The sequence below is a fragment of the Endozoicomonas montiporae CL-33 genome (genome assembly GCF_001583435.1).
In the GTDB taxonomy this organism is placed as follows: domain Bacteria; phylum Pseudomonadota; class Gammaproteobacteria; order Pseudomonadales; family Endozoicomonadaceae; genus Endozoicomonas_A; species Endozoicomonas_A montiporae.
In genome coordinates, this window is sequence record NZ_CP013251.1 from 2,336,979 (window position 1) to 2,394,649 (window position 57,671).

The window sequence follows — 57,671 nt, forward strand, 5'->3', positions numbered from 1 at the left end:
GCCAAAAGCCAAAGAGTTGTTGGATGAAGCGCGTCAAGCTCTGAAGGTCAAGACTGAGCTGGCAAGACTGAACAACATGCCAGAACCTGATCGGCTCAGACTTTACGGGGAAGCAGAATACCAGGCCAAGAGCTGGAAAGGTCTCGATACCCGGATAATTTACAAGGCGGAGGTCAACCAAAAAGGCGACAACCCTCGTTTCATTGTGACGTCGATGAAGGAAGCTTCTCCAGAGGTAATTTATGAAGAGCTTTACTGTCCAAGAGGACAGGATGAGAACTTCATCAAACATCTGAAAAGTGATCTGTCCGGCGACAGATTGTCCGATCAGGGCTTTTTGGCTAACCATTTGAGAATGTTTTATGCCTGTGCCGCTTATGTTTTGCACTATGAGTTAAGAACCAAGACTTTGAAAGGTACGGAGCTGGAAAAAGCGCAGCCATCAACGGTGATCATGAAGCTCTGTAAAGTTGCAGTCAAAGTGGTTGAATGCGAAGCCTTGAATTCCCCGCAGCTTGCTGCGAACTACTCAAGAGCTAACTTGATACCCCGGAGCTTGCTCCGGGGTAGTTCATTATAAAGACCGAATTAAACTTCATCTGCCGCGTAGCTGCCCATTCAAGAGGCTTTTGCAGCATGTGACAGAAGTCTTTTACCAGATGCCGATACTTCGACCGGGGTAGCAACTTTCATAAGACTCAATCAAGGTACATAGCAACCAGATGAAAGAGCCTTGGGGCTTTCCGTTATCCTGAAATAGCAGGATTCGTTGATTAGCGTCTAATCTGTAAGCAAGTATGGGCTGCAATGTCTTTCACATGGTTAACAGAGCAACAGGCTTGCGGAAAAGTCCAAAATTAAGAGGATGGGATGGTAGTTGCTGCTTGTTTATGAAATATCCGGGTTAGAGAGTGCTGAGAATTTAAAAGTATCTTTAGATCGTTATTGGCCTGTGATAAATCCTGAAGATAATGGGATACAGGAAAGCAACCTGACAGTTCATCTGGCTCATGCCTCTATGCAATATGGCTTGCTCTGTTACCCAGAAGCATCTCATGGATACAATAAAAATGGGAACAAGCGCATAGACTTGCTCGTTAATGGTGACATTGAAGGCCAGGAAGTAACATTTCTGGTTGAGGCTAAAAAAATGTATTCATCGGAACAGGCCTCGAAAATGTTTTGTGATTTCCAAAAAATGAAAATATTTGCTCCAGTCAGTGATAGTATAAAAAAGCCTGAGTATGCTGTGTTACTTGCAGTGACTGTCAGCTCTAGCAATGCTGAGTGGTGGAGCAATCCCTACGAGTGTAGTAGCAATGGCTGGAATCAGCTGATGGGCGCGCTTAATCAATGCGAGGTCCATGGCACAATTATGCTTGATACACAGTACCGTCAGCATATTGTTTATGCGATTGCAAAACTGTAATAAGTTGCGATATATCAAAACAGAGACTATCTGTCTTGAAGTATAAATGAATAATGTCGTATATAGCGATATCATTCATTAAAATTGAATACGAAAAATCAGATGTCAAAGCGTTCCTCTGCCATGGATACCAGCCTGCTGATGCTGGAAATGTTAAAAAGAATCCCTAAAAACCGGTGGATTACTGCCAAGGAGCTGCAACAACAGCTGAGCGATGCCGGGTTTGAGCGTGATATTCGTACTATTCAACGGCATTTGAACAACTTGGCTGGCAGCAGTCAGTTCAACATTATCCTGAATGATCTCGGTCACCCTTATGGTTATCGCTGGGGTAAACATTCAGAAGGATTCACCACAAGCAGCCTGAGTACTCAGGAGTCATTAATTCTCAGGATGGCTGAAGAGTATTTAAAAAATCTGTTGCCCAGTAACCTGATGGCCTCTATGTCCGGATTTTTTGAAGAAGCCAACCGTAACATCAACCAGGCTCCGGATTTGCAAAAAGAATCAGAATGGTTGTCTAAGGTGATTGTGACGCCGGAAAGCCAGCCACTGCTGCCACCCCAATTGCAGGAAGGGGTTTTTGAGCAGGTAAGCCATGCGCTTTATAACAACTGCTGGCTTCAGATTTCTTATACAAATGCAGAGGGTATCAACAAGGGCGCTCAGGTAATGCCGCTGGGACTGGCTCAGCAGGGGCCACGGATGTATATGGTGTGTCGCTATCGGGGTTTTCAGGACGACCGGGCATTGGCACTGCACCGTATTGAACAGGCAAGGGCAATGACTTTGACCTTTGATCGTCCGGAAGACTTTGACCTGAAACAGTTTGATGCCGAGAGACGTTTTACCTACGGACGTGGAGAAAAGGTGAAGCTGTCGTTTTCCATACAGAAAGATGCTGGTCTGCATATTCTGGAAAGTCGCTTGTCTGAAGATCAGGAGCATATCGACAAGGGTGACTGGTATGATATCAGTGCTACGGTTGTTAAATCTGCTCAGCTTAAATGGTGGCTAAATACTTTTGATGACCGGATAAAGGACATCTGTTACGAGCCGGCTCAAGAAATGGACGATGCCCATCAGGAATTGGAAACCGGCCCTGAATCGATTCATGATTGAGTTCGAAGACCGGCTGAGAGACCATGTCTGAAATCAGGCGGAGACACAGTTAAATTTACAGTCTCTCAATACAGAAAAGGCCGGCAAAATGGGCGGTCTTTCATCGTTTGGTTTTGGTGTCGTCTTTAAATGAATTGCTTACTCAGAAGCCAGGCAGTCTCTTACCACCTGAGCAATTTCATCCAGTGTTTTGTAAATTGTACTCAGTAGCTTTTCATTACCAAACTCCGCCTTTGACAGAGTAGCGAATAGGCGGGTTCTGTCTTTCCAACGCTTTGTTGTCTTTATACCAAAGTGAGTAGCAAGATTGTCAGCCAGATGTTCGGACTTGAAGCCTTTTCGTACCAGTCCCAGAGTCAGATGGTAATGTTCAGTACAGGGGCTCTCATTCACTTCAAGATAAAGTGAGTGGCAGTCTGTAGTCTCGTTGGTGTAATCTTTCCAGTCCTTCAGAATGGCAGTTGCACTGCCCTTGTCAGTATGGCTCTCGATATTTTTATCTTTGTCCAGAGCAACTTCTATCCATTCAAACTTAGAATACTCGCTCAATGAGTACAGTAGTTCAGCGTTCTGCTTCAGGAATTTAACCAGTTGTTTGGTGGTGCGTTGCCGGGTGCCCTCCATTTTTGGTTGTTGTCTGAAAAAGGCGATATCGCCATCGTTTTTGAACGCAGGAAGCGCTGTTTCAGGAATGGGTGGTGAACGTTTAGTCTGAGGTGCTTCAATATCAGCAAAGTTCCCGAACTCGTACACTGACCAAAAAGAATATCAGTACTTTGTTTTTTTTCTCCAAAGTCAGGGCAGTTCAGGAACTATAAAACGGGATGAATGTATCAATTCAAGCTTGTGTCTAAATCTACGTCAGGAAGAATAGATTGTGGTTTAAAGTTAACCTTGTAGTGATAGGTACTCACATCCACTGACTCAAGCTGTTCTGCAAAGTAAGTAACATTATCCGACAGACCAAGAAAATGTTTCTTGAACGAATTCTCGCCAGTTTTGCAGGTGACATCAAGTTTCTTACCATCAGTATCTGCTTTGATTGAGCATCGTCCCTCAACGGTGAGCATATAAGTATCCGTAATTCCATTGTAGAAAACGATGCGCCGGTTCAGCTCAAACATATCGGCTTTTCTGGAAAGGTTACTCGATGCGATTTGTGCGTCACGGCTGCATCCGGATACCAGAACAGCTGCTATTGTAGAGATTGTGATGAATATCTTTTTCATTTTTTAGATCCATTTTTAACGAGGGACAGATAGAAAAAAGCTTTTTAGATGAATTGTTACAGGCTGCTGACCTCTTTAGGCGGAGGGCTAAAGTTAAGTCTTTTGTGAAAGCAGGTGGATTACTTATTGTTTCTAAAGTCAGGGCAGTTCCGGAACACAGCTAAAAACGACATCAAAAAGCAATTTAAGTCTTAATCCCTTCAAAGTCAGGGCAGTTCCGGAACAATGAGCTGAAGATGCTCGGCTCTAAACAAGTCTTAATCCCTTCAAAGTCAGGGCAGTTCCGGAACATCGCCTCCTGTCTTATTCAAAAAACAAAACTCGTCTTAATCCCTTCAAAGTCAGGGCAGTTCCGGAACTCAAGAGCGCATTGAAGCCGTCATAGCTGGAACGTCTTAATCCCTTCAAAGTCAGGGCAGTTCCGGAACGAAAGGTTACCAGAATGGCGGACTTATCATTGTCTTAATCCCTTCAAAGTCAGGGCAGTTCCGGAACAATGAGCTGAAGATGCTCGGCTCTAAACAAGTCTTAATCCCTTCAAAGTCAGGGCAGTTCCGGAACTAATGCCAACACCCTTGGAGAAGGTGGGCATAAGGTCTTAATCCCTTCAAGGTCAGGGCAGTTCCGGAACTCTGAAAGTTTGTCCAGTTATCTCAAGGCATACAGTCTTAATCCCTTCAAAGTCAGGGCAGTTCCGGAACGAAATGATGAACTGCATTCAGTTGAATAGTTAGTCTTAATCCCTTCAAAGTCAGGGCAGTTCCGGAACCCCAGAGCCCAAATAGTACTTTAGATTCATAGGCTTGCAAAGGGGGTTAGCAAACACTGTATAAATACATAGTGCCTGTCAGAAAACCTCAGAAAATTCGCAGCGAATTCTGGCTGTCATGCACCCATCGCAGCTGAATTCTACTGTTATGGCAAGTAGAGGCTATTTTTTGTACTCAGCAGCGTGAAGTAAAAGCAAAAATGCCACTTCTGAAGCGTGCAAAACCCTCATGCCAGGCATGATAAAACAAAAACTGACCGGTAGCTGGCTGAAAAGCTATTGACGATCTCTGGTCAGAAGAAGTTTGCCCAACCGTTTCAGATTGCCGGCAACAACAGCCAGTGCAACGTATCGCTTAAAGCCCTCAATGCCTTTATCCGGACACTTATCGAGGCCGTTGGATTCCAATGCATTTATATCCGACTCCACGGCTGAGTGTTTTCTTTTTGCCCGGATAAATTCCAGATGGGTTTCACGCTTTTTGTCACTGGCTGACAGTCTGCCTTTCTTGGGCAGAACCGGACGTTCAAGAAGAGCTTCCAACTTCTCAAGATTGTCCGGGCTCCAGAAACCCTTGTCGTAGCTCACCTGATTCAATGCTGGAAACCGCTTTTTAGCATCTTCTGCCATAGGTACAGTAACCTGGTCGTCTGTTTGCTTTTGCATGACCTGATGATGCAAAGTAAAACCAAATTGATCCTGTAGCACGCAAACTCGTAGCCCCAGTTCTACCGGTGTACCGGCCTTGCCTTTGCTGATCCACTCGGTGTGTGGTTCAAAAATCGAGAATATCTTCTCGCTATGGGGAATCTGTTCGTGCTCAATAACTCGCCGGTAAATCAGAGCTATCTGGTGCTTGCCGTGAGCAATGTGGTATTTGAGATTTTCCAGCCTTGGTTCATCGGGTTGTTTCTTCACCAACAAAGACAAGGTCACTTCCGCCTTGTGCAGAACGGCGCTGCTGTACTTGATGTACTCAACATGAGCCATCTCAATATCGTGCTGTCGCAGGCGCTTTTTCAGCTCACAGGAAGCGCCGGAGTGTTTCAGGTTCCGCGCTTTGTGGTAACGCTTACGGTGTTGATTCTTGAGATATTCACGCTGGCGCCACCCCGGAAGCTGGTATTGTTCAGCAAGGGTTGATGCAAACTCGATACTTTTACGGCAAGCATCGCTCAACAGGCTGATATCCGTAGGGAAGTGGACATCGGTTTTAACTACGAACGAATCGGCACGGCCATGTAACGGTTCGTCTTTTTTTTAACCAGCATATGGCCTGCTGCCACGACGACCTGATTGATCTGATCGAGAATTTCAGGGGTGAAGTGGCTGATATTATCCTGCAATGTCTGTATATGGTAAGAGCGCGAACAGTAAGGACCGTGGCCAAGCATTTGTCTAAGAGAACCATGTTCATTGGCAAGCTCTCTCAGACGGTCGTAGTCGCAGTTAGTAACCAAACGAAGTGTGCCAAGCACCAGTATTTTCCAGAACTCCATACCGGGACGACCATTGTTCTGGTCAGTGGTGGTCATGGTATCGAGTACCTGAAAAACCTGATTACGCAGTTCGATATTTGTCCATATGTGCTGTAAAGCCCGCAATAGCCGGGGAATATCGTCCCTCGATTTGGCGTCGAAGGTGATGGCAGAGATATCAATCTCTCCCAGCTGCATTTGTGGGTTGATGGTTTGGCACATAAATTGAGAAAAACAGCCTGTTTTGGGAAATCTTCATGAACTATATGGGGCTGCAGGCTTCTGTATTCAAGTGCTTGAGGGTTTCCGGACAGGCACTACATAGAGAAAAACAGCCTGTTTTCATGGTTTTTGGGTGTCTTCTTGTAAGTTATTGATTTTTTATTTTCCTGTTGTTTCAGGGCTTCACAAGCTTGCCAGATACCCTGTCGTTTAAATGATGCTCTACTCTTTGTCCGTCATACAACAGGGGCTTGCATCAACAATTCCTGCAAGACGTTGTGATTAAATAATACCGCACGAATGATTAGAGAGGGTAGGGGGCAGTTATGGACACTGTTATTTTCAGCGGCCTTCTGGCACTGATGGCATTTATTGCAGGTGCCGGGTTAGCCATGTCGAGAGCTAAAAATCAGCAGGGTGAACAGCAAGCTGAACTGAAACAATCACGACTGGAACGTGAGCGCCTTACGCAACAGTTAGATAATGCCGTAGAAGAGCAAAGGCAACAGGAGCAGGCATTACTGGACAGCCGAATTACCTGCGAACGCACGGAAACGGAAAAGCAGGCCTGCATTGATAATCTGGCTCGTGTCGAGCAGGCATTCACAGAACTCAGTACAAAAGCCGATGCTTTGCAGGTTTCGGAACAAACTGCAAAAGAGCTGTCGGCAACCGCAAAAGAATCCTCGGAGCAACTCGGTCAGAAGCTGGCTGATACCAGTGAGCGCCTGAAGGCGTTGCAGGAAAAATACGACGATGTTTTAAATCGAGAGCAGCAGGCGCGTGAAGCCGCCACTAAAGCGTCTGAAACCGTTGAACAAATGTTGATGCAAAAACAGGAGCAACAACAGGCCTATCAGGAACGTGTTGGTGACCTGAATGAGCGAGTCAGTGGGCTTCAGAAAGAGATTGGGGACAATGTAAATACTCACAATCTGCTGGGTCAGCAGCTTTCTGAAAGTCGGGAAGCGTTAAATAAGGCAGAAACCCGTCTGGAAGAACAGGTTGCAAGCCTGGAAAATCGTAAAGTATGGTTTGATGATGCGCTCCAGGAAAAAGAACAGAGAATTGCAACGTTGGAAACACAGATTAAAGATCAGGCCAGTGTACGCACCCATCTTGAGCAGCAGCTTTCTGAAAGCCGTCAGGTTGTAAAAAAGATTGAGGCCGAGCTTGATGCCCAGAATAAAAACGCCGGTCATTACAAAAGCTGGTGGGAGAAAAGCCAGCAGGATCTGGATGCGAAACATACCGAGTACAGCACGCTTTTGGAGCAGCACACCCGTCTGACGACCGAACTTGATCAACGGGAGCAGCATTTCAAAGAACAGTTTGATCAGTTGGAACTGAACCGGAAAACCCTGAAAAAAGAGTTTGAACACCTTGCCAACGAGGTGCTGGAAAAGAAAGGCCGTAACTTCAAAGAGCTGAATAAAGAAAGCTTGCAGAACCTGCTGAACCCGATTCAGGCAGAAATGAAAGGTTTTCGGGATAAGGTGGAAAAGATTCATGAAAGGGATTCCGAGCAGCGTATTCAGCTGAAAACGGAAATGGAAAGTTTGCAAAAACTGAATCAGGACATCACTGAAAAAGCGGACAAGCTGGCAACGGCACTGCAAGGACAGAAGAAAACCCAGGGTAACTGGGGCGAACTGATGCTGGAAAATGTGCTGGACAGTTCCGGTTTAAGACTGGGGGTGGATTACAAACGGGAAGTTAGTCTGAAGTCGGAAGACGGGCAACAGCAACGGCCTGATGCCATCGTATACCTGCCTCAGAATAAACATATGGTGATTGACGCCAAAACGTCGCTGGTGTCCTATACCGAATATGTTAATGCCGAGACTGACGTAGTCCGGCAGCAGGCACTGGCAGCCCATGCAAAGGCTGTGAGTGACCGGATTACCGAACTGGCCGACCGGAATTATTATAAATTGCCGGGGCTGAACTCACCCGAAATTGTCATTATGTTTGTGCCTATTGAGTCGGCTTACGTTGAAGCGTTGAAATACGATGATTCACTGTATCAGCGAGCGATTGAGCAGAATGTGCTGGTTGCGACACCAACCACTTTGCTGACCAGTCTGAATATTGTACGACAGCTGTGGCGTTTTGAAGAGCAGAATAAACACACGGCAGAGCTCGCCAGCAGGGCAGAGCGGTTTTACAACAAATTGAATGGTTTTTTAACCAGTATGCAGGCGGTTGGCAATCAACTGGATAAAGCCAAAGACAGTTATCTCAAGGCGTTTGGGCAGCTGTATACCGGTAAAGGGAATCTGATTAAGCAGGCTTCAGAATTCAGGGATTTAGGAGTATCGGTCAGAAAAGAGCTGCCGGACGAGCTGGTAGACCGCGCCCATTTGGAGTTGGAACACTTACCGGAGAAAGCAGCCGCAGAAAGCTGATTTTTAGACGTTGACCAGCAAGGCTGTTTTGCCAGATCCTTTGTTGTCTGATTGATCAAAGCAGGTTTCTCTGGAGAGGGGGAGCCTGCTTTTTTTGTTAGTCCCTTCAAAGTCAGGGCAGTTCCGGAACCATAACAAGAATGTTTATGAGTTAGCAAGAACGTCTTAATCCCTTCAAAGTCAGGGCAGTTCCGGAACTTATCTCAAAGCGCGAAAGCGAATTGAAAGAGTCTTAATCCCTTCAAAGTCAGGGCAGTTCCGGAACGTCATTACCTGATTGGTCAGGGCGTTGCTCCAGGTCTTAATCCCTTCAAAGTCAGGGCAGTTCCGGAACCCCAGAGCCCAAATAGTACTTTAGATTCATAGGCTTGCAAAGGGGGTTAGCAAACACTGTATAAATACATAGTGAAAAACAGCCTTTTTTCATGGTTTTTGGGTGTCTTCTGCTAAGGGGTCCTGTAAGTCATTGATATTTGTTTTGAGAGCTATTTCTATTATTTCACAAGCTTGTCTGAGTACAAAATGGGTTGCATTTCATTAGACTGTATCCGGTCAACACGGGAGTCATCGTCATGTCTGCCAAACCATGGATTGTTTGTTATGACATCAGTAATAACAAAAACAGAAACCGGGCACTCTATCGTTTGCGCAAATTATGCGACGGTCGTCAAAAATCGGTATTCGAATGCTGGTTCACAGAAGCTGAGCTGACTGAACTGTATGAACAATTGCTGCCGTTAATTGATGAAGGTGATTCCTTTTTTTGTTTGCCTGTCAGCCGTAGCCGTTCGGTTATTCGTCTGGGGCAGGCAGAATCTCTGCTGTTCAGTGATATGTTGCTGGTGGCCTGATATGACTCATCTGATTATTAATGATCGTGTTGCATCACTGGAGTGTCAGGCTCAGGCGTTACTGATTCGTATGCAGGATAAACCTCCTCTGGCTATTCCACTGAGAAGACTGGATACACTGGTATTGTTGCATTCAGTGGATATTCCTAGCCGTTTGATCAGCACCTTGCAGCAGTTGGGTATTTCTCTGGTGTATATCAATACCCACACCTTGTCTCGCAGTTTTACCATTGCACCTCCCGGTTCAACACTGGCTATTCGTAAACGCATGCAGTTGATGCTGCTTAATGACCGGCAACAGCAAGTTGATATGGTTCGCTTCTCGCTTGAGGTCAAATTTCAGCGCATGCTCAGTGTTATTGAAGAATGTTACAAGTCTCGTAAAGAGCAGCAGCGCCCCCTTTTTTCTGCAAAAACTCTGGTTCAGCAGTGTCGAACCGGCCTGTCAGAGGCTGCTTCGCTGAATGAACTCAGAGGGCTTGAAGGTAAAGCTCAGCAAGGGTGGTTCAGGGCTTATCAATACCTGTTGCCCGACAGCCTTGGTTTTATCCGGCGACAGCGAAGACCACCACGAGACCCGGTCAATGCACTGCTATCACTGACGTATATGCGAATTTATTTGTTGTCCTGGCAAGTGGCATTGAGCACAGGTCTGGAGCCTTCCATTGGTTTTTATCATGAATCGGCTCCGAACCGGCAATCACTGGCCTGTGATTTAATGGAACCTTTGCGGCCTCTTGCCGAGCTGTTTGTGATGCGTATATTTAACCGGCAAAGACTGAGGTCGAGAGATTTTTATTCGTGCCAGCAGGGGTGTTTCCTCAAGAAGGAAGCCTTAACTCAGTTTCAGTCAGACTTTGAAGATCAGTGTGTGGTATGGCAGCGGCTGTTATGGGTGTACGCCAGAAAAATTATTCAACTGACTGATGAGGCAGAACATCGATGACTAAAGCAAAAGACTGGCTAATTTGCTACGACATTTGTCAACCGGGAAGGCTGACGAAGGTTCAGAAGTTGTTACGACAGGAAGCGTTTTGTTTACAACGGTCTGTGTACTTTGCCCGGCTAACACAGCGGGATCTTGAAAATCTGATCGGTGAGCTTGAGCAGATAATAGACTCGCGTTGCGATGATCTTCGCTTATTTCCACAAAACGCTGATGCAGCGATCCGGTGGTGTGGAAAGCCTTTGTTTCCTGAGGGGATCTCCTTTAGTGCGGGGCCGAGGCTTGTTGCTATTTCGCCCTGACATCAGCACTGTGAGGCTTCTGACGGGTAGGAGGGCATCAATCTTTCATTATTACCTGTAATGATTTGCCTGCAATGGGAGGTGGGCAATGGAGACGCTTTATATCACCCGAAAAAATACAGCATTGAGCATCCGTCAGGGGCAGCTTGACGTGTTGACTGATGATAAACGCTTTTCAGTCAACATTGATCGTCTGCAACGGATGTTTATTCTTGCCGACATCTCGTTGAACACGTCGATCCTTCATAACCTCTCCACGCATGGTGTTTGTTTGTTTTTTGGCAATGAACGGGTTAACAGCCATCCAATCGCGATGGTGCCAGAACCGGTGCATTGCGTTTATCGACGACGAGGGCAGTATTTGCGTATAGCGCATGAACCAACCTGTCTGAGGCAGGCGAAAGGGTTAGTACATTACACTCGATGCTGCAGTTTTACCTAAACAAGTAACGTATTTATCTCGATTCTAAGCTGCATCTAAAAGTTTAAACTTCCGGGCGTGTGCTTTGAGTGAGTCAGTTGCCTTTTGTTCTCCCAGGTCTCTACCAGCCATATGCCTGCTCGACTCCCGCTTGGGCAAAGTATGCTCTAAGGCTAAGGCCAGAGCCTTAAGCTCGGTATCTGGATCTTCCGATTCAACCACTGATTTCACCGTAGCAAGCAAGGCTTCTGCATTGAGGCGTTCGATCAGACAGCCTGCGGGCATTCCGGCCTGTTTGTTTTTCAGTAGGACGAATTGCTCAGGGTGCAGTAACAGCATGTGTTCGCACAGCAGGCTCAGGATCACGCCGCGCTGCGATCCGTCAGCACCTTGCTGTTTGCTCAACCTGTTCCAGCCACAATGAGCTTTCCAGTCTTGAATGAAAACCTCGACCAACCACCTCAAGGTGTAAATCCTGGCTATGTCGGTATGCCGCCATGACATATCTGAAGCCACCAGATAGCGATAATCCTCTTCACCCTCATACTTCAGGGCAATAACAAAACGTCTTTTCCCATGAGCCTTAACATACAGCCGAGCAGCCAGCATCGTGACCTGCTCTTCTTTGCCACCGCGTATTATGAGTTGAGTTTCAGCGCCTTTCTGGCGCGAAAAGTAAGCTTTGAGAGTCGCTTCCGAGTGGTTTCGGTTGGATACTTTCTGATTCGAGCGCAGTTGGCTGACAACCTGGGCTCCGCCTGTTATTTCCGCAGCCTTATCCATAAAGTCTCCTGTGCCATACAGTGCATCAGCGAGAATTGCTTTGATCGTAATGTTGGGAAACGAATCAACAAATTCTTGCAGCATAACCAGCGTCAACGACTGCATGGTGGGGTAACGAACATGATCTGGCTCAGGACGGTTCGGTCGTTCTTTTTTCTGAATGCCTTGCTTCCTGAGCGCCTTGTCTTTCTTCCTCCATGCAGATAACTCAGGGTCAGGAATATAAAAGCGAAACCCTACTGGAAAGGTAGCTACTTCAGTAACGAGCACCATAAACACCAGTTCCTGCCCATTAAAATAACCACCTGTTGATTTGTCTTTTATCTTATGGGCACCGTCGATTTTTGAAGTCCTTTTAGTGCGCTTTTTTTCCTGTATCGTCGATAGCAAGGGTTCCACTTTGTATTCCATAGCGTAGAAGAATATTTCTGACGCTGGCCTGTAGCAGGCTTTGCCATGCAATTTCTGCTTGATAAAACATCCAGCACAGACGGGTCGCTTTGAATCTGCCTAAGCTTCTGCGCTCAAAAGCAGCCCAGTTAATAGTTTTAGTTACCACGATTCCCATGATAAAAACGCCCAGTGCCACTTTCTGGGATCTACTCAACTGCGCAGAGGAATTGATGGACTTGAGCGAATCATTCAAAGCATCCAGAAAGGCAGTGACAAACGGGTAATGGGCGAATTAGCAAGATACGACACTTGACGGTTATTAAGTTCCTATGAGATCTTACCTCCAACCTGCTGCTGTGGCTATGATGGAATCTCGCAAGGCTTGAATTCGGAGCTGCAGTAGTAGTCTGCTCTTATGCCACCCTGCCATTTCCTGCTCTCCCTCAAATATCAAAAACTGCAGCATCGAGTTACAAGTTGAGCCGTCAGTATCTCTGGTTGATTTCTATGGGGTGCCACTGTGAAGCTGTGAAAATGTCACAGATTCTGGACACAAGAAAGCGACAACGACCAAATAAGCAAACCCTCCTGGGTTTGGAGGGTTCCGGAGCCAGGTTAGTGTATCAGGCTATTCAGAAAATGCTGCCTGAGAGTTGGCATTTTCACGGTCGTAATCGCCGACCACCTGAAGACCCTGTTAATGCCTTGTTATCACTGGGGGCTACCTGTCTTTACCAACTGGCTATTGCAGCATTGAGTGGCAGAGGATTGGATTGTCACGCAGGGTTTTATCATGTTCCCTGTTCCGGACGAGCGTCACTGGCTTGTGATCTGGTGGAAGTTGTACGACCTGTTCTGGAAGCGTTTGTTGTCAAACAGATTATGACAGGTGTATTTGCTCCCCATGATTTTTCTTCTTCAGCAACAAAAGGGTGCAGGTTGACCAGAAAAGGGTAGTGGCACAGTTCTGTGATTCTAGCCCTGTCTGCTAAAATACGACATTCGGCAACTTTGAAAAATGCGGTTTAAAAATGTGCCTTACGCAAGTCCTCTGTACAACATGTGGCAGTAACCAAGTTCGGCCTTTCGGATACAGCACTCATGATGTTCCACGATACTATTGCTGTAATGACAAATGTGAAATCAAAACCTTCATGCTTGAATATCGCTACAAGGCCTGTGAGCCTGGCGTTAAAGAAAAAATCATCGATATGGCAATAAATGGCAGCGGAATCAGGGATACAAGTAAAGTACTCGGAATAAGCAAGACAACAGTAATAAAGACTCTTAAAAAAAAGAAAGCGGTCTGGTAAAGGTCAACCCAAATATTCAAACTATTGATCTCAAGTCAGATGCAATTATTCATGTAGGGCTTGTCTGCCAAGAGGCTGAGCTAGATGAGCAGTGGTCGTATGTTCATGATAAATCGAACCAACGCTGGCTTTGGTATGCTGTTGATCACGCTACAAATACCGTGCTTGCTTATGTTTTCGGAAAACGGAAAGATGAAGTTTTTAAAGAACTCAAAACACTTCTGAAGCCATTTGGTATTAATAAATTTTACACCGATGATTGGGGAGCCTATGAGCGACACCTTGATGAAAACATGCATATTATTGGTAAAGCAAACACTCAGAAGATAGAGCGTAAAAACCTTAATTTTCGGACTTGGATTAAACGGTTGGCCAGAAAGACAATTTGTTTTTCAAAGCTCGAAAAGATGCACGATATTGTTATTGGATTATTGATTAATAAAGTTGAGTTTGGGGTCAATATTCACGCGATATAACAGTTCTGGCCCACTACCCAGAAAAGGTCAGTCTGTCTGGTTTCCACTATGGAATGGGTTTGCCAGCCAAGCCCGTAAAAGGCTCGACTTTATGGCTTTGCGTTGGGCGCAGGCGGCTGAGAATAGTTTTTCTGATGGTGTTTTGTAAGGGGAGTTCCGGAACTCAGTGGCAAACATTAAAGCAACCTTTGAAAATGTCTTAATCCCTTCAAAGTCAGGGCAGTTCCGGAACAGACTACCGGCCTGTACCAGATTGACGTTAATGGTCTTAATCCCTTCAAAGTCAGGGCAGTTCCGGAACTCCAGAGCCTAAATAGTACTTTAGATTCATAAGCTTGCAAAGGGGGGGTTAGCAAACACTGTATAAATATATAGTGAAAAACAGCCTTTTTTCATGGTTTTTGGTTGTCTTCTGCTAAGGGGCTCTGTAAGTCATTGATATTTGTTTTGGTGGCCTTTTCACAGTTTCACAAGCTTGCCAACACTTGAACCCTGACAGTTCTGACTTATGATAACTCCATACAAAGTCAGTGTCGTTTATAAGTCTAATAAAAAAGGTACAAGTCATGAGTCAGTTATTCAAACACAACACATCCATTATCCGGTCTCTGGGAGACTGCGCCGATAATGCTGATCCGCAGCCTTCACTTACATTGTGGGAAAACCATGACAGGCAACTGTCCTGTTATTATGCCCCGTTTGAACATGTTAACACTCGCGCAAAAATTGTCCTGATCGGCATAACCCCCGGTCGTACGCAAATGAACCGGGCTTTGTCTGCGGCGAGCAGGGCGGTTAATAGTCAGGCGGATGTACAGCAGGCGATTGCCGAGGTGAAGCGCATTGGCAGCTTTAGTGGCAACATGCGTCCCAATCTGGTGAATACGCTGAACAAGCTGGGATACCAGAAGAAGCTGGGTATTACCTGTTGCAGTGAACTCTGGGCAGAGCGTAATGATTTGGTGGACTTCTGTTCGCTGTTGACGTATCCGGTGTTTGTTAAAGGTCGTGATTACAATGGCATGCCACATCCGATGAAGGTGCCTGAATTGAAAACCATGCTGGTGGACGAGTTCGCTAACCGGTTGCAGTCTATTCCTGCCGATGCGGAGTTGGTGCCTCTGGGCGAGTTGGTCGCCAATGTACTGTCGGAACTGGACGACATGGGGTTGGTGCCTCAGACGATTACCCGTATTAACAACAAGGTGGTGGCTCCGCCTCACCCCAGTGGTGCCAATGCGGAGTCTATTGCGTTGTTGCTGTCTGAGTCCTATCCGGAACGGGACGTGTATCTGGAAAAAATGTATCAGGAGTATCTGGGCAAGCGGGGCTGGGAAAAACGTGCAGGAGGAAAGCCCCAGTCGGAGGAGAAGTATAAAACGGCCAGAGCTTCAAGATGGGAAAGTATGTTGCAGGTTCGTAAGGCCTATGGGATCGGGTGACCGTTATTGTCAGGCATTCTCAACGCTTGAATGCCTGACTTTGTACCATCTTGACCACTGTTGTTAAGGAAAGACTATGACGATTCGCTGGAATGTCTATTTTCTCCATTTTGTCAGAACCCTTCGTAATCTGGATATTTATATGGGAACCCTTCTGGTGATGGGTACCATATTGGGGTGGTATGAATTCAATACCCGAAGTTTGGTGGTGACTGTCAGTCTTCTTTTATTGTCATATCTGTTTGCTGTCGGGTGTGTCAGTGACAATAGTGAAAAGGACTGCGTTCCTCCGTGGCGCTTGTTAGGTGTTTCATTCAGTTTGTAGCTGGGTGGTATTGGGTCGCTGGCATTATTGAGCTAATGAACTTATAAGGTGAGAGCCGCTCAAATGGCATTGTAAGCGCAAATTGCGCCAAGTGAATGGCACGAAAATGGCGCAATTAATAAAAATGCGCCATAATTATGCCAAAAGGATTCCTGATTGTGCCAGCCCTATGAACACTCTCGCTGACTTATACAAAACAATCATTCAGGCCGGTAAGCCAGTCTCTATTTCCGAGCTGCTGGCTGCACACCCTGATTTTTCCCGACGATCCACGCAGCGTTGGTTAAATAAGTTACTGGCCGACAATAAGATTTCGGCAATCGGTGAAGGGCGTGGCAGGCGTTATGAAGCACTAGATACAAGCCAGGCACAGCAGAATGAGGATCAGTCTGATGATTTTCCCGCGTTTATCCCATTATCAGCAGACAGTAAGGATGTTCTGGCTTACATAGAGCAACCGGTTGAATCGAGACATCCTGTCGGGTATCAGCGAGCATTTCTGGATGCTTATGAACCTAACAAGACCTATTATTTATCCGCACCGATCAGGCAGCAGCTCAGGCGCATGGGCGATACCCAACAAACCTCTCAACCAGCAGGCACCTATGGTCGGGCGATTTTAAACCGTTTTCTGATTGATTTGTCCTGGGCATCCAGCCATCTGGAAGGGAATACCTACAGTCGTCTTGATACGGTCAGGTTAATAGAAGAAGGCCGTGCTGCTGATGGTAAGGCTGCGGTTGAAACGCAGATGATTTTGAACCACAAATCGGCCATAGAGTTGCTGGTTGATAATGCTGAAAGTGCATCATACAACCGTTTTACCCTGCTAAACCTGCACAGTTTGCTATCCGAAAACCTGTTACCAAACCCGGCAGATGAAGGCCGGATTCGGCAGCATCAGGTGGAAATTGGTAAAAGTGTTTTCAGACCGCTGGCTGGCGAAGTGATTATTGGCGAGCTGCTTGATATTCTTTTGCAAAAAGCCAGCCAGATTAAAGATCCCTTCGAACAATCGTTTTTTATGATGGTTCACCTGCCTTATCTGCAGCCTTTCGCTGATGTAAACAAGCGTACATCAAGGCTTGCTGCTAATTTGCCATTAATTCGGGCTAACCTATGTCCTCTCACGTTTCTGGATGTTCCGGAGCAAGCTTACAGCCGTGCCACTCTGGGGGTTTATGAAATGACCCGGGTCGAGTTGTTACGTGATCTTTATCTGTGGGCTTATGAACGTTCTACTCAGGAATACCTTGCCATAAAGCAACAACTGGCAGAACCTGATCCTCTTCGCCTTCAATACCGTAACCTGATCAAAAAAATGGTTAATGACATTGTCCTAAGTCCGGACTCTGATCCCATTGATCTGATTGAAACACTGCTGCCGGATGATATCCAGGATGTTGCACGCTCCGATCTTTCATCGCTGATTATTGAGGAACTACGCCGACTACACGAGGGAGTATTGGCTCGTTATGGTCTAAGGCCGTCTCAGTTCAAAAATTGGCAGAATGCCCAAAAAGGAAGATGAAATAGCCTTGATGTAACTGTGGCGGAAGTGCATTTCTTTGTGTCAATTATGTACAAACGTTCCAAATTGCCTTCATTGAATCCAAAGTAACAGTGTAGGTTTTGGTATAGGTTATTAGGGTATATCACATAAAAAACCAATAAAAACAACACCAAAGTACCTATGCATCATCGGGGTGTGTTTCAATAACTGAACGTCAGTCTTATCTTCGGAATTTGCCATGTAATTCACTAATTCAGGGTGTAACGGGGAAATAAGTTTGTTGGAAGGTTGGACGAAATCTCAGCAAGTTCCAAGTTGAGACCAACCAGAATTAGGCGCTGGTTGTGCTGAAACGAAATAATACCAAAGCAATGAGTAAAGCTCTAATTGCCCGCGAGATCCAAATCGACACTCCAGTCGTATTGCATCATCAACTCAGCTTTCGCCATGAATCACTATAGGAAGCTGTCAATAACAACATCGATCTGGTATGACTCTTAGAGTTCGGGTAGTAACACGAACTTCACCGCCTAAACGTGACTAACCCTCTCAGGAGACAAGCGACAGTGCTTAATTTTGTAACTGCTGACATGAGTTCATCCGTTCGGATGCCACTCCTGAACACCGGCACGCCGGAAAGTAAACGACAGGAAATACTGAATTATTTTTCTCAGACCTTTGACCTTTACGACAGTCTTTTTGACGTTCTGGACACGGATGAGGCCTGGTATGAAAAAGCTATTTCACTGCGTCACCCCCTGATATTTTATTACGGGCATACAGCTACTTTCTTTGTCAACAAACTGATGGCTGCCCGCTTGATTGACAGCCGGATTGACCCGGACATTGAAGCCATGATGGCCATCGGGGTGGATGAAATGTCCTGGGATGATCTGGATGACAGTCACTATGACTGGCCTTCAGTGGATGCCCTGAAAGCTTACCGGCAAAAAGTTCGGTCCATGGTCAGTGAGTTTATCATGACGATGCCCCTGGAGATTCCGGTGCAGTGGGACAGTGCTGGCTGGTTGATCCTGATGGGGATCGAACATGAACGGATTCATCTGGAAACCTCATCGGTCCTTATCCGGCAATTGCCGCTTTCCTGGCTGAATAATAACGGTCGATGGCCGGTTTGCCCCGAAGTCGGGATTGCACCTGAAAATACTCTGGTCGCTTTGCCCGGAGGCAAACTGAAACTGGGTAAGCCCTATGATGATCCTTTATATGGCTGGGACAATGAATACGGGTTACAGGAGGCAGACGTTGCTCCATTCAAGGCCAGTGAATACCTTGTCAGCAATGATGAGTACCTGACCTTCCTGAACGCCGGGGGTTATGACACAGAACGCTGGTGGACCGATGAAGGCTGGGCGTGGGCTACCTTTGTCAAAGCCAGACATCCTGAATTCTGGGTGAGGAAAGAGGATCGCTGGTGCTATCGAACCCTGCTGGAAGAGATTGAGATGCCCTGGAGCTGGCCGGTGGATGTCAACTGTCACGAAGCTCAGGCCTTCTGTCGCTGGAAGTCGGAAGTCACTGCTAAAAGCATTCAGCTACCTTCCGAAGCGGAATGGTATTGTCTCAGGGAACAGTTAGACACTGATCTGCCCTACTGGGAGCAGGCACCCGGTAATATTAATCTGGAGTACTGGTCTTCAGCCTGTCCGGTTGACCGGTTTCGCACCGGTGATTTCTGCGACGTCATTGGTAACGTCTGGCAATGGACCAGTACGCCCATTGATGCTTATGAAGGGTTTCGTATACATCCTTATTACGACGATTTCTCGACTCCCACCTTTGACAGTAAACATAACCTGATTAAGGGCGGATGCTGGATTTCTACCGGTAATTACGGCATCAAGCAGTCGCGCTATGCATTTCGCCGACATTTTTTCCAGCACGCCGGTTTTCGGTATGTGGAGTCTACCGCTTCTGGTCGGGACACCATTAACCCTTACGAAACCGATGCCCTGGTGTCTCAGTATCTGGAGTTTCATTTTGGTCAGGAATACTTCGGAGTCAGCAATTATCCTGAAGCCTGTGCCGCGCTGTGCTCTGGCCTGATGGCAAACAGTCCCATGACCCGGGCCCTGGACCTGGGTTGTTCTGTCGGGCGCAGCAGTTTTGAACTGGCCCGCTGGTTTCAGCATGTGGATGGGATTGATTTCTCGGCACGGTTTATTTCCGCTGCGGTCGAGTTGCAGAAGAACGGTAAAATTCGCTATTTCACACCGACCGAGGGCGAACTCGGTGACTTTCAGGTGGCGAGTCTGAAAGCGACAGGGCTTGATGATATAGACGTTAACCGCATTCTGTTCACCCAGGGCGATGCCTGTAACCTCAAGCCAAAATATTGTGATTATGATCTTGTGTTTGCGGGTAATCTGATTGACCGGCTGGGCGACCCTTTGTTGTTTTTAGAAAGCATTCACGAACGTATCCGGCCCGGAGGACTGCTGGTGCTGACTTCTCCCTATACCTGGCTGGAAGAGTACACCGATAAAGCAAACTGGCTTGGTGGTATCCGTGAGAATGGTGAAGCCCTGGATACGTATTCGGCACTCAAACGGGTACTGAACCAGCATTTCGATGAAGTTCAGCCAGCAGTGGACATTCCGTTTGTTATCCGGGAAACCGCCCGAAAGTATCAGCATACAGTTGCACAGTGCACGGTCTGGCGTTGTCGGTAACGATCATGGTTTGGTTCCGCCTGGCTGGTGGAAAATCAGTGGGTTATGGATTCTCTCTGGAATATCCAGCGAGCTGGCCGATGCTCCTGATAGGATCTACCAGAGGGAAGACATTATGAGCAGGGAAGCGAACAAGGCCGTTCTCACAATGACTGAATCCACCCAGGGCGAGTATCTGATCCGGGTCACTCAGGGAGGGAGTGTGATATTTGGTGATGTTATTCTGCGTTTGCCAACCGGTCTGAGCACCAGTCTTCAGACGGAACTGGCTTCTTCACTGGCGAATACGGTTCTGCGCCACATCAGCAATGCCGACAAAACGGCCATGGAGGAAGTGCAGCAATTGTTTTATGACTGGGGCTGTTTTGATGTGATTGATGAAGACTGTTTGTAATATTCATTATGTCAGTGGCCAGAGGTCACTGACACTTACCCTTATCTTTCCATATCGTTTAAACTCTTACCGTCCTTACAGAACCAGAACCAGAACCAGAACAATAACACTCACTTCTTCCGGGTAGTCTCTCATGCGCCAATCTGACGATATTGTAATTGTTGCTTCTGCACGAACGCCTATGGGCAGTTTTCAGGGAACCCTGTCCGGCTTGTCTGCAACTCGGCTTGGGCTGGAAGCGGTACGCGCCTGTCTGGAGCGTAGCGGCGTTGATGGTCAGAATGTTTCAGAACTCATTATGGGTTGTGTGCTGCCTGCGGGTGTCGGACAGGCACCTGCCCGTCAGGTGTGCAGAGGCGCCGGTCTGCCAGACTCGGTGGGTACAACCACCATTAACAAAGTCTGTGGTTCCGGTATGAAGGCGGTCATGACGGGGTGTGCACAGTTGATGACTAATGAGTCGGATGTGGTTCTGGCGGGCGGTATGGAAAGTATGTCCAACGCCCCCTATCTGCTGAAAAAAGCCCGTCAGGGTTTGAGAATAGGGCACTCTGATCTTCAGGACTCTCTGTTTACCGACGGACTCGAAGACGCCTATGACAAACAGTTGATGGGCGTGTTTGCCGAGCAGACCGCGAACCGTTTTAAAGTCAGTCGTGAAGCCATGGATGAGTTTGCCATTGCCTCGTTGAAACGTGCTCAGCAGGCCATTGCCAATGGCTGGTTTGATAATGAAATTACTCCGGTGGATGCCGGTAAAGCGGGTCTGGTGAGTGTGGATGAACAGCCGGGTAAGGCAAAAATGGAGAAAATACGTCAGCTCCGCCCTGCCTTTGCCAGGGAGGGGGTAATAACGGCTGCCAATTCAAGCTCTATTTCCGATGGCGCAGCGGCTCTGTTGTTGATGCGAGAATCTGAAGCCCTGTCTCAGGGATTGCAACCCGTGGCAAGAATAAAAGGGTTTACCAGTCATGCCCGGGTGCCGGCTGAATTTACCATTGCGCCGGTGACAGCTATAGAGCAGTTGTTTGATAAGACAGGCTGGTCAGCAGACGACGTGGATCTGTTTGAAATCAATGAAGCATTTGCCGTGGTTACGCTGGTGGCCATGCAGGAGCTGGGTTTGTCCCATGATAAAGTCAATGTGTTCGGTGGCGCCTGTGCCCTGGGGCATCCGCTGGGTGCCAGTGGTGCACGTATTATTGTGACCCTGCTGAATGCATTGCAGCAGCGTGGTGGCAAACGAGGGGTCGCTTCCTTATGCATTGGTGGCGGGGAAGCAACGGCCATTGCACTGGAGTTGATTCATTCTGTGTAATCCGCATAATCGACGCCCTGTCCGAAATTGATATGAGAGGTGTCACCATGGCGGTCGCCAGTGCACGACACATCCTGGTTAAAACCAGGGAAGAAGCTGAAAAGCTAAAGAAGCAGCTGGAAAAAGGCGCGGACTTTGCCCAGCTGGCCAAAAAGCATTCCACCTGTCCATCCGGTAAACAGGGCGGTGATCTGGGCGAATTCCGACCAGGTCAAATGGTTAAGGCATTTGATGATGTTGTGTTTAAGAAGGAAGTTCTGAAAATTCATGGACCGGTGAAAACCAGCTTTGGTTTCCACCTGATCCAGACGATCTACAGAAACTGATTCTGAAGGCATCAGGAAGCTTCGGTCTGCTCCGGAGCCTCCTGCTCTGCTGGCTTACCCACCGAGACGAGTCGTAGCTCTCCTACATGAATGCGCTGATGTTTCTGGCGCTGCTGCTCCGAACGCATAAACAGTGTAATTTCAGCATTCACCGCCTCTTTCAGTTTTACCTTGCCTGCCGGTTTGCCGTTCAGGTCAACGCGGCTGCGTCCGGGCTTGATGGACATCAGGTAGCGTTCCTGGGAGGTAAACAGCTTCAATGCACTTTTAATGACCGGCAAGGGGAACTCGCCTGTCTGCTTCATCTCGTTGTGAATACCGACTTTCAGAGGTCTGGGTGAAGACACCCTGAACGCCTCTGGCCAGCGTTCGCGTACCATTCTCAGTGCTTCCGATTTCGACACTTCCATGGTCTTTTCAACGTCAGCGGACGTTTTCTTCTCTTCCATGTGGTCTTCTCTGCTGACAGGCTGATTCAGAGAATTTGTATCTGAATCAGACAGGGATTCATCCTGATACTCAGTTTTGCATTCGTACTGCATTGTCTATTTCTGTTTGACGTTAATATAACGCTTTTCGTACCGTTCCCACGTTTGACAGCGAGTGCCAGTGTGGGGCAGGTATTTAGTGTATATCGATTGCACAGGATTTCAGATCCTGCAGTGATGTTACTTCCAGAGCCTGCTCATGGGTCGATTTTAAATAGACCGGGGGTGCCAGCCCTGCATCAAATGCCTGTTTCCAGCGCATGGCACACAAACACCAGCGGTCTCCGTCCTGAAGTCCGGGGAAGTCGGCCTCCGGGTTGGGTGTGATCAGGTCATTGCCCTGCAACAGAGTATATTCCAGAAAGTCTTTGGTCATGCGTGCACAGACAACATGCAGCCCCGGGTCGTTGCTGTCAGCATGACAAAACCCGTCCCGAAAAATACCGGTGGCCGGGTCAAAGCAGCATGACTGCAAAGGTTCTCCGAAGACATTTTTCTGATGGCTGGCTTTTGAACTCATGACCGTATCCCCTTGGTAACGGCAACACTATAGCCTGCCAGCCAGAGAAACAGAATGTTTCAGGACAGTTTTCCGGGTGTTTTATGAGGTTTTTTCTGAATGACAGGGTCTGAAAATGGCTAACGCTATTGTGCGCAAACAATACAAGGCACTTATCTTCAACCGATGACAGTCAGGTTTCGGATTTAATTCCGGGCTGAATCATGGTTTGCCGACGAGCCTGACGGGTTGTCATTCTCAGGGCTTTTTTTCTTGGCAAAACCTTGTATATGCTGCGCAGATACTCGGACTTTATATTGCTTTTTCCAGTCCTGATACCAAGGTGTTTCAGGTAGGCCTCCATGTGACTGTCTGACGGAATATCCATAGTAGCGTCTTTTATTGTTATTGTTGGAGATCAGTCTTGAACGTAATGATATAAGCAGGGTCTGTGCCACTTTCTTATTTTCCCGACAGTATCGCTATCAATGGAATAACTGCTCCTTCAGGAAGACGCAATTGTGGGGATTGTTCCTTGCAGGCTGTCACCAAACGTGACTTGGGGTAACGCTGTAGTTCATTCAGCGATACCAGAGTTTTCTGCGTCTTGGTGCGATGACAGGAACATTTCCGGTGTCAGTACCTGTCCGGGCTTAATGGTTCTCAATGCAGGCAAGCCTTTCAGCGGTGCAATATCTCTAAAGTAGCCCTGCTTGAGATGACTTATATCAAGCGTCTGCCAGAGGCTGTTGTTTTCAGTGATGAGCGCACCTTTTTGAATCCTTTGACGACTGACGATAACCGGCACAAACAGGCTGATATAGGCATGTACCATCAGACTCTGGTTATTTTGCTCGTGGCAGATGACTCTAAGCGACTGCCTGCCGGGAGCCAGTCTGGTCAGCAGTTTTACCCGGGGTGCTGTCGGGCAGCGTGAGAGCTTAATACGCCCGGGTGGTGGTTCGACACTGACTTTGAAATGGGATGCTTCCAGACTTTCAGCAAGCTCATTGGCCCGCGGCTCCAGCCAGTGCGTTACTGCCTGAACAGCCTGACTCGAAAAATTGTCCGACCAACCATTTCCTGCCGGTAAGAGCAGTGTTAACAAAAGAAACAGACGCCGAGAGTAGCGGATAACGGATAGCATGATTCTGTCCGTTCAAAGACTGGTAGATCGTTCAAATAGTAGCAGATAATACGTTAATCAATGAGCGTGGGTTGAGTAGTCATTGAACGATTAATGACGTGTATCAGCGAGTTGATACAATTTGCGACAAATTGGCTAACTGTGGACAAGGTTGGATGCTACATTCCTGATTAAACGACCATTTTTAAGCTAAACACTCGGTTTCAGGAAGTATCCAGAATGTCAAAAAAACGGATTCTTGTCGTATGTATGGCAGCAGCCATTGGTGGGGGGTACGCATGGTTTTCCAATCAGAGTCAGGCGCCTGAGTGGGTTTTCCAGACGACTCAGGTGGATACCGGACGTATTGAGTCCGTTGTTGCTACTGCCGGTACTCTGGAAGCGGTCAGCACCGTCACGGTGGGGGCTGAAATTTCGGGGCGTATTGATCATATTCATGCTGACTACAATAGCGTTGTGTCCAGAGGCGACCTTCTGGCACAGATTGACGACCGTTCCATAGTTGCCAAACTGAGGCAGGCAGAAGCCGATCTGGCGTTGTCTGAAGCGGCTGTAGAAAAAAGCAAAGCCTCGCTGCTGGAGCAGGAAGCCAATTACACCTTTCGTATTCGGGAAACCCGACGCCTGAAAGAGCTGACTGAAAAAGGGCATACGACAGATAGCGAATATGAGCGAGCCCAGTCCGAGCAGTCCATGGCAGAAGCCCGGATCGCTCTGGCAAAGGCTGAAATCAGCCGTTCCGAAGCCGAACTGCAAAAGCGTCAGGCCGCACTGGATGAAGCTCAGCTTGACCTTGAACGAACCCGAATTTATTCGCCGGTGGATGGTGTAATTCTTGAACGTATTGTTGAAGAAGGGCAGACCGTCAACGCCAACCAGAGCACCCCGGAGCTGTTTATTATCGCTGAAGATATGCGACGCATGCAGATTGAAGCCGATGTGGATGAGGCGGATATCGGACAGGTGCAGGAAGGGCAATCAGTGCGTTTCACGGTTGACTCCTATCCGTCCCGAACCTATCAGGGAGAAGTGGAGCAGGTTCGGCTGGCAGCCACTGTTGCTTCATCGGTGGTGACCTATACCACCATTATCTCGGTGGACAACAGCGATTTAAGTCTTTATCCCGGCATGACCAGCAATGTCGATATCATTATCGGACAGCAGCCCAGTGCCCTCAGGGTGCCGAACAGTGCCTTACGTTTTTCGGCACCGAGAGAGTTGCAGAGTCAGCAACAGCGTCAGCCTGTTAATCTGCCTGAGGAACTGTTTGAGTCGGAAGAGCAGAAACAACAGGTACAGGCGATGTTTGCTTCTGCCCAGAAAGAAGCCATGTCGTTACGGCGGGAACAAAACCGTCAGTCTGGCCCTGCAGGTGGGGCTATGGGTGGTGCCGGTGCTTCAGACCAGCGCAGTCCACGTATTGATCGTTCTGAACTGGTGGCAGTTCTGGGAGAAGAAAGAACGGTTGAGGTCATGCGTTTTATGCGTGCCCGGCGAGGTGGCAGAGGGCGCAATGGCAGCGATATCTGGGTGCTTCGGAAAGGTGAACCCCGTCGTCTGAGAATCCAGACCGGGCTGAGCGATGAACGTTATACCGAGATTCTGTCGGATGCCCTTGAAAACGGCGAGGAAATCATTATCTCGGCGCGACAGGAGCAGAGCTGATGTCATTGATCACAGCTTCAGACTTGTGTCGTGTTTATGATGTAGGCAGCCAGAAACTGCAGGTTCTGAAAAAGGTTTCCCTGACCATTGATGAGGGAGAGTTCGTTGCCCTGATGGGACCTTCAGGCTCGGGCAAATCGACTCTGATGAATCAGCTGGGGTGTCTGGACCGGCCAACCAGCGGTGAAATTATCCTGAATGATCAGGCTCTGTCGCAATGTTCTGCGGATCAGCTGGCAGAAGTGCGCTGCAATTACATCGGGTTTGTGTTTCAGCAGTTCAATCTCTTGCCGCGCCTGACAGCGCTGGACAATGTTGCCCTGCCACTGATGTACGCGGGAAAGGATAGGAAGCAGGCAAGGGAGCGAGCTCTGGGTTGTCTCAGTCAGGTCGGGCTGGCTGAGCGGGCATCTCATCGTCCGGCAGAGCTTTCAGGCGGTCAGCAGCAACGGGTGGCGATTGCCAGAGCCATTGTCAATCAGCCACGGCTGATTCTGGCCGACGAACCAACTGGTGCGCTGGATACCCGAACCGGCCACGACATCATGCAGTTGTTTACGGAACTGAACCGTCAGGGCATCACTCTGGTGGTAGTGACCCATGAAGCGGATATTGCCGATTATGCCAAACGACAATTGTTGTTTCGTGACGGTGAACTGGTGTCGGATCGTCGTGCAACGGCTGCCGGGCAAAGACAGGGAGTGGCAGCATGAAGTTTATTGAAACCCTGCTGACGGCGCTGTCAGCTCTGGCGGCGCACAAGTTGCGAAGCTTTCTGACTATGCTGGGGATCATTATTGGTGTGTCCTCTGTGGTCGTCATGATGGGGCTGGGCGGTGGTGCCCAGAAGCAGGTTGAAGCACAGCTGGATTCCATGGGTACCAATATGTTGCTGGTGCGTGGTCCCAGTCGTCAGGATCGTGGTGTGAGCCAGGGTGCGGGTGGTGTTGCCACACTGCAGAAGGCAGACGCCCGTTTTATTGCTGAAGAGGTACAGGGTGTTCGTTATGCGGCTCCATGGATTTCCGGCAGTGTACAGGTGGTCAGTGGTAATTCTAACTGGTCAACCCGGGTTAACGGCATTACGGCAGACTATCTGAAAATCCATAACTGGCACCTGGCGTATGATCAGGACATTGATCTTTTGCAGTTCCGTGCCAACGGCAAGGATGTGGTAATCGGTTCAACGGTGGCAGAAGAACTGTTCGGTCAGGACAATCCGCTGGGGCAGCAGATAAGGATCAATAAAGTACCGTTTACGGTGCAGGGAGTGCTGGAAAGCAAGGGTGAAGATGCCCGGGGTTCTGATCAGGACGATATTATGATGATACCTATTCAGACGGCTCGCAAAAGCCTGTTCGGTGCCCGAAGAGGTTTGCCAACCGCTGTGGATGCAATCTGGGTACAGGTGACGGATCTGGATACTATGGACTGGGTCAGTGGCGAGGTTAACGCTCTGCTGGAACAGCGCTATCGGATCAAGCCAGGCTCCAATGCCAGTTTCCGTATTACCAATATGACAGAACGTTTGAAAATGCGTGCTGAAGCCGGACAGGTGTTCAACAGTCTTCTGGCCGGTGTCGCCTGTGTGTCGTTGCTGGTAGGCGGCATTGGCATTATGAATATCATGCTGGTGTCAGTGACCGAACGCACCCGTGAGATTGGTGTGCGACTGGCACTGGGTGCCAGACAGGCCGATGTTCTGGCGCAGTTTCTGATTGAAGCCATTGTTTTGTGTGGCATTGGTGGATTGCTGGGCATTGGCGTAGCAGTTATCGGGCTGTTTGGTGCCGAGTACCTGACGGGGCTGCCGGTTTATATCGAATGGTGGATATCCATTGTCAGCGTGCTGTTCTCGGCGTTGATTGGTCTGTTTTTCGGGTTTTATCCGGCGCGAAAAGCATCCAGACTGAATCCGGTGGATGCGCTTCGGTATGACTAGTCGTTAATGATCAGACAAACCGCGGTCAGAATTCTGACCGCGGTTTGTCTGCTTGATGGTTTTCAGTAAGGCTCTACCTTAATTGGCTACCGGTTTGATACCTGCCTGTTGGGTAAACGCTGTAAACTGCTCTTTCCAGTCGGTCAGCTGTCTTTTGTTGCTTTCCTCGGCTTCTTTTTCCAGAGCAGAGAGGCGACTGCTGAACTGTTCATTGGTAATTTCGATCTGCTTTTCGAGATCTTCAATCAAGGCTGCCTTTTGTTTTCTCCAGGTTTTTTTGCTGGTTGCTGCTGAGTCTTTTTCAAACGGTTGTGTTTTTGCAGTGTCCAGAGTTAATTTTAACTCTGCAACGGACTGCTTGTGTTCCTGTTTCTCGGCGGCTATCCGACTCTGGTCATCTTCTCCAATGTGAGATACTTGTTCAGCCAGTTGTTCAAACTGTTTCAGGTTTGCCTCGACAGAAGTTCCTTGTTGAATGGCCTTGAGTGTTGTCAGAACAAGAGGTAACAGTTCTCGCTGAACCGCTGCTTCCACAGGTACTTTACTGGCAGATAGTAAGCTACGTTCCATAAGTGTCAGTTTGTTTCGCTTGGGTGAAAGTCTCATATTGACTGGTACTATAATTCCAAGTCACCTTTCTGCATGGGGAATGGGATGACATTGTCCATACCCACTTCCGTGACCTTGGCGCAGTAGGTCACCGCCAGTAACTTCCAGCCATTGTCGAACATGCCACTCTGAATTAATGACCTTGCTGTCAAAATACCTTGGCCTCCGGGATGCCGCCACCTCATTCCAGAACACTTCATTCGCTGCGTTACCAAGGTTTTACAAGTAGCCTCAATAACCCCTGAGCCTATTGGCAAGTTGTGCGACAAGTGTTCAGCATAGTTCATGCGGGTTCGATTACTTCTGAAGTACTCCAGCTCTGTTTTCAACTTCGATCGACGAGGGTGTCGTTTATGCTGGTAAGCCAGAGCTTTGATGACTTTTTCAACACCTTCGGGCTCCTCTTTGAGGATGTGGCGATAGGTGATGAACTTTTCTCTGGATTTGTTGCTGTTTTCACCATAGGACAGGTCAAACGCTTTCTTCAGGTGCTCTGCGGCATGATAGAAGTCTACAACCTCGTGACCTTCAGGGAGTTCATTGGCAAGGTAGGTCCAGTTGTCTTTTGCCCCATCAGCGACTTTAACAAGCGTCAGATCTGGCCTCTGTCGAAGAGCTTCGCTCAGGAGTGCGGAGAGTGATTGTTTCAAAGTCACTTTCTTGCTTTCAGGCATTCGACTCATCCTGACCGTTGAGAGGCGTTCACCCTGTGCATCGTAAAACGACAATGTTCCACAACTGGCCTCCTGACAGCCAGCAGGGCCACGGGTTCGCTTGCCATCGACTCTATTCTGTTCCCGCTTTTCCTGACGTTTACCATCTTTCATCGGCAACATGACGCCATCAAGAGAAGCGGCCGCAGTCACAGCTTCTTCAGGAACCTTGACGCTTTCCCAGAGAAAGTCTTCAAAGGCTTCCCTATTGGGTTCCCACTGCGCATTGAACTTTTTGGGTAGTCTGGCCAGAGAGCTTTCCGAGGGCGTCATGTTCCCTATCAGATCAAGTAGGCTTTTAGCCTCTCCGGGAGGCATTTGCGCAACCATCCAGACAGCTTGTTTAGCTGCTTTTGGTGTCCAATACCCCTCTACAATACCTGCCTGTAGCTCCAAAGGGATGATAGAGTGATCCTTACCGTTACGATAGAGCGTACGCAAAACCCGGACAGGGCCGACAGCGGATTGATAAGTTTCTGAAGATCGCAACACCCGATGGTAACAGACACCGCTTACCTCAATCGCAGGAACGTCAATATCAAGCCCGGTCAGGTCTTCTGCCAGAACGCTTTGCTCTGCTTCGATAAAGAGTTTATGGATCTCACCTTCATAGTCTTCAAAGTGCTTGATTGGGCTGTGTTCCTGACGAAGAACGGCCAGTTTTTGCTCAAGCTGTTGGATAGCATGACAAGAAAAATTGGCGGCTTCAGCTAGTGGCTGACATACTTGCATCGGGGCGGCCTTTCACTGTTGCGGTATCTTTTACAGTAACCATCATAGCGGTGTTTGGCCGTTCCTATGTAAGTCCAGAGAAAATTTGTAGCTGCTGTATAAACCACGGACGGCAAGCCCAGAAAAAATGGTCAGTATGAGACTTTCACCCTTTCGCTTTTCATCATTAGCGTCTTCAATCATGGGAACTGACTGCAAGATTTCTTTTAGAATGTATAACATCTGTTCGCAGCATGACTGAGAAGCAAGCCCCTGCGCCTGGCATTTGCGGAAGCTCTTTGTCAACTTTCGTAAGCGCATCATTAGATTTTGTGATTCTTCGTCATCCTTGAACTTAGGGTCGTCCTTGGCAACATTGAGTATGTAGACAAGCAAATCTGCAATCTGATCAATGATCATACTGCTGGCCTGCAAAGTATCACCTGCTCCAAAATCAACGACCTGATCGCTTTGACTGATCTTGTCCAAAGCAGTGAAGCGGCCTGGCAAGCTTGAGGGGCTGACAAATACAGCCCTGATGTTGTTGGCGATTAATTCAAAATGACTTCTCGGATTGAAATCCAGAAATCCCCCACCGATATGTCGATGTTTAAAAGTGCCTTTCGCATATTGATTAAACATGCTGCCCATTTTTCCCATTAACATAACAATATTAAACCGCCTTAATTTGTCGGCTTGTTCCTGAGGCAGTACTTCCGATCCTGGCACAGGAGCTGACGCACACTTGTAAAGGGAAGTTACAGCCGGGTCCAGAATATTGGCAGCAAGCTGCCCTGGTGATTTTTCCTCAAAAGCCTGTTCGATATCCCCGGGATCTAAAGGGTTAGTATGACGTGTACTCGGTACTTTGAAGGAAGGTAATGGCATTTTGGATGACTGCTTAACCACGTGACCTGAAGATACCCGATCGGACTGAGAGCGTCTGATGCCTTTTGGTGTAAAACTTTTACGCAGTTGAGTACCACGCTTTAAGGGCTCATCGTCCTTGTCATTAATACCTTGATGGAAAGCTCTTAAATCTGGCCTCGTCAGTAAAATCTGTGGGTCATTTCTGGTTCAGGCAGCTTGCCAAGAGCATGATATAAAGCGATTTCTGCACATTTATAGGTTCTGAAGCCGTATGATTTTCTCGTAGTGAGTTTTATCTTGGTATTCAGACCTTCAACAATTCCGCTGGAATACGCTTTTTTTGCCCTGAACCAGTTCAAGATGAGTGGCTTGTGTCGTCGAACTGTTTTAGCGACTTTCTTCATCGGTTCTATCTTTGATCGCATCACTCTTGTGCACCAGCGATCCAGATATTTTTCTGCCCAATGTGGTGAAACGTACTCCCAGAATGCCTGAAACTCTTCTTTGAGCAGGTAGGCTCTGACACTTTTCAGGTTGTACTGAAGCACAGTGTTTAATTTGATCTCTTCTTTGGTAGTGGGCCAGAACTGTTATATCGCGTGAATATTGACCCCAAACTCAACTTTATTAATCAATAATCCAATAACAATATCGTGCATCTTTTCGAGCTTTGAAAAACAAATTGTCTTTCTGGCCAACCGTTTAATCCAAGTCCGAAAATTAAGGTTTTTACGCTCTATCTTCTGAGTGTTTGCTTTACCAATAATATGCATGTTTTCATCAAGGTGTCGCTCATAGGCTCCCCAATCATCGGTGTAAAATTTATTAATACCAAATGGCTTCAGAAGTGTTTTGAGTTCTTTAAAAACTTCATCTTTCCGTTTTCCGAAAACATAAGCAAGCACGGTATTTGTAGCGTGATCAACAGCATACCAAAGCCAGCGTTGGTTCGATTTATCATGAACATACGACCACTGCTCATCTAGCTCAGCCTCTTGGCAGACAAGCCCTACATGAATAATTGCATCTGACTTGAGATCAATAGTTTGAATATTTGGGTTGACCTTTACCAGACCGCTTTCTTTTTTTTTAGAGTCTTTATTACTGTTGTCTTGCTTATTCCGAGTACTTTACTTGTATCCCTGATTCCGCTGCCATTTATTGCCATATCGATGATTTTTTCTTTAACGCCAGGCTCACAGGCCTTGTAGCGATATTCAAGCATGAAGGTTTTGATTTCACATTTGTCATTACAGCAATAGTATCGTGGAACATCATGAGTGCTGTATCCGAAAGGCCGAACTTGGTTACTGCCACATGTTGTACAGAGGACTTGCGTAAGGCACATTTTTAAACCGCATTTTTCAAAGTTGCCGAATGTCGTATTTTAGCAGACAGGGCTAGAATCACAGAACTGTGCCACTACCTCTTCTTTCTCGGTCAGGTTTTCTTTCCGTTTGAGCAAGCACCAGCGAGTCTTTTTCAAAACAGGCTCATAACCATCGGCCTGTAACTGCTTGTGCTCAGATGCCCTGACTTCATCTATAGCCTTGTTCAGCATGGCTACAATGTGAAAGCGATCCAGAATATGCAGTGCCTGACTGGCATATTCCGCAATGGCGTTCACGTAAGGCCTCCACATGTCAGAGCAAACATATTCCAATTGCTGACTACGTTCCACACCAAAGAAGGTGAAGAAGCTTCGAATGGTAGCTTCTGTACGCTCTTGACCAACCCACAATAATCGTGTGCAGCCTCGATCAATCTGGTAGACGACGGTCAGATATTTATGGCCTATCTGGTAGGCAACCTCATCAACACCTATTGCCCGGACGTTACACAGTGAGCGGTGAGCTTTTCCCCATTCAACAACATACTCAACAGCATGAAAAACTTTCTCCCATGAAGTGCCGAAGCTACCGGCAACCTCTTTCCACGAAAGTTTTTTTGCCCAGTGAGCAAGGAACTGCATGTAAGCTTTGGTTAGCTCTCTCTTGCCGTCAGCCCATGGAACCTGTTCAACCTTCACTCCACAACGTTTACACTCTACCCGTCGCATTACGTAGAGAAGAAAAACTCTCATTCCCCAAAGAGGGATAAACTCAAAGCGACGCTCAGTAAGTTGGTCATAGCCTGGGGCTGGTTGCTGGCACCCTGAGCAGATAGCGTGGCCATTCTTTCGTGGAACAACAGTTACGTTAAAGACGTCAGAGCCTTGATAGGAACCAAGTTTCACATCCTGATAAACAAAGGACTTGAGTTTATAGACTTTATTGAGGATAGTTTTTATTAGCATCAGCGGTATTTTTATTGTTTTTTGCCTGATAACAAAAAGCTACCAGAAATCAGCCGCTGATGCTTCTATCCCCAAATCGACCCATTTTTACCCACAGATACCCCTGAAGAGCCTAAATCTGAAAATGAACTAGATAGCCGTTTGTTTGCTCGCAATTGACTGGTTGCTTTCAAGCCAGCGGTGGGCTGAACCGGTTTCTCGACAGAGATGCCAGTAGTTTGGTGATCATTTTTTGTGACAGGCTCCGGTGTGGGTGGCGTCACGGTTATAGTAATCGGTGGAAATTGGGTAGCATCCATGCCATGGTTCCTTTTGTTATTGATTCCCCTTTGACCATAAAAGTCTGCAAAAGACTGGACGTATCACTAACAAGTCGGTCAGTTGTACTAACACTTTTGATTCAGTCACTGTTTATGGCTACTTCCTGAGCTTTATCAAAATGAAATAGCGTCTTGAGGCTTCTTCCCGTATTTGTAATGATGAAGACAAAAGGTGCAACGGAAAGCCCTGACAATGTTTAAAAGAAACGACTGGTTGTTTATTGTATCCGTCGGCTTGCTATCAGCTTGTGGCAGTAGCCCGGATATTCAGAATCACAGCGGTTTTCTCAGTCAGTATGAGGATCTGGAACCTTTACCTGCAGATAAAAAAGAACAGTTCCTTGGTTTTAATGCCAGCGAATCGGTGCTGTCTGATTACGATCGCCTGATCGTCAATCCTGTAGCACTTCATATTCCGGATGAAACCTTGCAGGAATGGGATATCGAGCCGGAACGTTATAAAAAATTACAGAATTACTTTACTAACCAGCTGAATTACCGGATGGGTCAGCACTACGAGCTGACTGTAACACCCGGCGAGGGTATTTTACGACTGCGGGTTGCCATCACGGGTGAGGAAACGGATCTTAAACCAACAGAGTCCCATCAGGCATTGCCCCTTGGGTTGCTCGTTCATGATAAGGATCAGCTGACAACCGATCGCGACAAAATGCTGAATATATATCAGGAAGGCGAACTGGTAGACAGTGTGACCGGAGAGCAGATTGCTGTACTGGTAGGAGGCGTACAGTTACCCCCCATTGATATTGGACAATTACGCACCTTGTCTGCCGTCGAGATGAAGCCGTTGGTGGATAACTGGATCGATGCCTTCTGCCGCCATTTCCCAAACTGTCAGTAAAAACGACAGAAGGCTCTGATTGACAGAGGCTTTTGTCGCATTACAGCCAGTCGGTCAGCATAATGCCCACACTCAGTCGGTTGGAGCTGATGTTGTAATCGATCAGGCTTTCGCCATAACCATTAAAGTACTGCACATAACCCCGGAAGCGCTCTGTCAGTGGGAATGACCAGTCCAGCTGAACAGCGCCTTTGTTGTTGGAGCGCAGATTGTTGCGCATCATGGCGGTGATGTTATGACGGTCAAACTTGTAGCCAAAGTAAAGTTCACCGTAGCCCATGTATTGACTGATATCAGGGTTGTCATCGCCTTTTGAATTCGGGTTGTCGTCTTTTTTCTTGTCTTCAGGAATTCGGTACCAGGGCTTGAATCCAGCATAGAACTGTTCCTTCTCCAGCAGGAAACTCATATAAATCCGGTTCCAGCTTCTGGATAGGTAATTGCTGCGACCGTTAGACTGATGGCTGAAGCCAAACCCTACAGCTTTTAAATCCATTCCTAATAACGGGTATTCGGTCGGAAACATCATAAACAGTTCGGGCTCGTGGTTGGTTTCTCGGAACGGAGCAGACTCGGCACTGTTATAAGCCTGCCACCATGAGGTATTGGTGTAGGCAGCGTATAGCGTACCATTGCCGTTAAATACGCCTTCCCGGACCGGTGCTTTCAGGCTCAGCTGAAATTTCACCTCGGTGTTGTCAAGGTCGGGAACCCGGGCATTAAAGGGCTGGTAAGGCTGAGTATTGGTAGAGGACACATAGGACACTGGCAAAATGTAATTCGGCTTGTGCGGAGTGATGACAAACCGGTTGCCTGTGGCCGCTTTTTCACCGGTAATCCGCCTGTCCATTGGGCTGGACGGGTCAGCCCTCATGGTTTGATGGGTGATGACGACATCATTAGATTCGTTTTGACGTGATGAGCAGGCTGACCGGAGTTCTGACAATGTCATATCCGCATCGCCTTTAAGGGCAAACCTTAGCAGGCACTGTTCAGTCGTTTCGCTATTGGCAGTCGATACAGGCAAAGACAAGGGCGCGAGCAAACAGAATAAAAAACGACGTTTGTCTTTTCTTTTTTTCATTGTCCCAAACCTGTCACGTTCACTACTTATATTTATTATCGGTTCCGACTGTACAGGTTTTTGTCTCCCGCTTCTATATCGTACAGTCTCAATTTATATACAACAGTAATCGTCTGGCGTTAGGATAGAGGCTGCTAATAATAACAAACTCGGGCAACCCGAATGATCAGGCAAACACTACGCTCTCTCTCCCTGCTCTTTGTGGCAACAGGTCTGCTTATTGGCTGCGACCAGACTGTTTCAGAACCACAGGAAATTCTTCGCCCTGTACGTTCTATAACCGTGTCTTTGTCTGATACGGGGTTGCAAAAATCATTTCCCGGTGTGGTTGAAGCCAGTCAGCAAGCCAGCCTGAGTTTCAGAGTATCAGGGCGTCTTGCATCGCTGACTGTTAAAGATGGCAGCAAAGTGGTTGCAGGGCAGGTGGTCGCAGAACTGGATCCGGTGGATTTCGATATTCGCCTCAAGGATCGGCAGGCCAGTTTCGAGGCAGCAAAAGCGGACTATGAAAGAGCCGTTCAGTTGGTAGGCAAGGGAGCTATTGCCCGGGCGGATGTTGATAATCTGAAAGCCAAACTCAGTAATGCTACGGCACAGCTGGAAACTGCACGACAGGAAAAGTCTTATACCCGTATACGGGTGCCGTTCAGTGGTCAGGTTGCCAGAGTGTATGCAGATAATTATGAAGAAGTATCCGCTAAGCAGGACATTCTGATGCTTCATGACCTGTCGTCTTTATTGATTAAGGTCGATATGCCGGAAAGTGTGATTGCCAATGACAGGGAAGGGCGGCAGCCGTTACGTTACACCGCGCATTTTGATGGGATGGCAGACACAGTATTCCCTCTGGAATTATCAGCCTTTGCGGCACAGGCTGATGAGAGCAGTCAGACATATACGGTGACCTTTCTTCTGGCTGATCATGCGGGCAGCAGGATTCTTCCGGGAATGACGGCCAGTGTGACCATTCAGCAGGCGACCGTTGGCACAGACTGGCTGGTGATACCGGCTCATTCCGTTCAGGAGGACAGTGCGGGAAGGTTTGTTTATCTGGTGGAATCGGCAGAGCCCGGGGTGGGAGTGATTAAACGACGTCCGGTGCAAACGGGGCAGCTGCTGGCTTCGGGGATAGAAATTACAGACGGTCTTGCCATCGGTGAACAGCTGATTACTGCGGGTATGAGCCAACTGGTGGATGGCATGCGCGTTCAGTGGCGCGAGGGAGAGCAGTGATGTCCATAACCCGAACGGCCATTGTTAATAATCGTACGACACTGGTTTTACTGCTGGTGCTGGTGTTGTCGGGATTGCAGGCGTATCAGAATTTGCCCAGAGCTTATGACCCTGGCTTTGTCATTCGTGTTGCCAAGGTCATCACCCAGTTTCCCGGTGCCAGTCCGGAACGGGTAGAAACATTGATTACCGACCGGATTGAAAAAGCGGTTCGGGAAATACCTGAACTGGATTTTGTCAAAAGCGCCTCCCGAACAGGTACTTCCATTGTTACCGTTAATATTCAGGAACGTTATACCGACATGCGCCCGATATGGGACAGTCTGCGCCGCAAAATGGAAGATATTGCCAGCGAGATGCCGGACGGCGCAATTGGCCCGTTGGTGAATGATGAGTTTGGTGAAGTCTTCGGAGTGATGGTGACCCTGACCGGTGAAGACTTTTCCTATCGGGCGCTTAAAACCATTGCAGATGAAGTGCGTGATGAATTTTTGAACCTGCCTGAAGTCGCAAAGGTGGACATTTATGGTGCCCAGGAAGAGCGAATATTTATCCGTTACAACAATGACCGTCTTGGTCAGCTGGGGCTGTCGCCGGGTTGGCTGATGCAGCAGCTGGGCAGTCGCAATATCGTGGTTCCGGGTGGTGCCATTAATCTGCATCATGAACGCATTGAGCTGGAACCTACGGGTAACTTTGACAGTGTTCACGATATCCGTCAGACCGTTATTCCAATACCGGGCAGTGATCGGGTATTGCATTTGGAGGATGTGGCGACGGTTGAGCGTGGCTATGTTGATCCGGCCAGAAGTTTTGTCAAAGCATCGGGTGTTCCCGCTCTGGCTCTTGGTATTGCCATGGGGGAAGGGGGCAATAATATTGAGCTGGGGCGTCAGGTTGAAGCGACAATGCTGGCGTTGCAACAGACTTACCCTATAGGTATTAATTTTGAGCTGATGCACTTTTCCCCTAAAGAGGTCGAAGATAAGGTCAATGATTTTGTCTCCAACCTGATTCAGGCGATTCTGGTGGTTTCTGCGGTGATGCTGTTCAGCCTCGGCCCGCGAACCGGATTGATTGTCGCTACCCTGATTCCCACCAGTATGATTGCAGCGATGCTGGTGATGTCGCTGGTGGGAATTGGACTGGATCAGATTTCGCTGGCTGCTCTGATTATTGCCCTGGGAATGCTGGTGGATAACGGCATTGTGATGGCCGAGAATACTATGGTTCAGATGCAGTCAGGTAAGCCGCCCCTTGAAGCGGCTGTTGATTCTGCGGGTGAACTCAGGGTGCCGTTATTGACCTCATCACTCACCACGGCAGCAGCCTTCTTGCCCATCTATCTGGCAGAATCGGCCGTCGGCGAGTTTACGGCATCGCTGTTTCTGGTGGTGACCATTACGCTGCTGTGCTCCTGGGTGCTATCCCTGACCCTGATTCCCCTGTTATGTGTTTTGTTTCTGAAGGTTAAACAACAGCAGACGGATTATACACAAGGGCTTTATGCCGCTTACCGTCGTTTGTTAGAAGGGTTATTAGCCCACCGTCTGGCAACATTGGGTGTTGTGGCACTGTTGTTTACTTTAGTGATGAATGCGTTTCAGTATGTACCGAAGATTTTCTTTCCAGCGTCGGACCGGCTCTATTTTAAGACTGAATTGCAATTGCCTCCGGGAACCACCATCGGCCGGACACTGGCGGTGGTGAATCAACTGGATCGGTTTATTGCTGAGGAATTACAAGTCTCGGATCTGCGTCAGGAGGGCGTGACCCGCTGGGTCAGTCATATTGGTTCGGGAGGCGCTCGCTTTGTGTTGCAGCACAGTCCGGAACCTGCCCGTTCAAATTATGCCCTGATGGTGTTGAATACCAGTTCTGATCAGGTGATTGACGCACTGATTCAGAAGCTTGACCGCTATGGTTTTGAACAGTTTCCGGATTTACAGATCAACAGTCGTCGTATCGAAAGCGGTGTGTCCATTAAAAACCCGGTGGAAGTGCGGTTGTATGGACGCGAAACGGATCAGTTGTTCCGGCTGGTGCAGCAAGTTAAACAACAGATGTCTCAAATATCCGGTCTGAAGACTGTTCGTGATGACTGGGGACCACGCATCAAGAAGCTGCAGGTTGTGATTAACCAAAACCGTGCATTGAGGGCTGGTGTGACCAGTCAGGATATTGCCATGTCACTGCAGACGGGACTCAGTGGACTGGAACTGACCCAGTTTCGTGAAGGCAGCGATGTCGTTCCTGTGATTCTTCGAACCGCCGAGGGCGACCGGCAGGATATTGGTAAACTGGAATCCTTGTCGGTGTTTGTCCAGTCAACCGGACAGACTGTGCCGTTGAAACAGGTAGCGGATATTGAAATCGTTTGGCAGCCGGGGGAAATCCTGCGTCGTGATGGTTTAAAGGTGGTGTCTGTTGGCGCCCAGCTTGATGGCAGTATCACGGCGGCTGAGGCATTTGGCCAATTAACGCCGTGGCTACAGCAACAGGGCTGGCCTCCCGGTTATCGCTTTGAGCCGGGTGGTGAAGCCGAAAGCTCTGGTAAGGCAAATGCCGCCATCGGTGCCAAAATGCCTCTTGCTGCGTTTGTTATCCTGATTCTGCTGGTGGCGCAGTTTAACTCCATTCGCAAGCCGTTCATTATTTTGATGACCATTCCCCTGGGAATGATTGGCGTTATTATCGGGTTGTTGGTTGCACGGTCATTTTTCGGATTCATGACCCTGCTGGGAGTGGTTTCGCTGGCGGGTATCGTCATTAATAATGCCATTGTGCTGTTGGAAAGAATCCGGTTTGAGCAGGAACAGAATAGTCTGCCGATGAATGAAGCCATTGTGGTTGCAGCCCAACGTCGTTTACGTCCGATATTGCTGACCACGGCCACGACGGTATTGGGCATGATTCCGCTGTATCTGGGTGGGGGGCTGATGTGGGAGCCCATGGCGGTGGCAATTATTGCGGGTCTGCTGTTTTCAACTCTGCTGACTCTGGGTGTAGTGCCTGTACTGTATTCATTACTTTTCAGCTGGCCTCTGGAAAAATGGTTTCCCAAGGTTGCAGCTTCTAAACAGTAGCCTGAAATCAACAGCTGGAGTCAAAAGACTCCGGCTCTGATTTTTCACCGCTTACTCAGGCAGTCATCGACTATTATTGAGGTAGGATTCATTTCTGCGGACGTGTTCGATCATGACCGAAGTTCTGCTAGCAACGGTTACCGGCTTTATTGTAGGAGTCATTTTCAGCTTCCTTAAACTCCCCATTCCTGCACCACCGGTTTTACCCGGAGTGATGGGTATTGTGGGTGTTTATCTGGGGCATGAGGCTTTTCTGTTTTTGATCAAACACCTTAACTCCTGATCATACTCTACTGGTCTCTGGCAGTTTGCTCGTCAATCTTCGTTTTATCAAAGTACAATTTTTTTAGCGGTATGACTTTCCAGTCAGCACTGTCAGAATCATTACTGCACAATGTGTGAACTCTTCTTATGAACTCTTCCGTTCCGTAAGCTCTAAAACGATTGTTTAAAATGGTTCAGCCCTTTAAACTGCGCGTTTTGTTTTGAGCGTTGACAGAATGGTAGAGTCGAACCGGAAGCTCACAGCTTGGTTAATAATTCTGGCGGTACTGGCTGTGCATCTGGCACTGGCCTCTGGCGTGCCTCTGGGGGTTGATGAAGCCCATTATGCCCTGTATGCCCTGAATCCCGATCTGAGTTATTTTGATCATCCTCCTATGGTGGGCTGGTTACAGCTGTTGATTGCGCCTCTGGGCTATAACGAATTGACCGTTCGACTAATTCCTGCCTTGCTCTACGCCTTATCCAGCGTTCTTGTTCTCCGCCTTGGCAGAACCCTGTTTAATGACGAATCCGGCAGAACCGGATTGGTGGCGGTGTTCCTTCTGAATACGGCTCCGATTCTGCAGCTGATGGGCTGGGGGCTGGTGCCGGATCTGCCGCTGATGGTGGTGGCTCTGCTGGCGGTTGATGTGACCTGGCGAATTTACCAGCACAATCGACTGGTAGACTGGCTGTTACTGGGTGTCCTTTACGGTTTTGCGGGTCTTTCAAAGTACACCGCCCTGTTCATTCCTATTGGCCTGGTTGGCTTTCTGTTTCAGCATCAGGGCATGCGCTGGTTGCGTCAGCCCGGACCATGGCTGGCAGCCGTGATTGCGTTTGTTCTGATTTCACCGGTACTGATCTGGAACGTTCAGAACGACTGGGTTTCTTTTGCTTATCAGCTGGATCGGGGCATGGAAGTCAGTGTCTGGTCTCTGAAAGACGCTTTAGGCATGCAGGTCGGGCAGATGCTGCTGTACAGCCTGCTCGCTTATGTTGTGGGTATTGCCGTTTTGATCAGTGTGCTGCGTAATCGTTTTCCTCAGGAACACAAAGCAGCGGCCTGGCTGATTATCTGGACCACCTGGCCCGGTTTGCTGGTGGTGGCCTACTCTGCCGGTGGTGATGCTGTGCTGCCTAACTGGCCTGCCATGATGTGGTCGGTGCTCGCGCCGCTCAGTGCTTACTGGATCTGTCTGAACTGGCAGAAGCTCTGGGTGAAAATTCTGACTTTGGTGTCCAGTGTTCTTTCAGTGGGTATTATTGCGTTTGTGTTTGCTTTTCTGGCCTTTATGCCGCTATCAACCTTCCCCTTTATGAAAGGTGCGATCAAAGACCTGGTGGGTTGGAAGCAGGCAGCGGTGCATGCCCGTCAGCTGCTGGAAGAAGTTCGACAAGAGACCGGCAGTGATGAGCCGGTGCTGCTGGTGGATAACTGGGTGCGGGCCAGTCGCATTGCCTGGTACGCCTATCCTCTGCCCGTTCAGGTGATTACCGACAGACTGTCGCAGTTTGATTTCTGGTATGGCGAACCTGATGCAGACAGTCGTGGCATTCTTATTCGTGATAACCGGTCAGTGCCCGAAGATGGTCGCTATGAAAAAGCGGGTATTGTCTGTCAGTTGCGGGATGTTCTGAACACCGGCGTGGACGGTGTTGAAGTCAATCGTTTCCAGTTCTATTACTGTGATCCGCAGCTGAAATAGCAGCCGGTTATACCAATGCCGCCCTTTACAAAATGGTGTAATGGCGGCATTTTCCTATTAAACAGAGCGTGAATGCCTATAAATCTATGTCAGACTGGATGACTGGCGGGGGTTTTTATGGCAATTATACTCGTTTGTTACCAGTTCACTTTCTTCGAATAGTACGATTGTTATAATGACGCCCCACACTTTTATGTCCACGAGACAACAAGGGATGCTCCAGTCTTTTTATCCTGATCAAAATCCGTATTTCAATCTGTTGAAGTGGGCAACCCTGCTGCTGTTGCCCTTCGCTCTCATTTTTCATTTTGACAGTATCAACCAGTCTGCCTTTCTGTGGTTAAATCATCCGGCTAATACAGTGGGTGGCGACGCCCTGTGGGTGGTTCTGACCAATTTCGGTGATGGCTTTTTCCTGTTCCCTCTGACCATGCTGTTGTTTGTGTTGAAGCCAAAGCAACAGTTGTCGGTGATCCTGACCATGTTGGTGGGGGCGGTTTTGCTGAACGGCGGCAAGGCTGTCATTGATTCTTTACGTCCTGCGGGCGAGCTCGGCTCAGACATGCTGAATATTATTGGCCCAACGGTGCGGAAAAACTCGCTGCCTTCCGGGCATACCGGCACAGTCTTTCTGATGGTAGGGCTGGTTCTGGCGCATTTCAAAGGTGCGATTCGCTGGTGGATTCTGCTGTTTGGCGCGCTGGTGGCGTTTTCCAGAATTGTGGTCGGGGCGCACTGGCCACAGGATCTGGTCTGGGGTATCTGGGTGGGTATCCTTTCTACCTATATTGGTTGCACTCTGGCAGATAACATCGGCTCTGGTCTGAAATCCCGTCTGTTTCTGCTGTTTTTAACGGCGGTTTGCGCCGTTTTTCTGCCCTTTTATGACAATGGTTTTCAGGAATATTTTCCGTTCCTGATCTACTGGCAGTATGCGTTGTCTGCACTCTCACTGGTGCTGATGCTGGTGACGCTGTTCACGCTTTATAAGGATTATCTTGAAGCGGATTTGCTGGTCGAAGGCACACTGGTTAATAAACTCTATAAACTGGTTCACCGGCTGGTGAAGTTCGGTCTTGTCGGCGCCACCGGTTTTGTGGTGGATATGGGTATTTACTGGCTGATGTCTGTTGCTCTGGGCATTCCACATCTGGTGGCACGAGGTGGCTCTTACTGGGTGGCTGCCAGCTGGAACTGGTACTGGAACCGCACATTCACCTTTAATCATGTCGTGAAAAGCAAAAAAGCCCCGCAGTGGATCAAGTACCTGTCCATGTGTATGGTCAGCTTCCTGCCTAACTGGGGTTCTTATTACTTGCTGACCGAGTTTGTACCGTTCTTTGCTGACTTTAAAATGCTGGCAATGATTGCAGGTGTTCTGGCCGGTATGATGTTTAATTTTACGTTTGCGTCTGTGTTTATTTTTGCCGCTGGCCGTGATGCCGGTGTAAGGGAAGGGTAGTCCCATGAAAGTCGATACCATGAGGGTCATTGACCACTATGTTGGTGTGCCGTTGTGCTTTCTGTTGAAGCAGTTGTTTAAGGTCTGGGAGTTTATCTTCAGGCCAAAGCCAAAACAGCCGGAAAATGTTCTGTTCATCGAGCTTTCAGAAATGGGCAGCGCCATTCTGGCGGACCCGGCCATGCGCTGGCTAAAAGACCAGGGAAAAAACCTGCATTTTGTGATTTTTCAAAAAAATGCTGCCAGCCTGAAACTGTTGAAGACAATACCGGAAGAGCGCATTTTTACCATTCGCCCTGACAGCCTGTTCACTCTGGCGTTTGATAGCCTGCGTTTTCTGGTCTGGTGTCGTCAGCGCAAGATTGATACTACCATTGATCTGGAGTTGTTCTCCCGTTTCACTGCCCTGTTGTCGCGGATGTCCGGTGCGGTGAATCGTACGGGTTATGATGGCGTGCATGAAGAAGGATTGTATCGTGGGAATTTCCTGACGCATCCGGTGATGTATAACCCACATCACCATATTTCCTTGAACTTTATGGCTCTGGTACAGGCGTGTACAGGCGACAAAGGTCAGCCTTACCAGAGAAAGCTTTTGAATCAGGACGATATTAAGCTGGCGCGTGCGGATGTCGATGAGGAACTCAAACAGTCTGTCCTCAAGAAGCTGGCAGAATTAAAGACTGACTTCAGTACTGAGCAGTACAGAGTCATGCTGGTCAACCCGAACGCCAGCGACCTGCTGCCTCAGCGACGCTGGATGCGGGATCGCTATGCCAGTGTCATCAGGCAGGTATTGGATGATTACCAGGATATTCTGGTGGTGATAACGGGGGCTCCTGCTGAAAAAGCGGGTGCGGAAGAACTGAATCAAATGGTGGATCACCAGCGGTGTGTCAACAGCGCCGGAGTGTTTACGTTTGCTGAACTGGTACCACTGTACTCTGTTTCTTACGTCATGTTGTCTAACGACTCAGGGCCTCCGCACTTTGCATCGGTGACTGAATTGAAAACGTTTGTCATATTCGGGCCGGAAACACCAAGGCTTTATGGAGCTCTGGGTAACTCTACTCCGATTTATGCCGGGTTGGCTTGTTCGCCCTGTGTCAGTGCCGGTAACCATCGTAAAACCACCTGCTTTGATAACCAGTGCCTGAAGGCCATCAGTGTGGATGATGTGCTTGCTACTATGAAACCGGTTCTGGACGGTCAGGTAATTACCCGGCAGAGGGCTTAATCGCTACACTTCATTACTGACTGGTGTGTTACACTGATTTTTAATAAGAGGTTTAATTTTTTCGTCTACGAGAGTTCATGGATGAACCTGACAACACGAATATTGCGAGCCCGTAAAGAAAAACGCTTGTCGCAACAGGCTCTGGCTGATTTGATTGGTGTATCGCGCAGTGCACTGGCTCAGTGGGAAACCGAAATGAGCAGCCCGAGTCTGGAAAATCTGCGTAAAATGGCTGAGATTCTTGAGATATCTTTCGAGTGGGTAGCCACAGGTCGTGGCAATCAATATCTGACCTCCCCCGTTGATTCCATTTGTGACACGGAAGTGGACGGTGAGATTATGCGTGCGTTAAACCGTATGAACCTTAAAAAGAAAAGAGCCATTCTTAATGTCATGAAAGCCATGGCCTGATATCCGGAAGCTATTCAAAATTATGTAATGAACAGGGCAATCTCATTGAGATCTGCCCTGTTTTTTTAACCATAGAAAATCATCCGTAGCTGCAAGTGTTGTACTTGGGGTTGCCTGCTTTGCATGACCATCAGGGGCAGTCAGGCTTCTGGAGTTGGTGCTTTTAGCCAGCTACAGGCATTGATGTTTAATGGTGGCAGATGTGAAATGTTGAATCGCTGTATGAAAACAGGTGAATAGACGTTTCTGTTTACTTAACAGCTTCCTTCAGTTTGTTGCCTGGCTTAAATTGAGGCATCTTGCAGGCGGGGATGTGTATCTCCTGTCCCGTTTGGGGGTTTCGTCCTTTTCGTGCGGCACGGTCAGTGACGGAAAATGTACCAAATCCGATCAGCTGCAGTGCATCTCCTGTTGCAAGAGATTCCTGAGTTCGCTGGATAAAGGCGTTAACAACCAGTTCTGCTTTATTTTTCGATAAACCAGAATGGTCGGCTACCTGTTCGACAAGTTCTTTCTTGTTCATGTTCAAGCTCGGATGTATTACCTGTGAGTGGAACAAGAATCCCGGTTATATCCAGAGCAGGGTATAACTGGGTACCAAGGTTCCTGATGAAGCAGGAATAGAGTGTATTGCTCAGAAGCTATCCATGATTTTTTAAGGGGCTGCAACTTCTTATCATTGCAGCGCCCTCACAAGCCCATGGCAGCTTTTTAAATATAGTGAGTCATTTGCTCTTCCAGTGTTAAGTGGATGGCAGAGTTTGGCTCGACCGTATTGATTGTAACAAGAGGGTCATGGCTGCAGTCAGGTGCTGGACTCGCACTAAGGCTGCAAGGATGTTTAATATAAACCTGCTTTTCTGTACCTGACTCTGCTGTGCCTCTGCTCATCAATTCCAGCAACCGGTTACCATCACCAGCGTCTTTTACCAGCCCTCTGAGAGCCTCTAATCCGTTAAGATTGACAATACCTCTGCTGGCATCATAGTCGTTGATGGTTGAGCCAACCTCTGTAACAAGGTGTCTGTCCTCCAGACCCAGATCCGGATCACTTGCAGCCGGTGATGCGGATTGTTTTTTGCCTAAACCAAAGCTGATTCCACTGCCCAATGGGTAGTTGGAATTATCAATCTCGATGATGCCATCAGGAGTTGAAATATCACTTGCGTCTTTTCCTTTGACGAGGTCAGACTCGGTACGATCAATGTGTATTTCCAGCAGCCTGGTTGCTTCTGGATTGGCTGCCTGCAGTTTTAGCGTTGCCAGGTTTTCTAAACTGGCGTCATCCAGTTTGTAAACATTCTCACCAGCCTCAGAATCAGGCACCGGGCTCACAGTTTTGCCTTTGTAGGTCATTGTAAAGCCTGAACCCAAAGAGTCCTTATCTACACCGGGTTTAAGTTGCAGATACAGAGAGCAGTGTGGTGTTAACCGGCTTGCCATCAGCTCCTGAACCATCAGGCCGACAGGAAGCTCTCCTTCATAGGCACATTGGCTGCCTTCAGGGCAGTCCCAATGAACATGGGCGTAAGCGGAGGCTTCATAAGGAACGGCTTTATGGAAGGCATAAGCCGTAAAGTTATCCAGATCGGCTTTCAGGAAATCAACCTTCTCCGGGGCTGTCGAGGAAGTGACGCCACCCAGAAAATGGACTGGATAGGCACTGACCGGAGTGCCGTCTGAAACTTCATGAACAACCTGCACGTAATTGTCGGTGATTGTCTCTCCTTCCTTTTTCATAGTCACCAGCTTGCCATCAACCATTATCCGATAATGGGAGTGTCCCTCGGCAGGATACATGTCTCTTAATAAACAAACAGAATGCCACTGGTTGTCGGCTACAACAGGCTCACCAAAGGCTTTTTTATCACCGCTGACAAATCCAATTTGTCCCTTATCGTTAAAGGCACCCATCAGGAATGTTTCAGCGCTGTATTCATGGTCATAGTAGCCCGCAAGCGCAGGCAATGTTGGACTACCTGAATCCGCTTTTGCAGATGTTTTGATATCAAAGCAGATGGTATAGCTGTCATTAAACAGGTCTTTAAAATGCTGGATTCTAAGAGCACCCTGACCAAACTGTATACCCGAGCCAATTGAACCCGGAACCTGATTAATGGTGCCAACAACCTTTGCTTCAGCCGGGTAGGTTGAGGAGACAAAAGGCACCTGTCCTGATTCAAAAGTATTTTGCGTTGTTTGTTCTTGCTGTTTGGCAGTAACAGCTTCGGAATCTGATTTTGTATTCGGAATGTCAAAGCTGTATTGAAGTGATGGTGTTTTTACACCAACATAGATAGTTTCAAATTGCTCAATGCCATCCTGAGTTTTTATCTTGACTGTAGCTGTTTTTTGAAATTCATCCGTTGGTTTAAACGCTAATTTTGATTTGTTCAGAGTGAAGCTATGTGAAGCTTCCCCGTTCTCCTCGGAGTCGGTCGAACTTTTTAGCGGCTTTGGTTCCTTTTGGCTGGTATCAAGCTTGATTCGCGCTTTAATTCCCTGCTTAGTAGCTTCATCAGATTTGAACGGCGTTACTAGCTCAGCTTCCCATGGGGCCTTTTTGTCAGTTGTTTTAAGAACGATGTTATGACCATAAGCACCTACACCACTGACCGGTGATATGCTTTCGATAAGACTGTGTTGTGTTCCGTTTACAACTGCAGTCTTTGTAATAATTGCAATATCGTCGAGTGCTTTGGCATCGTGGGCTGAATCTGAATTATCCAAAGCCTCAAAACTAACTTCAAACGCCTGATTTTTCAGATTGTTTAGTTCAATGCTCCATTTATGATTTACAGCTTTCTCTGAAATGACACCTGTTGCAGGTAAGATTGTTTTAATTGTATCTCCATCTAGCTTTATTCGTACTCTGCCGTTTTCCAGTGGGTGGGTACCTGTCAGAATCATCGTACTGGTATCCGTCGTTAGAGACGATGCAGTTACGGAGAACTCGTGTTCTACAGCTGGTGTGGGCAAAGCAGGTACAGTAAAGTCTTGAGAGACTTCTGTTCCGACATTGCCCAGATCATCGGTGCCTGTCACCGAGATTGGGTACAGTTCGCCGGGAGTGAGCCCGGGCACTTCAAAGCTATAGCTACCACTGGCAATTGCACTGCTGTAGGGATTGCCATCAATGGTGGCTTCGACCTTGCCGGACGGGTCTGTAGAGGTGCCGGAGACCGTGGTGATACCGGTGCCGGTCTCGAAGTTTGCATTGACAGTCAGTTCCGGGCCGGTCAGGTCAACCGTGAGGGTTTTCCCTGTTGCCTGTCCGTCCTGATGACCGGTGGCAGAGGCAGTGAACTCCGGTGTATAGGTGGCTTCTGGCAGACCTTCCACAGAGAAAGCAAATTTCCCCTTGTCATCAGCGGTGGTGGTTTCCTGAACCTCGCCCCAGGCAGGCTTGAGAGTCAGGGTGACCATGGCGTTAGGGGCTGCGCCGGAACCTTTCCACTCGGCTGGAGTGTTACCAATACGACCGGCGGATGAAGTAGCTTCATCCAGCACCAGTGTCATGGAGGGGAGCGCAGGTACGGTAAAGTCTTGAGAGACTTCTGTTCCGACATTGCCCAGATCATCGGTGCCTGTCACCGAGATTGGGTACAGTTCGCCGGGAGTGAGCCCGGGCACTTCAAAGCTATAGCTGCCACTGGCAATTGCACTGCTGTAGGGATTGCCATCAATGGTGGCTTCGACCTTGCCGGACGGGTCTGTAGAGGTGCCGGAGACCGTGGTGATACCGGTGCCGGTCTCGAAGTTTGCATTGACAGTCAGTTCCGGGCCGGTCAGGTCAACCGTGAGGGTTTTCCCTGTTGCCTGTCCATCCTGATGACCGGTGGCAGAGGCAGTGAACTCCGGTGTATAGGTGGCTTCTGGCAGACCTTCCACAGAGAACGCAAATTTCCCCTTGTCATCAGCGGTGGTGGTTTCCTGAACCTCGCTGCCCCGGGCGGGCTTGAGGGTCAGGGTGACCTTGGCGTTAGGGGCTGCGCCGGAACCTTTCCACTCGGCTGGAGTGTTACCAATACGACCGGCGGATGAAGTAGCTTCATCCAGCACCAGTGTCATGGAGGGGAGCGCAGGTACGGTAAAGTCTTGAGAGACTTCTGTTCCGACATTGCCCAGATCATCGGTGCCTGTCACCGAGATTGGGTACAGTTCGCCGGGAGTGAGCCCAGGCACTTCAAAGCTATAGCTACCACTGGCAATTGCACTGCTGTAGGGATTGCCATCAATGGTGGCTTCGACCTTGCCGGACGGGTCTGTAGAGGTGCCGGAGACCGTGGTGATACCGGTGCCGGTCTCGAAGTTTGCATTGACAGTCAGTTCCGGGCCGGTCAGGTCAACCGTGAGGGTTTTCCCTGTTGCCTGTCCGTCCTGATGACCGGTGGCAGAGGCAGTGAACTCCGGTGTATAGGTGGCTTCTGGCAGACCTTCCACAGAGAACGCAAATACCCCGCTGTCATCGGCGGTGGTGGTTTCCTGAACTTCGTTGCCCCGGGCGGGCTTGAGGGTCAGGGTGACCTTGGCGTTAGGGGCTGCGACAGAGCCTTTCCACTCGGCCGGGGTGGAGCCAATACGATCGGCGGACGAGGCGGACTCATCCAGCACCAGATTCATAGTAGGCAAGTCAGGAACAGTGAAGTCCTGTGTTATCGCTTTTCCAGAATTGCCAAGATCATCGGTGGGGGTCACTTCTGCTTCATAGCTCTGTCCGGGTTTGAGGTTGATCAGCTCTACGTTGAACAGGCCATCCTTGATGGTGCCGAGATAAGACTCACCACTATCAACGAGGTGGGCAACAACTGTACCTTTTGCTTCCGGAATTCCGAACGGGTCTGTTGCTTTGCCTTCTAAAGCGTAGTGATCAGAAACTGGCTTGAAGATCGCGTCAGTGAGCACGGGACCGGTCAGATCTACAGTGAGCGTGTTACCCTTTGTCTGCCCGTCTTGAAAGCCTTTGGCCGAAGCAGTGAACACCGGTGTATAGGTGGCTTCTGGCAGACCTTCCACAGAGAACGCAAATTTCCCCTTGTCATCAGCGGTGGTGGTTTCCTGAACCTCGCTGCCCCGGGCGGGCTTGAGGGTCAGGGTGACCTTGGCGTTAGGGGCTGCGCCGGAACCTTTCCACTCGGCTGGAGTGTTACCAATACGACCGGCGGATGAAGTAGCCTCATCCAGCACCAGTGTCATGGAGGGGAGCGCAGGTACGGTAAAGTCTTGAGAGACTTCTGTTCCGACATTGCCCAGATCATCGGTGCCTGTCACCGAGATTGGGTACAGTTCGCCGGGAGTGAGCCCGGGCACTTCAAAGCTATAGCTACCACTGGCAATTGCACTGCTGTAGGGATTGCCATCAATGGTGGCTTCGACCTTGCCGGACGGGTCTGTAGAGGTGCCGGAGACCGTGGTGATACCGGTGCCGGTCTCGAAGTTTGCATTGACAGTCAGTTCCGGGCCGGTCAGGTCAACCGTGAGGGTTTTCCCTGTTGCCTGTCCATCCTGATGACCGGTGGCAGAGGCAGTGAACTCCGGTGTATAGGTGGCTTCTGGCAGACCTTCCACAGAGAACGCAAATACCCCGCTGTCATCGGCGGTGGTGGTTTCCTGAACCTCGCTGCCCCGGGCGGGCTTGAGGGTCAGGGTGACCTTGGCGTTAGGGGCTGCGACAGAGCCTTTCCACTCGGCCGGGGTGGAGCCAATACGATCGGCGGACGAGGCGGACTCATCCAGCACCAGATTCATAGTAGGCAAGTCAGGAACAGTGAAGTCCTGTGTTATCGCTTTTCCAGAATTGCCAAGATCATCGGTGGGGGTCACTTCTGCTTCATAGCTCTGTCCAGGTTTGAGGTTGATCAGCTCTACGTTGAACAGGCCATCCTTGATGGTGCCGAGATAAGACTCACCACTATCAACGAGGTGGGCAACAACTGTACCTTTTGCTTCCGGAATTCCGAACGGGTCTGTTGCTTTGCCTTCTAAAGCGTAGTGATCAGAAACTGGCTTGAAGATCGCGTCAGTGAGCACGGGACCGGTCAGATCTACAGTGAGCGTGTTACCCTTTGTCTGCCCGTCTTGAAAGCCTTTGGCCGAAGCAGTGAACACCGGTGTATAGGTGGCTTCTGGCAGACCTTCCACAGAGAACGCAAATTTCCCCTTGTCATCAGCGGTGGTGGTTTCCTGAACCTCGCTGCCCCGGGCGGGCTTGAGGGTCAGGGTGACTTTGGCGTTAGGGGCTGCGCCGGAACCTTTCCACTCGGCTGGAGTGTTACCAATACGACCGGCGGATGAAGTAGCTTCATCCAGCACCAGTGTCATGGAGGGGAGCGCAGGTACGGTAAAGTCTTGAGAGACTTCTGTTTCGACATTACCGAGATCGTCGGTAGCAGTGATGGTTGCTTTGTAGTCCTGATCAGGCTTCAGGTTGAGAAGCTCGACACTAAACTGTCCGTTTTTAATGGAACCGAGATAAGATTGACGGCTATTAAGGCTAACAGCCACTGACCCGCTGGCTTCGGGATTGCCAAACTGGTCAATGGCTTTTCCGGTTAACAGGTACTGGTCAACATCGGGTTTAAATTCTATGTCAGTGAGTTTTGGTCCAGTGTGATCAACGGTGACAGGTAATCCTGTAATTGAGCTGTGCTCATAATCACTGGCTGTGGCTGTTATTGCTGTTGTGTAGCTGCCTTCAGGTGCATTGACAGTAAATTCAAAGCTTCCCTGATTATCTGCATCAACGATTTCCTTGATAGAGTTGCCTTTGGCAGGGGTCAGAGTGAGAGTCACTTTTGCGCCTTTGGCTGCCCCGGAACCTTTCCACACTAACAGGGATTCATTTGTCCGGCTGTCCGGAGCCTGGTCAATAGATAGTTCCATCTGGTGCAGTGCGATGACCGAGAATGAATCCTCAAAAATGGCTTTACCAGGCAGCCCGGTCTGGGTGCCGTTAAATGTAACGGTATGTCTGCCAAAGTCGAAGGGTGCACCAAATTTGAAGGACCATGTGTTGTCATTCTCGACCGTGATATCGTACTGTTGGCCATTGAAGGTAACTATTAGTTTACCTTCGTGAGGGAAGGATCCACTCCACTCCGGGTTTGTGTTGGTTGATGAGTCTTTTGGCTGAGTCTGTACGATTAGCTCAGGCATTGGGGGCATGAAGTCCAGATAAAGATCGTCCAGCAGTTCTTCCTTATTTCCTGCAGTATCAACAACACTGACTTCTGCCCTGTAGTGACCTTGTTCCGGTGCTGTAACAGTTGCACTAAAGACACCGTTTTCAACCTTTGCGGTTGTAGAATCAGTGAGGTCCTGGTGGAAAATGTTCACCAGTTTAATAGAAACGGTGCTTCCCTCTTCGTTGCATGTTCCGCTTAAGCTAATTTCGGCATTTTTATAGACAGCTTCATGGGGGTCCATTGTGATGACTGGAGGGATGGTATCCAGCGTAACTGTTTTTTGTATTGTATCGGATTCACCTTCTCCACTGGTATAGATCGTTTTAAGCTGAATGTCATAGGCTCTGTTATCTGTTAATTGAAATGGCGTTGTCTCGGCAATGCCATCTTCATTGATATTAACGGTTAATTGTTTTCCAGTTCCCAGAATGGTCACTATAACAGTTGAGCCGGGCTGGGATTTGACTGAAAGTGACAGGTTTTCCGAATTTGTTATCGCGTCGGTACTGCTTGAGCCGTAGTCAGGATGTATCTGGAAGTCATAAGGGGTGGATTGAACCAGAAGGCCAGCTGTTTTATGCACCTCTGCACCGGCAATGCTGGCAGCGGATGCAGTAAATTCAGCGATACCATCGCTTAAGCCAGTAACCTGATGTGACCATACGCCTTTGTCATCGGCAGAGACTTCCCAGCTGTTGTCACCTTGTTTCAGGGTGAATTTCAGACCGGGTGCAGCAGTGCCGGTAATCGTGGCTGACTTGGTGTAGGTAACAAAATTGTAGTTGTCACTGGTAGCGGGATCATCGAATTCAAGAACCGGGGGGGTGGAATCAACCTGAACCGTGAATGCGGGTGAAGGTTCACTGCTTGCAGTGCCGGAAGTGGCTGTAGCCGTCAGTTTGAAACTGCCGTCTTTCCCTGTATTCCAGGAAGTAGACCAGAGACCCTGGCTAGTCACCGGAACACCGCGTTTTACAGCGATTCCGTCACAGTACAGGGTGACCTGAGTACCCGAGGGGGCGCTGCCAATGATGGTCAGTTGTTGTACAGAGGTCAGATGATCATCGCTGGAACCGGTGTTCGGCTCAAAGGATTTGATGGCCGGTGCTGATGGAGGAACGTCAGGCGTAGCCGGTGGGCGGTTGCTATCCCCGGGTGTGCCAGCTGCAAAGCTTGCTGGTTGTGTTTCAGAATCGTTAAAAGCGGCTGCAATGGTATTGCTGTTGCTGACGATCCGGTTTGCCATTTCAGCCACAATCTCTGTCGCTGTAGGCGGCGCTTTTTGATTCTGCTCTACTTCCACCGAAACAGGAGGCTCTGTGATGCCCTGTTTTGCCGGTGTCGGGGATGATGTGTCAGGCCGGGCAACCGGCTTTGCCAGAGGCTGCTGAACCGTGGTTGTGGTCGTGGGAGCAGTCATCTGTTCAGCTGCATCAACCAGATCTTTTATTTCGGTATCACTGGAGGCGTCCGAGGATTGTGTGATGGCCTCATTGAGGCTGGCCTCGCCCTGGCCGTCGTATTTCAGGATTTTGTCTGCCTGTTTAAAAACGATTTTACCGTTTTTGCCGACGACGATCGTGGCACCAGTGGGTAGCTGATCACCTTTATTCAGCTTGATTTCTTTTCCTGACGCGTCTTTTACAGTGACGTCTCCCTGAACGCCTACGAAGAGAACCGGTGCATTTTCTGGAGTATAAGCTGGGGCCATGTTAAACCTCGACAATCATTAAACTGCTGACAACTTCATGTCAAAATTCTTGTTCTGGCGGATAAATTATTGTCTTTATCGCACCTGTTGTTTTTGAAACTTCGTTCAGGTATTTGTGATATTTCATTCAGGCACCATGACGGGTGCGTTTTGATAAACGGCATGCCTTTTTCAGGCTGCTGTTCGGATCATTGCTCTGGTCATGGCTCCCGCATGGCGTTTTTCCTGGCTCGAATAATAGGCTTCAGTATGTAATCCAACACCGACTTCTTTCCGGTCAGAATATCAACACTGGTCTGCATTCCCGGGATGATCGGCAGTGGTTTTTCGGAGCTGCCCAAATGGCTTTTTTCCGTTCTGACCCGAACAATATAGAAGCTCTGGCCGTTTTCGTCCTGAATCGTATCCGCACTGATATGTTCGACCTGCCCTCTGAGACTGCCGTATATGGCGAAGTCGTAGGCTGTTATCTTGACAATGGCGGGCTGTCGCATTCTCAGAAAAGCGATGTCTTTGGGGCGAATCTGGGCTTCGATCAGTAACTGGTCCTGGAAGGGCACGACTTCCATCAGCTCCATGCCGGGCTGAACAACACCGCCCAATGTGTTGGAGTTTATTTTTTTAACGGTGCCATCAACAGGAGAGCGCACCAGAGTCCGGTTTACCCGATCTTTCTGGGCTGTCAGTGTTTCTTCGAGCTGAGCCATCCTGATACCGTTTTCTTTCAGTTCATGGAGGGCTTTTTGCCGGAAGTTCAGGTGCAGTTCAGGTTCATGCTGCTGAGCTGCCTGCAATGCTGATTCCAGCCTTGGAATGGCTAAGCGTGCGCCGTCCAGATCGCCTGCCAGTTCATTGACCCGCTGCTCCAGCCGGAGCAGCTCCACTTCGGATACCGCGCCCTGTTTAGCGAGTGGTCGGGTCAGTTCCAGCTCCCGGTTTGCCAGCTTCAGGCTGTTCTTCAGGTGCTTTTCCCTGGAGCGCATTTCACTCAGCTCCTGACGACTCTGGTTGACTTTTTCTTGGGCAATTTTTAATTCAGTGTTCAGAGTCTGGCGGCGGTTTCTGAACAGGTTGGTTTCACGGATAATGTCCTTTTCCTGAGCCTGGACATCATCGCCAAACTGCAGTTCGGTTCCGTCGATTTCACTGCGCAGACGATAGGCTGTGGCCTTGAGACTGGAGTATTCAACTTCAGATTCACGGAATGATGACAGGAACCGTGTGTTGTCCAGCTGCATCAGTGACTGGTTGGCCTCAACACGGTCACCTTCACTGACATAAATGTCGGAAATGATGCCGCCTTCGAGATTCTGTATGACCTGAACCCGGGAGGAAGGAACGACCTTGCCTGTGCCCCGGGCAATTTCATCCAGTTTGGCAAACCCTGCCCAGATGAGAAAAATGACGACAGTTGCCAGACAAAGGTAAATCAGCAAACGCCCCCCTCTGGGAGACTGGGTCAGAATGGCAGCACTGGTATCGGGCATGTACTCCATGGATAACTGCTGCTGGCGGTAGTGTTTGATACTGGATAGCAGGCGTTGCCACGCGGACACTTTTGATGTGGACGTTTTTGATGTGGACGTTTTTGATGTGGATGTTGTTGATTGCTTCATAACGTCACCTTTCCCTGTTCCAGAGCTTCAATGACTTTGTCCTTTGGCCCGTCTGCGATCAGATTGCCGCGATCAAAGACGATGATGCGATCAACGAGTTCCAGCATGCTGCTTTTATAAGTGGTCATGATCAGGGTCTTGTCTGCAGCCAGCTCTCTCAGTCGTTCCCGGAACTGGTATTCCGTCAGGCTGTCCATGGCGCTGCAGGGCTCGTCAAACAGCAGAACACTGGGGTTGCTCAGCAGGGCTCTGGCCAGTGCAACACTTTGACGTTGCCCGCCGGACAGGTTGCTGCCTCTTTCCGCCACCGGCATTTGCAGGCCGAGTGGGTGACGGTTGGTAAACTCAGTGACACCACATAGCTCTGCAGCCTCCAGCACTTTTTCATCATCCACATAACCAGCGCCCAGGGCGATATTGTCCCGGATGGTGCCGAAATACAGCTGGGTGTCCTGTGAAACGTAGGCGATGCGATCGCGCAGTTCGTGAGGTGACAGCTGTTGCAGGTCGATGCCATCGACCCGGATATGGCCTGCGGTTGGTGTAAAGAAACGCATTAACAGGCGCTGAAAGGTACTTTTGCCAGATCCCATTCGACCAATGACAGCGACTTTTTCACCGGCTTTGATTTCAAGGCTAATGTTGTTCAGTGCGACGCCGTGTTGTTTCGGGTATTGAAAGCTGACACGATCCAGCAGAATGTTTTTGGAGATATCCGGTGTTTTCAGAGAACTGTTGTGGTTCTGCTGTTCAACAGGCAAGTCCATCACCTTGTTCAGGGCGATCAGGGCTGACTTTGCCTGATAGTAACGGGTTGATAGTCCTGACAGCTGGGCAACAGGCGCCAGACTTCTGCCTGACAGCATAACAGCGGCAATGAGTCCGCCCATGCTCAGGCTCTGATCGACAATCAGGTAAACCCCGCAGACCACAATGCCAATGTTAACCAGTTGGATTACCAGAGCCGACAGTGTCGCGGCAGAGGTGGTCAGGGAACGGGTGCGGATATCCCACATGGCAATGTGTCCGGTCAGCTGTTCCCAGCGGTGCTGCAACTCACCTTCGGCGCTCTTGGCCTTGATACCTTCTATACCGCTGAGTGTTTCAATCAGGGCGGCGTGTTTCTGGGCACTGGAACGCTGGGTGTTTTCAATAGCGGCACGCAAGCCGGGCTGAATAAACCAGCTGTGCAATGCGATGATCACGATGCCTGCGATGGGCACGAATACCAGTGGGCCTCCAAGCAGCCCGACCACCGCCAGAATTAATAGTGTAAAAGGCAGATCCACCAGAGTGGCAACGGTGGATGAGGTGATGAATTCTCGTATGTAATCAAACTCCTGCAGGTTTCTGGCAAATGAGCCCACAGAAACCGGGCGGGCAGAAAACTGGAGCCCGAGAGTCTGTTCAAACATCTGTGCTGATAACAGGATGTCGGACTTTTTTCCGGCAATATCGATAAAGTGAGAACGGGCTTTTTTCAGCAGGTAATCAAGGAAATAAGCTGCTCCGGCACCAATGGCCAGCACCCAGAGAGTGTCTGTTGCGTTGTTGGGCACCACACGGTCATAGACATTCATGATGAACAGCGGGCTGACAATTACGAACAGATTGACGACCACGGAAGCGATAATGACATCCCGGTAGATTTTGCGGGAGCGTAACAGCGTGCCCCAGAACCAGTGACGTTCCGGCAAATTGAGGGTTTCGGGGGTTCTTTCATCGTACTGGTGTTTTTCTTTAACGAAAATCACCTCTCCGGTCATCTCTTGTTCCAGTGCAGCCCATTCGACCAGTGAGCAGCCTCCGGATTCGGTACTGAGCACCCGGTATTGTTTGGCAGAAGGATCATCATCTGAAATGTCAGTGACCAGACAGGCTTTGTTGTTTTTGAGTAGCAGAACTGCCGGGAGTACCAGTTTGTTGAGTTGGTCAAGACTGCTTTTCAGAGGTCTCGCAGACAGACCGATGCGATCAGCAGCCCGGATGAACAGGGGCGTGTCAAGTTGACCGTTTTCAAGAGGCAAGCCTGCAATGAGGGTGCTGGGTGAGGCTGTAATATGATAGTGACGGCACAGCTGAAACAGACATTCCAGCAGCGGGCTGGCGTGCCTGGAAACGCTTTGCTCATCCTTTGTTTCCCTGGCCTGCGGCCTTTGTATATCTTCACTCATAGACAGCTGTTCCCTCTCACCTGAATGTGGTCAAACGATGAACGCCTGATCTCTAAAGAGAGGCTGTCTGAGGAGCTTTTGCACGCCAGCAGAACGCACCTGATGTTCATCAGTTGGTAACCAATTTATATTTAGAAAACGGAATTGGCAGTAGTTATGACCAGAAAATAAACGGTTAGTTCAGAGTACTTTCGTATCAGGTCGCGCCCCTGCACGTTGGTTTGA

General features: G+C 48.8%; 45 protein-coding genes, 3 pseudogenes and 1 CRISPR repeat array (1 of these 49 only partly in view). Of the genes and pseudogenes, 28 read left to right on the forward strand and 20 right to left on the reverse strand.

Features of this window, described 5'->3' with window-relative positions; all coding sequences use genetic code 11:
* The 3 genes and pseudogenes from EZMO1_RS10675 to EZMO1_RS28410 form a co-directional block, all read left to right on the forward strand.
* Positions 1 to 683 (forward strand): annotated as a pseudogene (locus tag EZMO1_RS10675) (IS1380 family transposase) (it extends 803 nt beyond the left edge of the window).
* Positions 684 to 877: 194 nt separating this feature from the next.
* A complete protein-coding gene (locus EZMO1_RS10680; RefSeq protein ID WP_034873194.1) occupies positions 878 to 1,429 on the forward strand; it encodes a hypothetical protein in 552 nt (183 codons plus the stop codon).
* A gap of 444 nt (positions 1,430 to 1,873) precedes the next feature.
* Positions 1,874 to 2,149 (forward strand): annotated as a pseudogene (locus EZMO1_RS28410) (hypothetical protein); the annotation flags it as partial.
* A 540-nt stretch (positions 2,150 to 2,689) separates the two neighbouring features.
* Here the strand turns inward: EZMO1_RS28410 and EZMO1_RS10690 are convergent.
* The 3 genes from EZMO1_RS10690 to EZMO1_RS25500 form a co-directional block, all read right to left on the reverse strand.
* Positions 2,690 to 3,304, reverse strand: a complete 615-nt coding sequence (locus tag EZMO1_RS10690; protein WP_034873195.1) for a hypothetical protein — start codon at positions 3,302 to 3,304, stop codon at positions 2,690 to 2,692.
* A gap of 80 nt (positions 3,305 to 3,384) precedes the next feature.
* Positions 3,385 to 3,780, reverse strand: coding sequence for a beta-sandwich lipoprotein (locus EZMO1_RS10695; RefSeq protein WP_034873196.1), 396 nt, complete (start codon positions 3,778 to 3,780; stop codon positions 3,385 to 3,387).
* Positions 3,781 to 3,968: 188 nt separating this feature from the next.
* A CRISPR array of direct repeats spans positions 3,969 to 4,549; the repeat unit is 36 nt; unit sequence GTCTTAATCCCTTCAAAGTCAGGGCAGTTCCGGAAC.
* Positions 4,550 to 4,825: 276 nt separating this feature from the next.
* A protein-coding gene (locus tag EZMO1_RS25500) for an ISNCY family transposase (RefSeq protein WP_244886738.1) occupies positions 4,826 to 6,249 on the reverse strand; the annotation gives its coding sequence in 2 pieces (ribosomal slippage) (positions 4,826 to 5,805 and positions 5,805 to 6,249; 1,425 coding nt in all).
* Positions 6,250 to 6,575: 326 nt separating this feature from the next.
* Between EZMO1_RS25500 and EZMO1_RS10710 the strand changes: the two genes are divergently transcribed.
* From EZMO1_RS10710 to EZMO1_RS25505, 5 genes are all read left to right on the forward strand, one after another.
* Positions 6,576 to 8,657, forward strand: a complete 2,082-nt coding sequence (locus EZMO1_RS10710) for a DNA recombination protein RmuC (protein ID WP_236631940.1) — start codon at positions 6,576 to 6,578, stop codon at positions 8,655 to 8,657.
* Positions 8,658 to 9,229: 572 nt separating this feature from the next.
* Positions 9,230 to 9,508, forward strand: a complete 279-nt coding sequence (gene cas2 / locus EZMO1_RS10715) for a CRISPR-associated endonuclease Cas2 (RefSeq protein WP_051789433.1) — start codon at positions 9,230 to 9,232, stop codon at positions 9,506 to 9,508.
* 1 nt (position 9,509) lies between these two features.
* Positions 9,510 to 10,454, forward strand: coding sequence for a CRISPR-associated endonuclease Cas1 (gene cas1, locus EZMO1_RS10720; protein WP_051789435.1), 945 nt, complete (start codon positions 9,510 to 9,512; stop codon positions 10,452 to 10,454).
* Positions 10,451 to 10,756 carry a CRISPR-associated endonuclease Cas2 gene (gene cas2 / locus EZMO1_RS28100; protein ID WP_051789436.1) on the forward strand — a complete coding sequence of 102 codons (306 nt, stop codon included), beginning with the start codon at positions 10,451 to 10,453 and terminating at the stop codon, positions 10,754 to 10,756. Before cas1 (EZMO1_RS10720) ends, cas2 (EZMO1_RS28100) begins: the two co-directional genes overlap by 4 nt.
* Before the next feature lie 88 nt (positions 10,757 to 10,844).
* Complete coding sequence (locus tag EZMO1_RS25505; RefSeq protein ID WP_082211651.1) at positions 10,845 to 11,198, forward strand: CRISPR-associated endonuclease Cas1; 354 nt, start codon at positions 10,845 to 10,847, stop codon at positions 11,196 to 11,198.
* 24 nt (positions 11,199 to 11,222) lie between these two features.
* On the opposite strand, the gene EZMO1_RS10730 is transcribed toward EZMO1_RS25505, so the two are convergent.
* Positions 11,223 to 12,350, reverse strand: coding sequence for a transposase (locus tag EZMO1_RS10730; protein ID WP_187300066.1), 1,128 nt, complete (start codon positions 12,348 to 12,350; stop codon positions 11,223 to 11,225).
* Positions 12,316 to 12,606 carry a hypothetical protein gene (locus tag EZMO1_RS26195; protein ID WP_145912563.1) on the reverse strand — a complete coding sequence of 97 codons (291 nt, stop codon included), beginning with the start codon at positions 12,604 to 12,606 and terminating at the stop codon, positions 12,316 to 12,318. The genes EZMO1_RS10730 and EZMO1_RS26195 overlap by 35 nt, the downstream gene beginning before the upstream one ends.
* A 224-nt stretch (positions 12,607 to 12,830) precedes the next feature.
* Between EZMO1_RS26195 and cas1 (EZMO1_RS10735) the strand changes: the two genes are divergently transcribed.
* From cas1 (EZMO1_RS10735) to EZMO1_RS10780, 9 genes are all read left to right on the forward strand, one after another.
* Positions 12,831 to 13,310: a CRISPR-associated endonuclease Cas1 gene (gene cas1 / locus EZMO1_RS10735; RefSeq protein ID WP_145912564.1), complete on the forward strand. Its 480-nt coding sequence runs from the start codon at positions 12,831 to 12,833 to the stop codon at positions 13,308 to 13,310.
* Between the two features lie 74 nt (positions 13,311 to 13,384).
* Positions 13,385 to 14,142, forward strand: a protein-coding gene (locus EZMO1_RS28105; protein ID WP_420809906.1) for an IS1 family transposase whose coding sequence is annotated in 2 segments (ribosomal slippage) — positions 13,385 to 13,652 and positions 13,652 to 14,142 — 759 coding nt in all. Because the reading frame shifts where the segments join, the coding sequence is not laid out codon by codon here.
* Between the two features lie 566 nt (positions 14,143 to 14,708).
* Positions 14,709 to 15,584, forward strand: a complete 876-nt coding sequence (locus EZMO1_RS10750) for a hypothetical protein (RefSeq protein ID WP_051789437.1) — start codon at positions 14,709 to 14,711, stop codon at positions 15,582 to 15,584.
* Positions 15,585 to 15,660: 76 nt separating this feature from the next.
* The gene (locus tag EZMO1_RS26765) at positions 15,661 to 15,909 is read left to right on the forward strand and encodes a hypothetical protein (protein WP_034873197.1); all 249 of its coding nucleotides are present in this window, start codon (positions 15,661 to 15,663) and stop codon (positions 15,907 to 15,909) included.
* A 169-nt stretch (positions 15,910 to 16,078) separates the two neighbouring features.
* Positions 16,079 to 17,440, forward strand: a complete 1,362-nt coding sequence (locus EZMO1_RS10760) for a Fic family protein (RefSeq protein ID WP_034873666.1) — start codon at positions 16,079 to 16,081, stop codon at positions 17,438 to 17,440.
* 548 nt (positions 17,441 to 17,988) lie between these two features.
* Positions 17,989 to 20,115, forward strand: a complete 2,127-nt coding sequence (ovoA, locus tag EZMO1_RS10765; protein ID WP_236631942.1) for a 5-histidylcysteine sulfoxide synthase — start codon at positions 17,989 to 17,991, stop codon at positions 20,113 to 20,115.
* Positions 20,084 to 20,509 (forward strand): hypothetical protein, encoded by a 426-nt coding sequence (locus tag EZMO1_RS10770; protein WP_034873200.1) that lies wholly within the window; start codon positions 20,084 to 20,086, stop codon positions 20,507 to 20,509. The genes ovoA and EZMO1_RS10770 overlap by 32 nt, the downstream gene beginning before the upstream one ends.
* A gap of 133 nt (positions 20,510 to 20,642) precedes the next feature.
* Positions 20,643 to 21,827 carry a thiolase family protein gene (locus tag EZMO1_RS10775; RefSeq protein ID WP_034873201.1) on the forward strand — a complete coding sequence of 395 codons (1,185 nt, stop codon included), beginning with the start codon at positions 20,643 to 20,645 and terminating at the stop codon, positions 21,825 to 21,827.
* A gap of 47 nt (positions 21,828 to 21,874) precedes the next feature.
* On the forward strand, positions 21,875 to 22,153 hold the full coding sequence (locus tag EZMO1_RS10780; protein ID WP_034873668.1) for a peptidylprolyl isomerase: 279 nt from the start codon (positions 21,875 to 21,877) through the stop codon (positions 22,151 to 22,153).
* A gap of 11 nt (positions 22,154 to 22,164) precedes the next feature.
* On the opposite strand, the gene EZMO1_RS10785 is transcribed toward EZMO1_RS10780, so the two are convergent.
* From EZMO1_RS10785 to EZMO1_RS10800, 4 genes are all read right to left on the reverse strand, one after another.
* The gene (locus tag EZMO1_RS10785) at positions 22,165 to 22,695 is read right to left on the reverse strand and encodes a ProQ/FinO family protein (RefSeq protein WP_051789439.1); all 531 of its coding nucleotides are present in this window, start codon (positions 22,693 to 22,695) and stop codon (positions 22,165 to 22,167) included.
* Between the two features lie 82 nt (positions 22,696 to 22,777).
* Positions 22,778 to 23,161 carry a DUF2237 family protein gene (locus tag EZMO1_RS10790; protein WP_034873202.1) on the reverse strand — a complete coding sequence of 128 codons (384 nt, stop codon included), beginning with the start codon at positions 23,159 to 23,161 and terminating at the stop codon, positions 22,778 to 22,780.
* Positions 23,162 to 23,333: 172 nt separating this feature from the next.
* The gene (locus tag EZMO1_RS10795) at positions 23,334 to 23,528 is read right to left on the reverse strand and encodes a hypothetical protein (protein ID WP_034873203.1); all 195 of its coding nucleotides are present in this window, start codon (positions 23,526 to 23,528) and stop codon (positions 23,334 to 23,336) included.
* Between the two features lie 189 nt (positions 23,529 to 23,717).
* Positions 23,718 to 24,287: a flagella basal body P-ring formation protein FlgA gene (locus EZMO1_RS10800; protein WP_034873204.1), complete on the reverse strand. Its 570-nt coding sequence runs from the start codon at positions 24,285 to 24,287 to the stop codon at positions 23,718 to 23,720.
* Positions 24,288 to 24,506: 219 nt separating this feature from the next.
* On the opposite strand from EZMO1_RS10800, the gene EZMO1_RS10805 reads away from it, so the two are divergent.
* Genes EZMO1_RS10805 through EZMO1_RS10815 form a run of 3 tightly spaced genes read left to right on the forward strand, consistent with a single transcriptional unit; the run spans position 24,507 to position 27,894 of the window.
* Entirely contained in the window at positions 24,507 to 25,952 is a 1,446-nt protein-coding gene (locus EZMO1_RS10805; RefSeq protein WP_034873206.1) for an efflux RND transporter periplasmic adaptor subunit, read from the forward strand.
* Positions 25,952 to 26,665 carry an ABC transporter ATP-binding protein gene (locus EZMO1_RS10810; protein ID WP_148659585.1) on the forward strand — a complete coding sequence of 238 codons (714 nt, stop codon included), beginning with the start codon at positions 25,952 to 25,954 and terminating at the stop codon, positions 26,663 to 26,665. The genes EZMO1_RS10805 and EZMO1_RS10810 overlap by 1 nt, the downstream gene beginning before the upstream one ends.
* Positions 26,662 to 27,894: an ABC transporter permease gene (locus tag EZMO1_RS10815; RefSeq protein WP_034873208.1), complete on the forward strand. Its 1,233-nt coding sequence runs from the start codon at positions 26,662 to 26,664 to the stop codon at positions 27,892 to 27,894. Before EZMO1_RS10810 ends, EZMO1_RS10815 begins: the two co-directional genes overlap by 4 nt.
* A 78-nt stretch (positions 27,895 to 27,972) precedes the next feature.
* Here EZMO1_RS10815 and EZMO1_RS10820 read toward each other — a convergent pair whose 3' ends face one another.
* From EZMO1_RS10820 to EZMO1_RS10850, 6 genes and pseudogenes are all read right to left on the reverse strand, one after another.
* Entirely contained in the window at positions 27,973 to 28,464 is a 492-nt protein-coding gene (locus EZMO1_RS10820) for a hypothetical protein (RefSeq protein ID WP_145912566.1), read from the reverse strand.
* A 47-nt stretch (positions 28,465 to 28,511) separates the two neighbouring features.
* The gene (locus EZMO1_RS10825; RefSeq protein WP_034872942.1) at positions 28,512 to 29,948 is read right to left on the reverse strand and encodes a hypothetical protein; all 1,437 of its coding nucleotides are present in this window, start codon (positions 29,946 to 29,948) and stop codon (positions 28,512 to 28,514) included.
* A gap of 42 nt (positions 29,949 to 29,990) precedes the next feature.
* Positions 29,991 to 30,815: a hypothetical protein gene (locus EZMO1_RS10830; protein ID WP_034873211.1), complete on the reverse strand. Its 825-nt coding sequence runs from the start codon at positions 30,813 to 30,815 to the stop codon at positions 29,991 to 29,993.
* A 161-nt stretch (positions 30,816 to 30,976) separates the two neighbouring features.
* Positions 30,977 to 31,342 (reverse strand): annotated as a pseudogene (locus EZMO1_RS10835) (transposase); the annotation flags it as partial.
* A gap of 45 nt (positions 31,343 to 31,387) precedes the next feature.
* Positions 31,388 to 32,145 (reverse strand): IS1 family transposase gene (locus EZMO1_RS28110; RefSeq protein WP_420809906.1). Its coding sequence is split into 2 segments (ribosomal slippage): positions 31,388 to 31,878 and positions 31,878 to 32,145, totalling 759 coding nucleotides; the frame shifts between segments, so codons are not numbered across the junction.
* A 39-nt stretch (positions 32,146 to 32,184) separates the two neighbouring features.
* Positions 32,185 to 33,093 carry an ISL3 family transposase gene (locus tag EZMO1_RS10850; RefSeq protein ID WP_051789443.1) on the reverse strand — a complete coding sequence of 303 codons (909 nt, stop codon included), beginning with the start codon at positions 33,091 to 33,093 and terminating at the stop codon, positions 32,185 to 32,187.
* A 513-nt stretch (positions 33,094 to 33,606) separates the two neighbouring features.
* On the opposite strand from EZMO1_RS10850, the gene EZMO1_RS10855 reads away from it, so the two are divergent.
* Positions 33,607 to 34,275, forward strand: coding sequence for a DUF3313 domain-containing protein (locus EZMO1_RS10855; RefSeq protein ID WP_034873213.1), 669 nt, complete (start codon positions 33,607 to 33,609; stop codon positions 34,273 to 34,275).
* 40 nt (positions 34,276 to 34,315) lie between these two features.
* Here EZMO1_RS10855 and EZMO1_RS10860 read toward each other — a convergent pair whose 3' ends face one another.
* Complete coding sequence (locus EZMO1_RS10860) at positions 34,316 to 35,359, reverse strand: phospholipase A (protein WP_034873214.1); 1,044 nt, start codon at positions 35,357 to 35,359, stop codon at positions 34,316 to 34,318.
* Between the two features lie 162 nt (positions 35,360 to 35,521).
* Between EZMO1_RS10860 and EZMO1_RS10865 the strand changes: the two genes are divergently transcribed.
* The 7 genes from EZMO1_RS10865 (at position 35,522) to EZMO1_RS10895 (ending at position 44,761) form a co-directional block, all read left to right on the forward strand.
* Complete coding sequence (locus EZMO1_RS10865; RefSeq protein WP_034873215.1) at positions 35,522 to 36,592, forward strand: efflux RND transporter periplasmic adaptor subunit; 1,071 nt, start codon at positions 35,522 to 35,524, stop codon at positions 36,590 to 36,592.
* The gene (locus EZMO1_RS10870; protein WP_051789447.1) at positions 36,592 to 39,678 is read left to right on the forward strand and encodes an efflux RND transporter permease subunit; all 3,087 of its coding nucleotides are present in this window, start codon (positions 36,592 to 36,594) and stop codon (positions 39,676 to 39,678) included. The genes EZMO1_RS10865 and EZMO1_RS10870 overlap by 1 nt, the downstream gene beginning before the upstream one ends.
* A gap of 112 nt (positions 39,679 to 39,790) precedes the next feature.
* Positions 39,791 to 39,961, forward strand: coding sequence for a XapX domain-containing protein (locus tag EZMO1_RS10875; RefSeq protein WP_061509456.1), 171 nt, complete (start codon positions 39,791 to 39,793; stop codon positions 39,959 to 39,961).
* Between the two features lie 202 nt (positions 39,962 to 40,163).
* A complete protein-coding gene (locus EZMO1_RS10880; protein ID WP_145912567.1) occupies positions 40,164 to 41,651 on the forward strand; it encodes an ArnT family glycosyltransferase in 1,488 nt (495 codons plus the stop codon).
* A gap of 193 nt (positions 41,652 to 41,844) precedes the next feature.
* Complete coding sequence (locus tag EZMO1_RS10885) at positions 41,845 to 43,113, forward strand: GtrA family protein (RefSeq protein WP_222842222.1); 1,269 nt, start codon at positions 41,845 to 41,847, stop codon at positions 43,111 to 43,113.
* 4 nt (positions 43,114 to 43,117) lie between these two features.
* Positions 43,118 to 44,350 carry a glycosyltransferase family 9 protein gene (locus EZMO1_RS10890; protein WP_034873217.1) on the forward strand — a complete coding sequence of 411 codons (1,233 nt, stop codon included), beginning with the start codon at positions 43,118 to 43,120 and terminating at the stop codon, positions 44,348 to 44,350.
* Positions 44,351 to 44,431: 81 nt separating this feature from the next.
* Positions 44,432 to 44,761: a helix-turn-helix transcriptional regulator gene (locus EZMO1_RS10895; RefSeq protein ID WP_051789450.1), complete on the forward strand. Its 330-nt coding sequence runs from the start codon at positions 44,432 to 44,434 to the stop codon at positions 44,759 to 44,761.
* A gap of 250 nt (positions 44,762 to 45,011) precedes the next feature.
* Here the strand turns inward: EZMO1_RS10895 and EZMO1_RS10900 are convergent, their stop codons facing one another.
* From EZMO1_RS10900 to EZMO1_RS10915, 4 genes are all read right to left on the reverse strand, one after another.
* A complete protein-coding gene (locus EZMO1_RS10900) occupies positions 45,012 to 45,284 on the reverse strand; it encodes an HU family DNA-binding protein (RefSeq protein ID WP_034873218.1) in 273 nt (90 codons plus the stop codon).
* 188 nt (positions 45,285 to 45,472) lie between these two features.
* Positions 45,473 to 53,656: a hypothetical protein gene (locus EZMO1_RS10905; protein WP_061509458.1), complete on the reverse strand. Its 8,184-nt coding sequence runs from the start codon at positions 53,654 to 53,656 to the stop codon at positions 45,473 to 45,475.
* A gap of 200 nt (positions 53,657 to 53,856) precedes the next feature.
* A complete protein-coding gene (locus EZMO1_RS10910; protein ID WP_051789452.1) occupies positions 53,857 to 55,272 on the reverse strand; it encodes an HlyD family type I secretion periplasmic adaptor subunit in 1,416 nt (471 codons plus the stop codon).
* On the reverse strand, positions 55,269 to 57,446 hold the full coding sequence (locus EZMO1_RS10915; RefSeq protein WP_051789453.1) for a type I secretion system permease/ATPase: 2,178 nt from the start codon (positions 57,444 to 57,446) through the stop codon (positions 55,269 to 55,271). Before EZMO1_RS10915 ends, EZMO1_RS10910 begins: the two co-directional genes overlap by 4 nt.
* Between the last annotated feature and the right edge of the window lie 225 nt (positions 57,447 to 57,671).

Bases quoted from the DNA above. Each gene is read 5' to 3' on its own strand.
- EZMO1_RS10815 (WP_034873208.1), top strand. From the start codon at position 26,662: ATGAAGTTTATTGAAACCCTGCTGACGGCGCTGTCAGCTCTGGCGGCG.
- EZMO1_RS10750 (WP_051789437.1), top strand. From the start codon at position 14,709: ATGAGTCAGTTATTCAAACACAACACATCCATTATCCGGTCTCTGGGA.
- EZMO1_RS10910 (WP_051789452.1), bottom strand. From the start codon at position 55,272: ATGAAGCAATCAACAACATCCACATCAAAAACGTCCACATCAAAAACG.
- cas2 (WP_051789433.1), top strand. From the start codon at position 9,230: ATGTCTGCCAAACCATGGATTGTTTGTTATGACATCAGTAATAACAAA.
- EZMO1_RS10865 (WP_034873215.1), top strand. From the start codon at position 35,522: ATGATCAGGCAAACACTACGCTCTCTCTCCCTGCTCTTTGTGGCAACA.
- EZMO1_RS10860 (WP_034873214.1), bottom strand. From the start codon at position 35,359: ATGAAAAAAAGAAAAGACAAACGTCGTTTTTTATTCTGTTTGCTCGCG.
- EZMO1_RS10710 (WP_236631940.1), top strand. From the start codon at position 6,576: ATGGACACTGTTATTTTCAGCGGCCTTCTGGCACTGATGGCATTTATT.
- EZMO1_RS10825 (WP_034872942.1), bottom strand. From the start codon at position 29,948: ATGCAAGTATGTCAGCCACTAGCTGAAGCCGCCAATTTTTCTTGTCAT.
- EZMO1_RS10800 (WP_034873204.1), bottom strand. From the start codon at position 24,287: ATGCTATCCGTTATCCGCTACTCTCGGCGTCTGTTTCTTTTGTTAACA.
- EZMO1_RS10895 (WP_051789450.1), top strand. From the start codon at position 44,432: ATGAACCTGACAACACGAATATTGCGAGCCCGTAAAGAAAAACGCTTG.
- EZMO1_RS10850 (WP_051789443.1), bottom strand. From the start codon at position 33,093: ATGCTAATAAAAACTATCCTCAATAAAGTCTATAAACTCAAGTCCTTT.
- EZMO1_RS10830 (WP_034873211.1), bottom strand. From the start codon at position 30,815: ATGCCATTACCTTCCTTCAAAGTACCGAGTACACGTCATACTAACCCT.
- EZMO1_RS10810 (WP_148659585.1), top strand. From the start codon at position 25,952: ATGTCATTGATCACAGCTTCAGACTTGTGTCGTGTTTATGATGTAGGC.
- EZMO1_RS10885 (WP_222842222.1), top strand. From the start codon at position 41,845: ATGTCCACGAGACAACAAGGGATGCTCCAGTCTTTTTATCCTGATCAA.
- EZMO1_RS10890 (WP_034873217.1), top strand. From the start codon at position 43,118: ATGAAAGTCGATACCATGAGGGTCATTGACCACTATGTTGGTGTGCCG.
- EZMO1_RS10875 (WP_061509456.1), top strand. From the start codon at position 39,791: ATGACCGAAGTTCTGCTAGCAACGGTTACCGGCTTTATTGTAGGAGTC.
- EZMO1_RS10785 (WP_051789439.1), bottom strand. From the start codon at position 22,695: ATGCAGTACGAATGCAAAACTGAGTATCAGGATGAATCCCTGTCTGAT.
- EZMO1_RS10820 (WP_145912566.1), bottom strand. From the start codon at position 28,464: ATGGAACGTAGCTTACTATCTGCCAGTAAAGTACCTGTGGAAGCAGCG.
- EZMO1_RS26765 (WP_034873197.1), top strand. From the start codon at position 15,661: ATGACGATTCGCTGGAATGTCTATTTTCTCCATTTTGTCAGAACCCTT.
- EZMO1_RS10695 (WP_034873196.1), bottom strand. From the start codon at position 3,780: ATGAAAAAGATATTCATCACAATCTCTACAATAGCAGCTGTTCTGGTA.
- EZMO1_RS10775 (WP_034873201.1), top strand. From the start codon at position 20,643: ATGCGCCAATCTGACGATATTGTAATTGTTGCTTCTGCACGAACGCCT.
- EZMO1_RS10900 (WP_034873218.1), bottom strand. From the start codon at position 45,284: ATGAACAAGAAAGAACTTGTCGAACAGGTAGCCGACCATTCTGGTTTA.
- EZMO1_RS10855 (WP_034873213.1), top strand. From the start codon at position 33,607: ATGTTTAAAAGAAACGACTGGTTGTTTATTGTATCCGTCGGCTTGCTA.
- cas2 (WP_051789436.1), top strand. From the start codon at position 10,451: ATGACTAAAGCAAAAGACTGGCTAATTTGCTACGACATTTGTCAACCG.
- cas1 (WP_051789435.1), top strand. From the start codon at position 9,510: ATGACTCATCTGATTATTAATGATCGTGTTGCATCACTGGAGTGTCAG.
- EZMO1_RS10780 (WP_034873668.1), top strand. From the start codon at position 21,875: ATGGCGGTCGCCAGTGCACGACACATCCTGGTTAAAACCAGGGAAGAA.
- EZMO1_RS10805 (WP_034873206.1), top strand. From the start codon at position 24,507: ATGTCAAAAAAACGGATTCTTGTCGTATGTATGGCAGCAGCCATTGGT.
- EZMO1_RS10795 (WP_034873203.1), bottom strand. From the start codon at position 23,528: ATGGATATTCCGTCAGACAGTCACATGGAGGCCTACCTGAAACACCTT.
- EZMO1_RS10905 (WP_061509458.1), bottom strand. From the start codon at position 53,656: ATGGCCCCAGCTTATACTCCAGAAAATGCACCGGTTCTCTTCGTAGGC.
- EZMO1_RS10790 (WP_034873202.1), bottom strand. From the start codon at position 23,161: ATGAGTTCAAAAGCCAGCCATCAGAAAAATGTCTTCGGAGAACCTTTG.
- EZMO1_RS10870 (WP_051789447.1), top strand. From the start codon at position 36,592: ATGTCCATAACCCGAACGGCCATTGTTAATAATCGTACGACACTGGTT.
- EZMO1_RS10760 (WP_034873666.1), top strand. From the start codon at position 16,079: ATGAACACTCTCGCTGACTTATACAAAACAATCATTCAGGCCGGTAAG.
- EZMO1_RS25505 (WP_082211651.1), top strand. From the start codon at position 10,845: ATGGAGACGCTTTATATCACCCGAAAAAATACAGCATTGAGCATCCGT.
- EZMO1_RS10915 (WP_051789453.1), bottom strand. From the start codon at position 57,446: ATGAGTGAAGATATACAAAGGCCGCAGGCCAGGGAAACAAAGGATGAG.